Consider the following 55,907-nt stretch of genomic DNA (forward strand, 5'->3'; position numbering starts at 1 on the left):
CTTTCCCAGAAGTCGGCACCGGGGCGGAGCGCGCAGGTTTTGAACGTGTTGCATCCCAAACCAAGCTCACCCGATACGGCATGGATTGCTACGCCTATGCGCTTTTGGCCGCAGGACAAATCGATCTGGTGATCGAGGCGGGCCTCAACGCTTATGACATCCAGGCGCCCATCGCGGTGATCGAAGCGGCTGGTGGCATTGTCACCAATTGGCAGGGCGGCCCCGCGCATAACGGTGGGCAGGTTGTAGCTGCCGCCAACAAAGAGCTGCACGCACAGGCTTTGGCGCTCCTGCAACAGGCTTAAGATGCACCACCCTTGATTGCGGCCCCGCCGCTTCGTTATGATGGGCGGGCACAGCGAGTCCTTTGCCCGCATTCTGTCGCTGCGCCTCATATCGCTACCGAATCGGGCCTGACTTTTGGCCCAAGGAATGCGCATATGGCACAAGCCTCTGAAACCCTGATCAAATCCGCTCAGACCATTCTGACAATGGATGATGACCGCCGCGAACTGGCGATTCATGACATCCGCATCAAGGATGGCGTGATTGCCGAGATTGGCGAGAATCTCACAACCGATGGTGAAACCGTCTTTGCTGATGGCTGCGTGGTCACGCCCGGCTTGGTGAACACCCATCACCACCTCTACCAAACCCTGACCCGGGCTGTGCCGGGCGGGCAGGACGCGTTGCTGTTTGGCTGGCTGCAACGGCTTTATCCGATCTGGTCACGTTTTGGGCCGGAAGAGATGAACATCTCCGCCCAAATAGGCCTTGCCGAATTGGCGCTCTCTGGCTGCACCCTGACCTCGGATCACCTCTATCTCTATCCAAACGGGTCGCGTTTGGATGACACCATCGAGGCCGCCAAAGAAGTGGGGATGCGCTTCCATCCCACCCGAGGCGCCATGAGCATCGGCGAAAGCGACGGCGGTCTGCCACCGGATTCGCTGGTCGAAAAAGAAGACGCCATCCTCAAAGACGCCATCCGATTAATCGACACGCACCACGACGCCAGCGACGGCAGCATGGTGCGCGTCGGTGTGGCCCCTTGTTCGCCATTCTCTGTGTCTCGTGAGTTGATGCGCGACGCAGCCATCTTGGCGCGCGACAAAGGCGTGATGCTGCACACCCATCTGGCGGAAAACGACGAAGACATTGCGTATTCACTGGAAAACTTCGGCTGCCGTCCCGGCCAATACGCCGAAGAGCTTGGTTGGGTGGGCGAAGACGTCTGGCACGCCCACTGCGTGAAGCTGGATCAAAGCGAAATTGACCTCTTTGCCCGCACCAAAACCGGCGTCGCCCATTGCCCCTGTTCCAACTGCCGCCTCGGCAGTGGCATTGCCCCGGTGCGCGCCATGCGTGACGCCAAAGTGCCGGTGGGTCTCGGCGTGGACGGCTCTGCCTCCAACGACGCGGGCAATTTGGTGGCTGAAGCCCGTCAGGCGATGTTGTTGCAGCGAGTCGCCCTGGGCGCGGACGCCATGTCCCCGCGCGAAGCATTGGAAATTGCCACGCGGGGCGGGGCCGAGGTGCTGGGGCGCCATGATTGTGGCCAGATCGCTGTGGGCAAGCGCGCCGACATCGCGATTTGGGACGTCACCGGCGTGCACAGCGCAGGCAGCTGGGATCAGGCAGCGATTCTTCTGGCTGGTCCAACCACCGTGCGCGATCTTTTTGTCGAAGGACGTCAGATCGTGCGCGACGGCCATATAACCAGCATCAACCTGTCTGCGGTGATTCAACGGCAGAATGCCTTGGCAACGCGACTCGCGGAAAACCTCTGAGCAAATACACTGGCGGGCGCGCCATCGCGCCCGTCATCTCAAGCCGTTCAGATCATGCAGAAAAAGCAAAAGGCGCCGGGAAACCCTGGCGCCTTTTTACGTTTGATCCAAATGGAGCGGGCGAGGCGATTCGAACGCCCGACCCTAACCTTGGCAAGGTTATGCTCTACCCCTGAGCTACGCCCGCACCGTTTGGATGGCCGTGATTTAGCGCTCCCCACGGGGGACCGCAACCCCCAATTCGAAAGAAATTCATCCAATCCGAAGAAAGTTTGTAAGTCACTGAAAAGAGGTCCAGAAACGCGAAAAGGCGCGGATAAATCCGCGCCTTCATCACTCTCTCCGCGAGGGAGATATTGGAGCGGGCGAGGCGATTCGAACGCCCGACCCTAACCTTGGCAAGGTTATGCTCTACCCCTGAGCTACGCCCGCTTCCTTGGGTGAGGCGTGAAATATAAAGAGTCTCGGCGGGCTGCAAGTGGAAAATGTCGCCTTGCCGAAAAAAATGTGTTTTTTGATTTTTCACCGACGGAACCCATAACAAGGTGCGTACAACCTCCCATGACAGACACCAAACTGACATTCACCCGCCGCAGCTTTCTGGTCGCGCTTTTGCTGGCTCCGGCCGGGGTTTTGGCACACGCCGGTCACGGCATGAGCCACCTGACGGTCACTTCCACTGTGACCCGCCGCCGCAAACGCCGTATCGATCTGGTGCTGACATTCTACAACGCCGGTACAGAGCCCATGACGCTGGAGAGCATCTCGGCCGATGTCGCCAAACTCTCAGGACAAAAGCTGCCCTTCACCGTGCCCGCTGGTGGGTTGGAGGAGCAAAAGCTGCGCCTGCGCTTTGACGATACGGTGCCCGGCATTTTCACCATGCTGTTGGATTTTGGCGCGGACGGGCAGGGGCCCGTGACCGTCATGCCGTAGGGGTTTTCTGGAGGGAACCACATGACTTTGTTGGAAAATGTGAAGCTCGGCGTCTTGGCCGTGGCCATTGTTGTGGGCGCCACCGCAAGCAGTGATGCGCAGGGTCGTCCGCCAATGCGGCAACACACGGCCACTGAATCCGAACCGCTGCGCCTGATTAAGGCCATCAAGACCGCAGGGCGCAACAAGGTGAGTATCTCCATGAAGGGCACTAAGCGGGTGATAACCGCCAATGGTATCCCCGCCCATAAAGTTGGTCGGTTTCCTAACAGCGACAATCCCAACCGCATCAAGGCACAGTCCTATACCTTTATGATGCCGCTCACCCCGCAGAAGACCGCACGCAGCACGCAAAGCCGCATGGGGATCTTTGGCGTGGCGGTCAACGGTGTGCCTTTTGACCCGGGCGCAGCGGAGTTTTGGCGCGGCAACCCGCGCTCCGGCTGGCAGTATGAAGCGCTCGGTGGCGCGGTGCCGCTCGGCTTGGATGCCAACTACGCCCATGTGCAACCCACCGGAGCGTATCACTATCACGGTTTGCCGGTTGGGCTGATGCAGCAAGTCGGTTGGTCCCGCCAGGAGGAATCGCCGCTGATCGGTTACGCGGCGGACGGTTTCCCGATCTACGCCATCACCGCCACAGTAGATGGCCGCGTTACGCAAATGACCAGCTCGTATCGTCTCAAATCAGGCAGCCGCACCGGCAACGGCCCGACTGGCCGCCACGATGGCACCTTTGTGCAGGACTATAGATATGTCGCCGGGGCAGGGACGTTGGATGAATGCAACGGCGCATTTGTGAAAACAGCCGACTATCCCCAAGGCACGTACGCTTATTTTCTCACCGACGGCTTCCCAGTGATCCCGCGCTGCCACAAAGGCACAGCTGACAACAGCTTTCAGAAACGCCGCCCACGTTAGGTCACGCACCAAACGGTTCTCCGTGAGGTGACACCCCGGCGCAAATGTCCCTGCGCTGCACATCACGGACCCTGAAACGCCCGCGCCCCAATGCGGGCGTTTCTTTGTTACACCCGAGAGGTGGGCGCCGCGCGCATCAGCCCCATGAGCTCCGCACCCGGCATGGCTTTGTCTGCGTAGGCAAACTCGCCGTCTTGCAATACCGCCCGCATAGCTTGTTGCACCGCGCCATAAGCCAGCCGCGCCAGTGAGCCACCAACACTCACCCGCTTTACGCCAACCTCCGACAACTCCTGAACAGTGAAGAACGGCGGCCGTAGCCCCATCACCACATTCACCGGTTTGCTCACCTCGGAGCACACAGCCCGAATTGCATCAAGATCTGGCAGCCCCGGCGCATAAAGCACATCTGCCCCCGCTGCCTCAAACGCCTGAAGGCGCGCAATGGTATCCTTTAGGTCCAGCCGCCCATGTAGATAATTCTCTGATCGCGCGGTGAGCACCACTTTGTGCGCTTTCGCGGCCTCCGCCGCCGCTGCAATCCGCTCCACCGCTAGCCCCATGTCCATGATGCCGCCATCTTCGCCACCGGTCGCATCTTCAATCGAGCCGCCCACCAGCCCAACCTCTGCCGCCATAACAATAGTCTTGGCGCAGGTCTCCGGCGCCAGGCCAAAGCCATCTTCTAAATCGGCAGACACAGGCAGATCTGTCGCTGCCACAATATCCGCAGCATTGGAGAGAATCGCCGACCGCGTCATGCTGGCTGCCCCGTCCCGTAAACCTTGAGTCACAGCGGCCCCGGCGCTTGTGGTGGCAAGCGCCGCGAATCCTTCGGCAGCCAACACCCGCGCACTGCCCGCATCCCACGGGTTGGGCATCACAAACGCCGTCTTACCGTGATGCAGGTCCAAAAAAGCGGTGTATTTCTGATCTCTACGCATGGTCTGATTCCTATGTGGCTGACACCACCGTAGCGCGAATTCAGAACAAAGTTGGAACAAATCCCTGCAAATGCCGGCCAAGACCCGTGCCCCTGCGACAATTTTTTTTGATCTAGGTCAATTACGGAGATTGCGACCACGCGCGCAGCACCCTAAAACGACCGGGAACCAGGCGTAAGCGGGAATCCGCGCGCCCAGATAGAAATCAACAGGAGGCAACGCATGGCAGACGCAGCCATTCAAGGCCAGGACCATCACGACGAGCGCGGTTTTTTCACCCGCTGGTTTATGTCCACAAACCATAAGGACATTGGCATCCTTTATCTGATCATCTCAGCCCTGGCTGGTTTGATCTCCGTCTTCTTCACTGTGCTGATGCGCATGGAGCTGATGGATCCGGGTGTTCAATACATGTGTCTGGAAGGCGCGCGCTTCTTTGGCGGCGGTGACGGTCCCTGTACACCAAACGGCCACCTGTGGAACGTTCTGATCACTTACCACGGTGTTCTGATGATGTTCTTCGTGGTTATCCCAGCGCTGTTTGGCGGCTTTGGCAACTACTTCATGCCACTGCAGATCGGCGCGCCGGATATGGCGTTCCCTCGGATGAACAACCTGTCTTTCTGGCTCTATGTGGCTGGTACCCTGCTGGGTGTCGCCTCCATGTTGTCGCCAGGTGGCAATGACCAGCTTGGCTCTGGTGTGGGTTGGGTCTTGTATCCGCCGCTCTCCACCAACGAAGGCGGCATGTCGATGGACCTTGCGATCTTTGCGGTGCACGTCTCCGGTGCCTCTTCGATCTTGGGTGCGATCAACATTATCACCACCTTCCTGAACATGCGTGCCCCTGGCATGACCCTGTTCAAAGTGCCTTTGTTTGCCTGGTCCATCTTTGTGACCGCGTGGCTGATCCTTCTGGCCCTGCCAGTTCTGGCCGGCGCGATCACCATGTTGCTGACCGACCGTAACTTCGGCACCACCTTCTTTGATCCAGCTGGCGGCGGCGACCCGATCCTGTATCAGCACATCCTGTGGTTCTTCGGTCACCCGGAAGTGTACATCGTGATCCTGCCAGGCTTCGGCATCATCTCCCACGTGATTGCGACCTTCGCGCGTAAGCCGGTCTTCGGCTACCTGCCAATGGTTTGGGCGATCATCGCGATTGGTGCTCTGGGCTTTGTTGTTTGGGCGCACCACATGTACACCGTGGGCATGTCGCTGACACAGCAGTCCTACTTCATGCTGGCCACCATGGTCATCGCGGTGCCAACAGGCGTTAAGATCTTTAGCTGGATCGCCACTATGTGGGGCGGCTCCATCGAGTTTAAAACTCCAATGCTCTGGGCCTTCGGCTTCCTGTTCCTCTTCACCGCAGGTGGTGTGACCGGGATCGTTCTGTCGCAAGCCTCCGTGGACCGCTACTACCACGACACCTACTACGTGGTTGCACACTTCCACTACGTGATGTCGTTGGGTGCGGTGTTTGCGATCTTTGCCGGTATCTACTTCTACTTCGGCAAGATGTCCGGCCGTCACTATCCTGAGTGGGCGGGCAAGCTGCACTTCTGGATGTTCTTCATCGGCGCAAACCTGACCTTCTTCCCACAGCACTTCTTGGGTCGTCAAGGCATGCCACGTCGTTACATCGACTATCCGGAAGCCTTTGCATATTGGAACAAGATCAGCTCTTACGGCGCGTTCCTGTCCTTTGCCTCCTTCCTGTTCTTCTTCGGTGTGGTGATCTACTCGCTGTTCCGTGGCGCGAAAGTGACCGAGAATAACTACTGGAACGAGTATGCCGACACTCTGGAATGGACCCTTCCATGCCCACCGCCAGAGCACACCTTTGAAATCCTGCCCAAGCAGGAAGACTGGGACAAAGGCCACTCTCACTAAGGTGAGGCCTCTCAGGTAACAGATCAAAGAGGCCCCGGCGCAGCACTGCTCCGGGGCCTTTTCTTTTGCACGCAGGACCACTTTGGATGTCATCACCGAAAGACTTTGCAGAGATCAAAGCAGGAATGGCTGCTGTCTATGAGCGCAACGCCGCTGCTTGGGATGAAGGCCGCGATACATCCCTGCGTGAAAAAAACTGGCTGACCCGCTGGCTTGAGGGCCTGCCTGTGCCTGCCAAGATATTGGACCTTGGCTGCGGTTCCGGTCGTCCGCTGAGCGGCTATCTGGCGGGCCTTGGCCATCACGTTTGTGGTGTAGACGCCAGTGCCGCCATGATTGCCCGAGCACAAGCCAATGTCCCTGGCGCCACTTTCCAAATCGCAGATATGCGCGCCCTTGATCTGGGCCAGCTCTTTGACGCCATCCTCAGCTGGGACGCTTTTTTTCACCTCAGCCCAGAGGAACAACGCGCAGCTTTGCCTCTGATTCTGAACCACCTCAAACCCGGCGGACACCTTTTGCTGACCGTGGGTGATGACGAAGGTGAGGTTGGGGGCACAGTGGCGGGCGAACCCGTGTATCACGGCAGCTTGTCCCCGGCCGAATACCGCGACACCCTTCAAGCCGCAGGCTTTGCCGAAGTCACCTACACCCCCAACGACCCCTCAGTTTTGGGCCGCTATGTGCTTCTTGCTCGCGGCAAGGGGGCGACATGACCCACACAAGCCAACACACCTCATTCACAGTCCGTAAATATCCCGGGGTGAATTGCGCGCCGGCGCGCAAGAGAGGCTGGCCCCTGCCTGACGCAAAGCGCGCCTAATGCCCCACCGCTGGACAACCCAAGCCACCCCGGGCCACCCCGTCCAAACCCTCTGGCCGCACCGCTCCCTGCCGCGCCGAGGGTTTGCGGCAATGGTTCTCTTTGCCTTCACCATGGGCACCATTCCGCTCTACGGCTTGTTGGGCTCGGTGGCGCTCTGGGGCATCCTGCCGTTTGTCCTTGTGATGGTGGGTGGCCTCTGGTGGGGGCTGGAGCGCTCTTACAAAGATGGCGAGATTCTCGAAGAACTCTCACTGCAAGACGACATCCTGCATCTGCGCCACTCCCCCGCGCGCGGTGTTGCCAAAGAGTGGGCGTGCAACATCTATTGGACCCGCGCCGAGCTGCATGCTCACGGGGGCCCAGTGCCCAACTATGTGACCCTCACCGGCAATGGGCGCACCGTGGAGATCGGCAGTTTTCTGAGCGAAGACGAGCGCAAGAACCTCTTTGTCGAGCTGGATGATTTTCTGAGGACACAGGCCACACCGCAACCCTGACCGTGTTGCGGGCGCGTGCAGATGGCCGTGCGCAATCGTAACGATTCACGAGATTCTCTTCGAATCCAGCGAGCAAAATACGCACCTCCGCAAAACAGCCGCAATACAGACGTTAAACCGACGTGACTCTTGGCCATTTTTGCGGTGTCCCAATTGGTTAATAGCCACCGATTTTGCGCCAGTCTTTTTCCCTGCTAGGCTGTTTCATCATTGCCAGTATCGGGGAGGATTCCATGGCTGTAACGTTACAAGTGCTCTATCCAGTGGGCGACGGCACCACCTTTGACCACGACTATTATGCCACCACCCATATGGACCTGGTGGGGCAGCATATGGGCGCACATATCGCCTCGGCACAGGCTTCAAAAGGACTGGCTGGTGGTCCAGACGTGCCCGCGCCGTTCCACGCGATTGCGACAATTACTTTTGCAGATCAAGGCGCTATGGATGCCGCCATGAAGGCCGCGGGGCCGGTCATGGCAGACATCTCGAACTTCACAAACATTCAACCGCAAATCTTGATTGGATCGGTCTACGGCTAAAAGCGAGGGCAGGGGAGGCTTACGCCATCCCGCCCCGTACCAACCCGCTGGCAATCTGCGCATAGGCCTGCGCCATATCGCTGTCTCCGGCGGCAATTGGCGTGCCGCCATCTCCGGCAAGACGCGTGTCCAGATCGATCGGTAGCGCGCCCATCAAGGGAATCCCCAGCTTCTCAGCCTCCGTCGCCACGCCGCCATGCCCAAAGATATGGGCCTCGTGTCCACACTTCGGACAGTGGAAAAGGCTCATGTTTTCAATGAGTCCCAGCACCGGCGTCTTCAATTGATCAAACATGCCTAGGGCTTTGCGCGCGTCCAACAAGGCCACATCCTGCGGCGTGCTCACCACAATCGCACCGGTCAGTTCGGTTTTCTGGCACAGGGTCAGCTGCACGTCGCCGGTACCGGGCGGCAGGTCTACAATCAGCACGTCCAAATCGCCCCATTGCACCTGCGTCAACATCTGCTGCAACGCGCCCATCAGCATCGGCCCGCGCCAGACAACCGGTTTGTCTTCCTCCAGCATGAAGCCCAGCGACATGATGGTCACACCATGGGCCTCAAGCGGAATAATGGTTTTGCCGTCAGGACTTGCCGGGCGCTTGTTGACGCCCATCATGCGCGGTTGGCTTGGGCCGTAGATGTCGGCATCCAGCAAGCCCACCTTGCGGCCTTGCTTGGCCAGCGCCACAGCCAGGTTGGAGGATACGGTGGATTTACCAACCCCACCTTTGCCGGACCCTACAGCCAGAATTCGGTCCACGCCCGCCACTTTCATAGGCCCAGCCTGTGGCTTGGGGTGCCCGCCAATTTTCAGGCTGGGTGGTGCGGATTTGGGGGCAGGGGCGCTGTCATGGGCCGTCAGTGCAACTTGGACTGAGTCGACACCATCCATCTGTGCAACGGCCGCTTCAGCCATTTTGCGCAACGGCTCCATGAGTCGTGCTATATCCGGATTGGGCGCCTCGATCACAAACTGCACATTTTTCTCGCGAATGCTTAAAGCGCGCACAAAATCGCGGGAGATCAAATCGCCCCCGTCCGGGAGGGAAATTTTTTGCAAAACCGCTTGCACTTCTTCTTTGCTGACGGACATGCGTGACTCCTATGCTGCACGTGCACAATAAAGGCACTTTTGGAATGTAGATTTAGGAATGGGTTTACATTTCTTCAACCAATTCCGCACCTTGGTTAATTTTTCTACAGTTTACCTTGACGTAACGTCTGCTATTCGCTGAGCGCATGGCTGCTTTGCCAAGGCGGCTATTGTGCAGGTGCAGCATCCAGCTATATCACTAACACAACAGCGAACAGACACTCTAGCAGACTGAGAGAAATGACAATGGCATATGTAGCAAGCACATCTTCTGTGACCGCACCTAAAGCCTCTGGCCTTTCGGTCCTTTTCGCAAACGCAGCAGAACGCTTCCGTCAGTACCGCGTTTATCGCGCGACATATAATGAGCTGAACCAGCTTTCTGACCGCGAACTGGCCGACCTGGGTCTGAGCCGCTCCATGATCCGCCGCTTGGCGATCGAAGCAAGCCGCGAGGCATAAGAATTCGGAAGGCCGCTCCTCCCTCAGGCCTTCCACTACTGCGACGATACCTCTCCTCCTCCCTGGTGTCGTCGTAGCGAACACAGGACCAGAACGGTCCAACGAGCTCAAGTTGCTCCTCTCCTCCTCCCTGGAGTGACTTGATCTAAGCGGCGACACCTCTCCTCCTCCCTGGTGTCGCCGCATCGAAATTCGGGCCTAAAGGCCCAACGGTATCAAGAGCCTTCTCTCCTCCTCCCTGAGGGCGCTTGAAACTAGAGCGACGGTGCCTCTCCTCCTCCCTGGCACCGTCGCACTTGAAATTCGATCCCGTCGCGGGGTCACCGGTATCAAGGCGCTCGCTCCTCCCTGAGCGTTTTGTGTGAAGCGCGGCGACATCTCTCCTCCTCCCTGATGTCGCCGCTGCCTTCTCTCTCCAAAGCATTGCTGCACAACAAAAAAGACGCTCCGAAGAGCGCCTTTTCTTGGAATGATTTGTCTTACGCCTGCGCGCTGGGGCGGGCGGCTATCTTGGAGAGCCAAGTCTGCGTCGCCGTGTTTTCCTTTGGTGGTGTCAACTTCACGATTCGCGCAAAGTCGCAAAACACGTAGCCAGTGATGTCTGCCATAGTGAAACTGTCGCCTGCGAGCCAAGGGCTTTCTTGTAGGTGTTTTTCCAATGTGGCGTAGAACAATTGCAGGCGCTTGGCCCCTCGTTCCGCCAGCTCAGGAATTTGGTCATAGTTGACAGCCCCAGGCAGCGCGCGTCCTTTGAGGGCAGGGGAGGCATTGCGCAGGGCTTCTGCTATGGACATGCCGCCATGGAATTCGCAAATCGCGTTCCACATCAGCACCGCGCCTTTTTCTTCCGGCGTTGTGCCCATCAATGGCGGTTCGAGATGCATCGCTTCGAGGTAGCCTGCTATTGCGATGTTCTCGGTCAGGTACAGCCCTTCGTCCGTCGTCAGCACAGGCACCGTACCGTGTTGATTCAGCGCCAGAAATTCCGGAGAGCGGTGGCCGTCGTTACGTAGATCCACTTGCCGTGTTTCAATCTCCAGCCCTTTTTCGGCAATGAACATCCGTGCTCGCCGCGGACTGGGTGCTGTCGCGCAATCGTAGAAAATCATGAGGTCCTCCTGTCTGGAGGTCACCTCAACGCAGGGGCGCGTGTGCTGTCAACATCTCCGAAGATCATCGACGTTGGGTTAAAACGGAATGTCATCTGATGCACTGACAAAGCGAGCCACCACCTTCTTTTCCCCAGCTTTTTCAAAGTTGATGGTCAGCTTGTCACCCTCAATGCCAGTCACCGCGCCATAGCCAAACTTTTGATGGAACACGCGATCCCCAACGGTGAAGCTGCTCACTGCGGCCAGATCAATCGCGGCAGCTTTGCTCTCTTTGGGCTGGCTGGTGCCATATTGCCCAGCGCGCGATTGCAGGCGTTTCCAACCTGGAGAGTTGTAGCCATCTGCCTGTGTGGCAGATTTCTCCAAACCGGATTTGCCAAAGCCTCCGCCAAAATCACGTGATCCTCCCCCATGACCATAAAGGCCCGGTGGGGTGAGGACTTCGACGTTTTCCGCTGACAGTTCGTCAATAAACCGGCTTGGCAGTTGATTTTGCCATTGGCCAAACACACGCCTGTTGCCAGCAAATGAAATGGTGCAGATTTCTTCCGCCCGTGTGATGCCCACATAAGCCAAACGCCGTTCTTCCTCGAGTCCTTTAAGGCCACTTTCGTCCATGCTGCGTTGGGAGGGAAACAACCCGTCTTCCCACCCCGGCAGAAACACCGCTGGGAACTCCAAGCCTTTGGCGGCGTGCAGCGTCATGATCGAAATCTTCTGCTCTGCATCTTCGCTTTCATTGTCCATGATCAGGCTGACGTGCTCAAGGAACCCTTGCAGATTGTCGAACCCTTCCAAGGCTTTGACCAGCTCTTTGAGGTTTTCCAGCCGCCCCGGGGCTTCCGGGGTTTTGTCGTTCTGCCACATGGCCGTGTAGCCAGCTTCATCGAGAACCACCTGTGCCAGTTCCACGTGGTTCAACTCAGCATGGCCTTCCTGAAGCCGCATAGCGGTCTGCGTGGTGCCATCATCAATGACGTCGTCGTCATCCAGCGGCACCTCGACAACAGGCGCGGTGCCTTGTTTGCGCCAACGGTCTATTCCGTCAATCAAGATGCCAAGCTCCTTGGCGCCTTTGCCGCCAATGCCCTTTTCTTCCAGCAGGATACGCGCGCCCTCGACGAGGCTCACCCCATTGGCGCGCGCACAGGTCTGGATTTTCTGCTGGGCCACATTGCCGAGGCCACGTTTGGGCGTGTTCACTATGCGCTCAAAGGCCAAGTCATCGTCCGGGCTGACCACCACGCGGAAGTAGGCCATAGCGTCGCGGATTTCCAAACGCTCATAGAATCGCGGCCCACCAATCACGCGATAGGGCAGGCCGATGGTCAGGAAACGATCCTCAAACGCGCGCATCTGGTGGGAGGCGCGCACCAGAATTGCCATGTCTTCCAGCGATTTGGGATCACTGCCACGCGTGCCGCGCTGCAAGGCCTCAACTTCTTCGCCCACCCAGCGGGCTTCTTCGTCGCCGTCCCAATGACCAATCAGGCGCACCCTCTCGCCCATATCAGCCTCGGTCCACAGCTCTTTGCCAAGCCGGTTTTCGTTGCCACGAATGACGCTGGAGGCAGCGGCCAAAATGTTACCGGTGGAGCGATAGTTTTGCTCCAGTCGCACCACATGCGCACCGGGAAAATCCTTTTCAAACCGTAGGATGTTGCCCACTTCCGCGCCGCGCCAGCCGTAGATCGATTGGTCGTCATCGCCCACACAGCAAATGTTTTTATGTGCAGAGGCCAGCAGTCGCAGCCACAGATACTGCGCGACGTTGGTATCCTGATATTCGTCCACAAGGATGTAGCGGAACCAACGTTGATAGTTGGATAGAATATCCGGGTGATCCTGGAAAATTGTGACCATATGCAAAAGCAGGTCGCCAAAATCCACCGCATTTAGCTCTTTCAGGCGGGTTTGATACTGCGCGTAGAGCTGCCCACCCATGTGGTTATAAGCCCCGGCGTCGGCGGCAGGCAGTTTTTCAGGTGTCAGTGCGCGGTTCTTCCAGCCATCAATCAGAGAGGCTAGTTGCCGTGCAGGCCAGCGCTTGTCGTCTATATTGGCTGCGGCCACCAACTGCTTGAGCAGGCGCAGTTGGTCATCGGTGTCCAGAATCGTGAAGTTGCTTTTTAACCCCACCAGCTCCGCATGGCGGCGCAGCAGTTTCACACAGATCGCATGAAAGGTGCCGAGCCAAGGCACGCCCTCAATCTGATGCCCCAACATAGTGCCGACGCGGTTTTTCATCTCGCGGGCAGCTTTGTTGGTAAAGGTCACCGCCAAAATCTCGTTTGGCCGTGCACGGTTGGTGTTGAGCAGGTGCACAATCCGGGCTGTCAAGGCCTTGGTTTTGCCAGTGCCAGCGCCAGCCAGCATCAAAACTGGTCCGTCCAGTTTCTCAACCGCTTCGCGCTGTGCCGGGTTGAGCTGGTCAAGGTAAGGCATCGGGCGTGGGGCCATGGCCCGCGCCGACAAGGACGCGCCTTCGAAGGCGTCAAATTCGTCAAAACTGCTCATGGACGTCACTCTATCTCAAACCTCAGACAGGCAAAAGCCTGTTCTTCTTATGTTCCATTGAGGGTTGAACGTCCCAAAAGCAAGTCGCTCTGGACATTTTTTGTTCGGCATATGACGGTCGGCAAATGGATTTGCATGCCCAATACCCCGCCTTAAGTGACATGCGCGCCCGCGCTCAAAAGCGCATTCCCAAATTTGTTTGGGAGTATTTTGACAGTGCGACTGGCGAGGAACGAACCAAAGCCCGCAACAGGCAGAAACTGGATGAGATCCTGTTTGAACCGTCCATTTTGCATGGTGAACTGTCACCAGATGTCACGACATCTTTCTTGGGGCAAGCCTATGATGTTCCAGTCGGAATTGCGCCGGTAGGCATGTCTGGGCTGATCTGGCCGGGAGCGGAACAAACGCTGGCGCGGGCGGCGGTGTTCGCCAATTTGCCTTACACCCTCAGCACGGTTGCAACGCAAACACCGGAAGACCTTGCGCCTCATATTGGGCAAAACGGGTGGTTTCAGCTCTATCCGCCAAGCGATGAAGGTGTCCGCAAGGACCTTTTGAAACGCGTGAAAGCGGCTGGGTTCACCACATTGGTTCTGACGGTAGACGTGCCCACTGCCAGTCGCCGAGAGCGGCAAGTGCGATCCGGTCTGACAACGCCGCCGAAGCTCACGCCACGCCTTCTGGCGCAGGTGGCCATGCGGCCAGCCTGGGCCTTGGCGACGGCGCGGTCGGGTATGCCGCGCATGAAGCTGATCGATGATTATGCAGGGCAGGTGTCCGGGTTAAGCTCGACTGCCCACGCGGGCTACTTGCTGCGCACTTCCCCAGATTGGGGCTATGTGCAATGGCTGCGAGACAATTGGGAGGGCGCTTTGGTTGTCAAAGGCGTTCTGCGCAGCGAGGACTGTGCGAGGCTTGAGGCCATGGGCGTCGATGCGCTGTGGTTGTCCAACCACGCAGGCCGTCAGTTTGATGCGGCGCCGGCTCCCATTGAAGTTTTGCCCAAAATCCGCGCCGAGACAAACCTACCGTTGATCATCGACAGCGGGTTTGAAACCGGACTGGATATCCTGCGGGCTTTGGCCTTGGGGGCAAATTTTGTGATGATGGGCCGCCCGTTCCACTACGCGTTGGCGGCGTTGGGTGCCCAAGGTCCAGCGCATCTCGTAGATATTCTCAAACAGGACTTACGTGCCAATATGGGGCAACTTGGCCTGGAGCATCTCTCAGATGTCCCAAGCCAACTGCACCCATTCTAGCGTATCAGTCGGCGGTCAGGTCTTTGGGCAGGGCCTCATAAGCTTCTTTGACGCTGACCGTCGGCAATCCGGTGGGAATCCAACCTGTGCCACGCGGACCGCCAAGCATGCCTTCGCTGACGTCCAGCACGGTGTCGATGCCGTTTTGTGCAAACAGGTCCATCAAGCGGCCACTCCGGTTGCCGGACCGGCAGATGACCGCCACATCGCGGTGTGGGTTGCGCTCCAGTGTCGCCATGATCCAGCGTCCAAAGTCGGGCTCGCGCATGTCGAGCGGCCAAGCCCCTTCGGCCACACCGCTGTCCAGCCATTCTTGCGGGGTGCGCACGTCAATCAGGATCAATTCGCCCGATTGTAAGCGGTCATAAGCGTCCTCAGCGGTGAGTGTTTTTGTATCTGCAACAGCCGCAGCAGGGATCAAAGTGAGGGCGCTAAGGGCCAGAATAAAGTGACGACGGGTTAACATTTTTATATTCCATGTTTTGATTGTTAACCACATGGCGTGAGAGTTTGCGCAATTCAACTGCGCAAAACCGCAGTTCACGGTAGTTTTATTCCGTTCGGAAACAACTCGAGTACAAAATGTAACGGAAATATTTCAGAATCAGGGTCTGTGGGTATTGCGCTGCGACGCGGCATGCTTGTAGCAATTCGTCCAAACACCGACAGTGCCAAAGAGGGGACACCTGCCGATGCCTGAATTTTCCAAAATCCTGATAGCCAACCGTGGCGAAATTGCGATCCGTGTGATGCGGGCAGCAAACGAGATGGGAAAGAAGACCGTGGCGGTCTTTGCGGAGGAAGACAAATTGGGTCTTCACCGCTTTAAAGCGGACGAAGCCTATCGCATTGGCGAAGGAATGGGCCCGGTTGCTGCCTATTTGAGCATTGATGAGATCATCCGCGTGGCCAAAGAGTGTGGTGCTGATGCGATCCACCCAGGCTACGGCTTGCTGTCCGAGAACCCGGACTTTGTGGATGCCTGTGCGGCGAACGGCATTACCTTCATTGGTCCAAAAGCCGCCACCATGCGCGCCTTGGGTGATAAAGCTTCGGCGCGAAACGTCGCCATTGACGCGGGTGTGCCGGTTATTCCTGCCACCGAGGTGCTCGGCGACGACATGGACGCCATCAAAAAAGAGGCTGCCGAAGTTGGCTATCCGCTCATGCTTAAAGCCTCCTGGGGTGGCGGCGGTCGTGGCATGCGGCCGATCTTTGGAGAAGATGAGCTCGAAGAGAAAGTGCTGGAAGGCCGTCGTGAGGCAGAAGCTGCTTTTGGCAACGGGGAAGGCTATCTCGAGAAGATGATCACCCGCGCGCGCCACGTAGAGGTGCAGATTCTCGGGGATACCAAGGGCAACATCTATCACCTCTATGAGCGCGACTGTTCTGTTCAGCGCCGTAACCAGAAAGTGGTGGAACGCGCACCAGCGCCGTACCTGTCTGAAGCGCAGCGCGAAGAAATTTGTGAGCTGGGCCGGAAAATCTGTGCCCATGTGGACTACGAATGTGCCGGCACCGTTGAATTCCTGATGGATATGGAGAGCGGCAAATTTTACTTCATTGAGGTGAATCCGCGTGTGCAGGTGGAGCACACTGTGACCGAAGAGGTCACCGGCATCGACATTGTACAAGCGCAGATCCTGATTGCCGAAGGCAAGTCGCTGGCAGAGGCCACTGGCAAATCTAGCCAGTACGACATCCGCCTAAATGGTCATGCTCTGCAAACTCGTGTGACCACCGAAGACCCGCAAAACAACTTTATTCCGGACTATGGCCGCATCACAGCCTATCGTTCGGCGACAGGCATGGGCATTCGTCTGGATGGCGGGACGGCTTACGCTGGCGGCGTGATTACTCGCTACTACGACTCGCTGCTGACCAAAGTGACAGCATGGGCGCCGACCCCGGAAAAGGCGATTGCCCGCATGGACCGCGCTCTGCGTGAATTCCGTGTGCGCGGTGTGTCCACCAACATTGCGTTTGTGGAAAATCTGCTCAAGCATCCGACCTTCCTCAATAATCAATATACCACCAAGTTTATTGATGAGACTGAAGAGCTATTTAACTTCGAGAAGCGTCGCGACCGGGGCACCAAAGTATTGACCTACATCGCAGACATCTCCGTGAACGGTCACCCGGAAACCACTGATCGTCCGGCACCCGCCGCCGATCTGAAAACCCCAGTACCACCTGCCAAACATGGTGCGATCAAGTCTGGCACCCGCAACTTGCTCGAAGAGCAGGGCGCGCAGGCTGTGGCCGACTGGATGAAGGCTCAGAAGAAGTTGCTTCTGACCGACACCACGATGCGCGACGGTCACCAATCCCTATTGGCGACCCGTATGCGGTCCGTCGACATGATCAAAGTGGCTCCGTCGTACGCTGCCAACCTGTCGGATCTGTTCTCCGTGGAATGCTGGGGCGGCGCGACCTTTGATGTGGCGTACCGCTTCCTGCAGGAATGCCCTTGGCAGCGCTTGCGCGATCTGCGCGCCGCGATGCCAAACGTTATGACACAGATGCTTCTGCGCGCGTCCAATGGTGTGGGCTACACCAACTATCCGGACAACGTGGTTCAAGCATTTGTAAAACAGGCTGCCGAAACCGGTGTGGATGTGTTCCGCGTGTTCGACAGCCTGAACTGGGTTGAGAACATGCGCGTCGCGATGGATGCGGTTGTTGAGAGCGGCAAGGTCTGCGAAGGCACCATCTGCTACACTGGCGATATTCTTGATCCAAACCGTGCCAAATATGATGTGAACTACTATGTCTCTATGGCCAAGGAGCTTGAGGCTGCTGGCGCACATGTACTGGGCCTGAAAGATATGGCGGGCCTGCTGAAGCCAGCGTCCGCACGTGTCTTGGTTAAGGCGCTGAAAGAAGAGGTTGGTCTGCCAATCCACTTCCACACACATGACACCTCTGGAATTGCAGGGGCGACCATTTTGGCAGCAGCGGATGCTGGCGTGGATGCTGTGGATGCAGCCATGGACGCCTTCTCTGGTGGCACATCGCAGCCGTGCCTCGGCTCCATTGTTGAGGCCACACGCAACACCGATCGCGACACTGGCTTGGACATCAAGTCCGTGCGTGAAGTGAGCGATTACTGGGAAAGTGTGCGGGCGCAATACACGGCGTTCGAAAGCGGCCTGGCGGCGCCTGCGTCCGAAGTTTACCTGCACGAAATGCCCGGTGGCCAGTTCACCAACCTTAAGGCGCAAGCCCGCAGCCTTGGTCTAGAAGAGCGCTGGCACGAGGTGGCGCAGACTTATGCTGACGTGAACCAGATGTTTGGTGACATTGTGAAAGTGACTCCTTCGTCCAAAGTGGTGGGCGATATGGCGCTGATGATGGTGTCTCAAGGGTTGAGCCGCGAAGAAGTCGAAGATCCAAAGACTGATCTGGCCTTCCCAGACTCAGTTGTGGACATGATGCGCGGCAATCTGGGTCAGCCACATGGTGGTTTCCCGTCCGCAATTATCGACAAGGTGCTCAAAGGTGAAAAGCCAAATTTGGAGCGTCCGGGCAAACACCTCAAGCCCATCGATCTGGAAGAAACCCGTGCCGAAGTCTCTGCTCAGCTCGAGGGCTTTGAGGTCGATGACGAGGACTTGAACGGCTACCTGATGTATCCAAAAGTCTTCCTCGACTACATGGGACGTCACCGTCAATACGGTCCGGTACGTGCTCTGCCGACAAGGACGTTCTTCTATGGCATGGAGCCGGGGGAAGAGATCACTGCAGAGATCGATCCGGGCAAAACACTGGAAATTCGCCTCCAGGCGATTGGTGAAACCGACGAAAACGGCGAAGTCAAAGTCTTCTTCGAACTGAACGGTCAGCCGCGTGTGATCCGTGTCCCAAATCGTTTGGTGAAGTCCGCAACGGCAGCCCGTCCAAAGGCCGAGGTTGGCAATCCAAACCACATTGGTGCGCCGATGCCTGGCGTGGTTGCCTCTGTGGCGGTTGCTGCGGGTGCCGAGGTCAAAGAAGGCGATCTTCTGCTGACCATCGAAGCCATGAAAATGGAAACCGGTATCCATGCCGAGCGTGATGCGGTTGTGAAGGCCGTTCACACAACGCCGGGCGGCCAGATCGACGCGAAGGATTTGTTGATCGAACTGGAATAATCTGGTCGCGCCCTACCAAGGGCGCACCAAATGCCAAAAAGAAAAGCCCCATGCAGTGTTGGCTGCATGGGGCTCTTTTTTGTGCGCGGGGAGAGCCTTACTCGGACTTCTCTTCCGCTTCCATCGCTGGAGATAGAGACGCGAGATACGCGAAAACGTCTTCGCCGCCCTTTTTCAGCTTGAAGGACATTTTGGATTTGGTGGCGTAACCGTTGTCTTTCAGCCAGGCCTTGGGATCCACTACGTAGGCCACCAACATTTCTTCGGTCCAAACCGCGCCAGCCTCTTTGGCTTCCAGCAGGCCTGCGCCGTATTTAAAATCTTCTGCGGCCACACCGCGACCCACGATGCCGTAGAGGTTCGGGCCAGTTTTACCACCTTTGTACAGGACGTCGCCATCTGGGTTCACAACAGAGTGACAAGCCTTGCACTTTTTGAAGCCTTTTTCACCGGCCTCAACGTCGCCTTCTGCAGTGGCGGGCGAAGCGACGAGTAGGGCCGCCGTGGCTGCTGCAACAACAAACTTCATGAGAGATTCCTCGTTAGATGTTCAAAAAATTGACGCGTATTTCCTCGCCCGGAGTTTCAGACAAAGGATTGCGATGTGCAAATCAAATTACGTGGAAATAGGACCATTGGACGGCATCCGCGACGATCGGGCGCGGCTGAGGTGGGGTATGCTCAGAAGCGAAAAAGAAGTTTCAGCGCTGCTTTGGTGTTGTCCCTGTCAGAGCCGGAGCGTTTCGCGCGATTGGTTGGTTGAAACAGCTCCAGATTCAACGCAAGGCCGCGGTCCAGCGGGCGCTCCAAGCCCAGGCCAACAACACCATCCGTCGCACCTGGCCGGTTGCTGCCGGAGAAAACGCCGTAGATGGCGGTGTCTTCCAACTGAATACGGATGCGGTCTTTGACGGAGCGCTTGGCAGCGCGTTCCGAATTGTTGCCTGTGTTGGCAAACCGAGAGAGGCCGAGACGGCGTGGGGCGCCTTCAATGGATGCCTCGTCTGTGTTGGGCAATGTCAAAGTGCCAGCGAGACCGTTGCCGAAGTTCCCCAGCCCTTGCAGAAGAGACGTATCCATTTTGGCAACAGACTCTTCTGCCAATACAGCGCCCGACAGTGGAGTAGAGGCAATGAAAGCGCAGGTGAATGCAGTTCTCAGCAGCATAAAACATGTTCCCCAAGGGCTCGCTGTGTCGCGTGAGGATCACGCAAAGTTGGCAGCTTCACAGGCGAGGTTCCTTAGCTTCACACTATCGTTGAGGTGGTTAACAATTCGTTTGCATGTTGGCATCTGAGCGGAGGATGGCGCCCTTGATAAAAGGTAGGTCAGCCGCCAAAAACCTGTTCAAACTGCCGCCTTAGCGCCACGTCTACGTCGTCCATTGTGACCGGGAGTCCCAAGTCGACCAAAGATGTCACCCCGTGCTCCGTAATCCCGCAAGGCACAATGCCGTCAAAGTGGCTGAGGTCTGGCTCCACGTTGACTGAAATGCCGTGAAAGCTCACCCACTTTTTGAGACGAATGCCAATGGCAGCGATCTTATCTTCTGCTTTTTCACCGTTCACTTGAAGAGGCTTGTCATCACGTGAAACCCACACACCCACTCGCCCGTCGCGAATTTCGCCGGTCAGGTTAAACTCCGCCAGTGTGGCAATGACCCAGGTTTCAAGCTGTTTCACAAAGGCGCGAATGTCTTTGCCACGCTTGTTCAGGTCAAGCATCACATAGGCAACCCGTTGCCCTGGTCCGTGGTAGGTATATTGACCGCCGCGCTTGGCCTCAAACACAGGAAACCGGTCCGGGTCGGTCAAATCCTCGCGCTTGGCGGAAGTGCCAGCTGTGTAGAGAGGAGGGTGCTCGAGAAACCAAATGCACTCCTCAGCCTCGCCTTTTGCGATGGCCTCCGCGCGCGTTTCCATAAACGTGAGCGCCTCGTCATAGTCGACCAGAGTGTCGGATTGAATCCATTCCACCATTTGTGAGCCTCGTCCCGCTGTCGGTTTCCTTTTGACCTAAGCGCCTCTTGCCGCAGGTGCAATCTCTCTCCAGGTTTTAGGTCTGATTCCAGGGCAAGTTTGGGGGAAGTAGGCGGGATCCCGAAAAATTCTGGATCATCGTCATTTTTCGCTTCACATCCCCAATCAGCGGCGGTATTAGCCCCACACCCACCAGGGCAAGTGCGGTCGTGGCGGAATTGGTAGACGCGCAGCGTTGAGGTCGCTGTGGGGTAACTCCCGTGGAAGTTCGAGTCTTCTCGACCGCACCAAATCTCTCAAAAGATTTGATTTTCAAGGGCCGATCACTCGGCCCTTTTCTGTTTGAAGGCGGATTTTTCTTTAGCCTACAATGAGCTGTTTGAGCTGCAACGCTTCATGCTCAAGCTCTGTAAGGCGGTAGTTCACCAAATCGCCAATTGTCACCATGCCAATGAGGCCAGAGCCGTCAGCAATCGGCATGTGGCGGAACCGGCCTTCATTCATACGTCGCAGGACGGACACCATGGGTTCGTTGGGCGTGCAGGTTTGAACGGCAGTGGTCATGACGTCCGACACTTGTTGCGGCAGGGTTTGGCCGGGTGTGTCAGCAAGCTTTCGCACGATATCGCGTTCTGACAAAATCCCCTTCAATTCGCCATTTGCGTCTGTGACCAGGAGGGCACCAATGCCACGCTCTTTCAGGACTTTGACCGCGTCTCCCAGCGTGTCTTGCGGTCGAATCGAAAAAACACTTCCGCCTTTTTGATCCAGAACCTTTTGCACGGTTGCCACATCAGAGGACGTATTTGTGTCCGTGGATTGGCTCATGGTTTTGCTTTTTTCCTCAGCCTTACGGTTTGGGGCTTGGTAGGAACTGGGCATTGAGGGCTCCTTGCGTAGAAAATTCTCTGTCTTTATGTGTCCAGCCTAACTGCTGAATCTGCTTTTGGGGAATTTTCTTTTGCCTGACGTTGTGCTTTCGCCGTGGCTTGCCACTGTGCTGTTTGTTTTGGCTTGTCTTGCAGGCCATCGCTATCGTCGTGTTTGGAAAGAAGAGGGGCCACGCTGGCAGCTTTGGGTGTTTGGGCTGACAGCGGCGCTTTGCCTGTTGATTGTTGGCTTGGTACCGCTCACCACAAATTAAGAAGGCGCCCATCGGGGCGCCTTTTTCATGTCATTGAGACGTAGTTCACGGGTTAAGTGCGGTCGTCATCCTGCATTTGCTCCAGCATTTTCTTGGCGCGCGGGCATTGCAGGCGTTCGCGCAGCGGGCTGTCCGGATCAATGTCTTTGCTGCACACCACACATTTGTCTGAACCACTAATGGCGTTCAAGCCTCCACAGGACCCCTTGATGGTGCGTCCGCGAAACATCACGCCAACGGCCATTCCAAGCGTCACCAGAAGCAACAGTACGAAAGTGAGCATAAAGGTTTCCATCGCTTGGTGTCCTTTGAAGAGGTTAGCTGTGTTGAATGCTGGCGAATTGATCGGTGGCGTAGGTTTTGAAGTGCATCTTACCAGATGTGACCTCACGGTCGATAAACAAGGCCGCGAGATTTTGACGCTCTGCAATTTCCATGCCGCGGTCTTTGCCAAGCACCAGCAGGGCTGTTGCCCAGGCGTCTGCCAGCATTGCGTTCTGCGTCAAAACGGTCACCGAGGCTGTTGGGTGTGTCACTGGGCGGCCTGTTTGGGCATCAATGATGTGGCTGTAGCGGGTGCCATCGTGCTCAAAGTAGTTTCGGTAATCACCGGAAGTAGCCATGCCAAGGTCGGAAACACCAAGTACTTTTAGGAAGCTGCGCTGAAGGGCATCGGGGGTTTCAATGGCGATCTGCCAAGGGTTCCCTTCGGCATTCTGGCCTGAGGTGATGATGTCGCCACCAATTTCCACCATGAAGTCAGTGACACCCAGCGCACGGAGCGTGTCCCCGAGGCGATCCACACCAAAGCCTTTTCCAATGGCGGACAAATACATTTGTGTGCCGTCATGCGATTTTGTCAGCGTACTGCCGTCCAGCAAGACGGTGTCTGTCTGCCCCACGGATTGCATGGCGGCGGTCACGTCATTGTCACTGGGAATGCGGCCCGTTGGTTTTTGTGCGCCAAACCCCCAGAGGTCTATCAGCGGCCCTAAAGTCAGGTCGAATTGACCATCGCTGGCTTTGTGCACGTCATTGGCGGCTTGCATAAGCGTCAGCATGTCCTCGCTCAGGGGGTGGGGAGTGTTGGCTGGGAGCGCGTTGATCTGTGAAATCTCGGAAGCGGTGTTCCAATTGGACATCTTTTGATCAACGTCTGCCAAAACGGCGCCGATTTCAGCCTCCAGAGTCTGCTTGTTGAGGCCCGTGCGTGGCTCGACCGCTACAATGGTGTACGTCGTGCCCATAGTGTGACCGCTCAACAGCAAGTCCGCCGCGCCGCGTTTGCAAGCCGCAAGCGCCAACGTCATGAAGATAAAGCTGCGTCGAGAGAGCCGGGTCATTTTAAGAAATTCTCAGTGAGTTGCGGCAACCAACTTGGGCCGCGGCCCAGATCACCAGGGCTGCGGAGCATCCGCGCTGTTGCTGACGATCTTTATTGCTCTCAAAGGGGAGAAACAATAGAAAAGTGGCAGTTTAAGGGCTGGTTGCGCACGCGTGTAACGCGTATAGGCATGCGCGACAGATCAGAAAATCGAAGACGAACCAGAAACGACGGGATGTGATTGACGTGCAGCATTTTGCGCTCAAAAAAGGCCTGAATCTTCCGATCACCGGTGCGCCGGCTTCGGGAGAGATACACGACGCTGCCCCGGTGAAAACCGTGGCTGTGTTGGGAGGCGACTATATAGGACTGAAGCCGCGTATTTCCGTATCAGAAGGAGATGTGGTGGCCGCAGGGGATCCACTTCTTGCGCATAAAGACACGATGGAGGTGAAAGTTGTTTCTCCTGTGTCTGGGCGCGTGAAGGCGATCAACCGCGGCGCACGGCGGGTTTTGCTCAGTGTGGAAATCGAAGTTGATTCTTCGGCGGCTGAACCAAAAGACTTTGCGGATGTGGGCGATGTGTCCACACGTGCGGGTTTGGTGGAGCGGCTTTGTGCCGCAGGCCTGTGGACTTCGTTTCGTACGCGGCCCTATTCGAAGGTGCCAGCGCCGGATGAAACTGCGGCAGCGATCTATGTGAACGCGATGGATACCGAGCCTTTGGCCGGCGATCCTGCAGTTGTGATTGGGGACGCTGGTGAAGCCTTTGCCAAAGGCCTGGCTGCCGTTGCGAAGCTGACCGACGGCGCCACGTATCTGTGCCATGCACGGGGTGCCAATGTACCAAGCGCTGATGGTGTCACAGTGGCGACCTTCTCCGGTCCGCATCCCGCTGGCTTGGCGGGTACGCACATGCACTTCCTGGAGCCGCCCTCGGCGTCCAAAACCGTTTGGACCATCGGCTATCACGACGTGATCGCAATTGGGCGTTTGCTCGAAACCGGAAAAGTTGACGCCAGCCGCGTCATCGCGCTGAGCGGTCCGCTTTGTGACAAACCGCGTTTGGTGCGAACAGTTCAGGGCGCATCGCTTCTTGAGTTGACCAAAGGCGAGATCTCCTCAGACCTTCCAACGCGCTTGGTGTCCGGATCGGTTTTGAGTGGCCAAGCAGGCGAAGAGGTTGTGACATTCCTGGGGCGTTATGCGCGTCAGGTAACGGTCATGGAAGAGGATCACAAGCAGATCCCGATGGGTTGGATTCGTCCGATGCCGTCGAAATACAGCTTCCTGCCAGTGCTTGGCTCGGCCTTCTCCAAGAAGCTTTACCCGCTTAGTTCTAATGTGAACGGTGGCCGTCGCGCGATGGTTCCTCTGGGTACTTTCGAAGAGCTGATGCCGCAGGACTTCCTGCCGACTCAACTGCTGCGGGCCCTGTTGGTGATGGACACCGACGAAGCGCAGAAACTTGGTGCTTTGGAATTGGACGAAGAAGACCTCGGTCTCGTTGGTTTCTCTTGCCCAGCAAAATATGAATATGGCGAAGCACTCCGCGATAGCCTGACCAAGATTGAGAGGGAGGGCTAACCATGGGGTTGCGCAACTTCTTTGATCGTATTGAGCCGCACTTTGTCAAAGGCGGCAAATACGAAAAACTGTTCCCGATCTACGAAATGGTCGAGAGCTTCATCTATACGCCAAAGACCGTGACCAAGGCTGCGCCGCACGCGCGATCTTACGTCGACATGAAACGCATCATGACTTACGTCGTGATCGCGACTATCCCCTGTATCATCATGGGGCTGTATAATGTCGGTCTGCAGGTCAACTCTGCGTACGAGACCATTGACCCGTCAGGTTGGCGTGCGTGGATTATCTCCCTGCTGGGCATCGGTTTTGACGCCTCAAACCCGCTGGCGAATTTTGCGCACGGATTGCTGTATTTCTTACCGATTTACATCACCACACTTGTTGTGGGCGGTATTTGGGAAGTGCTGTTTGCAACGGTGCGTGGCCACGAAGTCAACGAAGGTTTCCTTGTAACCTCGATGCTTTTTGCGCTGATCATGCCGCCAGCGGCCCCATTGTGGCAGGTGGCACTGGGCATCAGCTTTGGCGTTGTCATTGGCAAAGAAGTCTTTGGCGGCACTGGTAAAAACTTCCTCAACCCAGCGTTGACTGGTCGTGCATTCCTGTACTTCGCCTATCCTGCAAACATGTCTGGTGACACAATTTGGACCCCAGTGGATGGCTTCTCGGGCGCGACAGCGTTGTCGGTTGGTGCATCCCAGGGGTACCAGGAACTGGCCGCAAACGGCATGAATTGGATGAACTCCTTCGTGGGGACTGTCCAAGGCTCGATCGGCGAAGTGTCCGCATTGGCCTGTCTGATCGGTCTCGCGTTCCTTCTGATCACAAAAATTGCCAACTGGCGCCTTGTGGTCGGCTGTATGGCTGGCATGATTGGCTTCTCGCTTCTGCTCAACCTGATTGGCTCCGACACCAACCCAATGTTTGCGATGCCTTGGTACTGGCACTTTGTTGTCGGCGGCTTTGCGTTTGGCATGGTGTTTATGGTCACCGAGCCCGTGTCTGCCTCCCATACCAATATGGGGCGCTACATCTACGGGGCGCTGATTGGGTTCATGGTTGTCATGATCCGCGTCATCAACCCGGCCTTCCCTGAAGGCATGATGCTTGCGATCCTCTTTGGTAACGTCTTTGCACCGCTGATCGACTATTTTGTTGTGCAAGCAAATATTAAACGGAGGGCCCGTCGCAATGTCTGACGCTTCCAATCAAAACAAAGGGGCCATTGCCCGCTTTCTGGCGGCGCCGCCGGACAGTGTGGGTAAGACGGTTTTCATCGCTGTAACACTGTGCCTCGTGGCGTCTATGATTGTGTCGGCTGTGTCTGTTGCTCTGCGCCCGCTACAGGAGCAGAACAAACTCAAAGACAAGCAGGCCAACGTTTTACAGGTCGCTGGCCTGTATGAAGATGGCATGGATGTGATCGAGGGCTTCTCGGAGTTTGAACCGCAGGTGCTTGAACTGGCAACTGGAACATTCACCGATCAGTTTGATGCGGCAACCTTTGATGATCGCGCGGCAGCGGCTGACCCGGAGTTGTCTGCACGTCTAACCGAAGACCCTGCAGGCATTGGTCGTCAGGCAAAGTTCGTGACTGTCTATCTGCTGCGCAACGACGATGGCTCGTTGGACAAAGTGATCCTGCCAATCCACGGCTATGGTCTCTGGTCGACGCTTTACGGCTTCATCGCGCTGGAAGAAAACGGCAACGATATCTTTGGTCTGCAGTTCTACGATCACGGCGAAACCCCTGGTTTGGGCGCCGAAATCGACAACCCGCGGTGGAAAGCATTGTGGGGTGGCAAAAAACTGTCTGACGGCGACGGCACCCTGCAAATCACAGTGGCCAAGTCCGTGCCACCAGCCGGTGCTGAGCACCACGTTGATGCGCTTGCCGGAGCCACTTTGACCTCGGTTGGTGTCGACAACCTCGTTCGTTTCTGGATGGGCGAAGCCGGCTTTGCACCGTTCCTTGAAAACCTCAAAGCAGGAGAGATCTGATGGCCCAGACCAAGAGAGACCTTCTGATCGACCCGTTGGTCGACAACAACCCGATCACCCTTCAGGTGCTGGGCATTTGTTCCGCCCTTGCGGTGACATCTTCGCTGCAGGTGGCGTTTGTTATGGCTTTGGCCGTGACAGCAGTGACCGGCTTCAGCTCGATGTTCATCTCGGTGCTACGCAACCAGATCCCGGGGTCGATCCGGATTATCGTGCAGATGGTGATCATCGCCTCGCTGGTGATCATCGTGGATCAGGTGCTAAAAGCCTATGCCTATGACGTGTCCAAAACGCTGTCGGTGTTTGTGGGCCTGATCATCACCAACTGTATCGTGATGGGCCGCGCGGAAGCGTTTGCAATGAAAAATCCGCCAATCGACAGTTTCATCGACGGTGTGGGCAACGGCCTTGGCTACGGTGCCCTGCTGCTGGTTGTTGGCTTCATTCGTGAGCTGTTTGGTGCTGGTAGCCTATTTGGTGTAACCATCCTGCCAACCGTGAACAACGGTGGCTGGTATGTGCCAAATGGTATGCTGCTGCTGCCACCTTCGGCGTTCTTCATCATCGGTTTGCTGATCTGGGCGGTACGTGCCTGGAAACCGGAGCAGGTCGAAGAGCGTGAATATAAAATTCAAGTTGTGGAGGGCCACTAATGGAAGGGCTTCTCTCTCTGGCCGTAAAGGCCGTCTTTGTTGAGAACCTTGCGCTCTCCTTCTTCCTCGGCATGTGTACCTTTATCGCCGTGTCCAAGAAGATTTCGACCGCACTTGGTCTGGGCATCTCCGTGATGCTGGTACAGGCCATTACGGTTCCAACCAACAATCTGCTTCTTACCTATCTGTTGGCGCCTGGTGCGCTGGCATGGGCAGGCTTCCCGAATGTGGACCTGACCTTTCTTGGTCTGATCTGCTACATCGGCGTGATCGCGGCGATGGTACAAATCCTCGAGATGGTGCTCGATAAGTTCTTCCCGCCGCTTTACAATGCACTGGGTGTGTTCTTGCCGCTGATCACTGTCAACTGCGCCATCCTTGGTGGCTCGCTATTTATGGTGGAGCGCGACTACAACATCGCCGAAAGCGTGACTTATGGTCTGAGCTCCGGCTTTGGGTGGGCGCTGGCCATCACTGCGATGGCGGGTGTGCGCGAGAAGCTGAAGTATTCCGACATTCCCGATGGTCTGCAGGGCCTAGGCATCACCTTTATCACCGCAGGTCTGATGGCTTTGGCCTTCATGTCCTTCTCTGGCGTGAAACTGTAAGGGGGCAGGCGACATGGAAACATTTACACTAGGTGTTGTTCTCTTCACCCTGATCGTTCTGGCGCTGGTAACCATCATTTTGGCTGCGCGTTCCAAGCTGGTGAGCACCGGAAACGTTGAAATCACCATCAATGGCGAAAAAACCATTTCGGTACCGGCTGGTGGCAAGCTTTTGCAGACCTTGGCAGAACAAAAACTGTTTGTGCCATCTGCCTGTGGCGGTGGTGGTACCTGCGCGCAGTGTAAGGTGCGTGTGCACGCCGGTGGCGGCTCGATCCTGCCTACCGAAGAAAGCCACATCACCAAACGTGAAGCGGCTTGCGGCGATCGGCTGTCTTGTCAGGTGGCTGTGAAGCAGGACATGAATATTGAAGTGCCTGAAGAGGTGTTCGGCGTGAAAAAATGGGAGTGCACAGTGCGCTCCAACGAAAACGTCGCAACCTTCATCAAAAACTTGGTTCTGGAACTGCCTGAGGGCGAGGATGTGAACTTCCGCGCTGGTGGTTACATTCAGATCGAAGCGCCTGCGCACAAGTTGAGTTACAAGGACTTCGCGATTGAAGAAGAGTACAAAGAGGACTGGGACAAGTTTAACCTGTGGCAGTTTGAGTCAACGGTCTCCGAACCTGTAGAACGCGCTTACTCCATGGCGAACTACCCGGATGAAAAAGGCCTGATCATGCTGAACGTGCGTGTGGCCTCGCCACCTCCGGGCAGCCAGGGGATTCCACCAGGTCAAATGTCGTCTTACATCTTTAACCTGAAACCAGGTGACAAGGTGACGATCTCCGGTCCGTTTGGTGAGTTCTTTGCGCGCGACACCAACAAAGAGATGGTCTTCATTGGTGGTGGTGCCGGTATGGCGCCGATGCGCTCCCATATCTTTGACCAGCTCAAGCGTCTGCAGAACCGCGATCGCAAGATCTCTTTCTGGTACGGTGCGCGCTCCAAACGTGAGATGTTCTTTGTTGAGGACTTTGATGGCTTGGCGGCGGAGTTTGACAACTTCGACTGGCACGTGGCTCTGTCAGATGCCCTCCCAGAGGATGATTGGGGAGGCTACACCGGCTTTATCCACAACGTTCTGTTTGAGGAATATCTCAAGAACCACCCGGCACCTGAAGACTGTGAGTACTACATGTGTGGTCCGCCCATCATGAACCAGTCAGTGATCAACATGTTGCTTGATCTGGGCGTAGACCGCGAAGATATCATGCTTGATGACTTTGGCGGTTAACCGCAGCGACAAAACCACAAAACGCCGCTCTTACGAGCGGCGTTTTCTTTTGGGGAAACGCAAAATCAGGTTGGCCTTACTGTGACGCAATGGCAGGGTGCCCGCCTCTGAAAACCAAAAAGCGAACAGGTAACCTGATGGCCAAAGCAGTGTTCTTGCAAGGCGCGTTGATGCGCCATGTTGCCGTGATGTCGTTAACCTCGTCGGTGGGTTTGATGGCAATTTTTGCTGTCGATTTTGTCGACATGATCTTCATCTCGATGCTGGGCAATAAAGCCTTGGCTGCGGCTGTGGGCTACGCTGGTACGCTGCTGTTCTTCACCAACGCGATCAACATTGGCTTGTCGATTTCGGCAGGGTCGTTGGTGGCGCGCGCCATAGGTGCGGACCAGGTGGCCCGTGCGAGGGAGTATGCGACGTCGGTGGCGCTTTTGGGGATCTTGATCGGCCTAATAATCCCGGCGGTGGTTTTTGTGTATCTTGATCCGATCCTGATGTGGTTGGGGGCTGAAGTAGACACGTTGACACTGGCCAAGCGTTACGTCGCAATCGTGATGCCCACCATGCCGGTGATGTCCCTTGCCATGGTGAGCATGGCAGTGCTGCGGGCGCATGGTGACGCCCGTCGCTCGATGATGGGGACCGTGTTTGGCGGGGCCGTGAATGCAGCGTTGGATCCATTGTTGATATTTGGTTTTGGGCTGGGCTTGGATGGCGCCGCTTATGCATCGGTCATCGCGCGCGCGGTTATGTGTGCTTATGCCCTGCTCAGTGTCGTCCGGATCCATCAGGGTTTTGCAGCTCCGTCGGTAGGCATTTTGAAGAGAGATGCCAAAGCGATCAGCGCCATTGCCGGTCCAGCGATTTTGACTAATGTTGCCTCCCCAGTTGGGACGGCAATTGTGACCCGCGAAATGGCGCGTTACGGCACGGATGCCGTGGCAGCCATGGCAGTGATTGGGCGATTGATGCCGGTGGCTTTTGCCGTTGTGTTTGCGCTTTCTGGTGCGATTGGCCCAATCGTGGGGCAGAACTTTGGAGCAGCGCTTTTTGATCGCGTGCGCGGAACGCTTAAAGCTGGGTTGCAGTTTCTGTTGGCCTACACTTTGTTGGCGGCCCTGATCTTGTTTGTTGCGCGGGGCTTGATTGCCGATCTGTTTGAGGCCGAGGGTGAAATGCGTTCTTTGATCTACCTGTTTTGCGGCCCGCTAGCGTTGCTGCAATTCTTCAATGGGGTCATTTTTGTGTGCAACGCCTGCTTCAACAACCTCGGCCACCCGATTTATTCCACTTATGTGAATTGGGGGCGGCATACGTTTGGCACCTATCCGTTTGTGATTGTTGGTGGTCTCTATTGGGGGGCGTCGGGAGTCTTGATGGGGCAAGCCATCGGCGGGGCATTGTTTGCGGCCGTTGGATTAGCCATGGCAACAAAAACTATCAACCGGCTCAGTCGTCCTGAACCGGTTGATCCTTTTGCAGAGGAAAGCACGCTGCATCACATCAGCGGACGCCGCAATTGGTGAGTTAGCGCGGCAGTTGCGATGCTTCGCGGGCCAACACCTCGATTTGGTCCCATGCGCCTTCTTTGACCAATTTGGACGGGGCGACCCAACTGCCGCCAGCGCAGACCACATTGGCCAGTGACAGGTAGTCAGTGGCGTTTTGCGGGTTCACGCCTCCGGTTGGGCAAAAGCTGATTTGTGGTAGCGGGCTTGCGAGAGAGCTGAGGAACTTGGCGCCACCAGCAGCTTCCGCAGGGAAGAACTTCAGCATGTTGTAACCACGCTCTAGCAGTGCCATCGCCTCAGAAGCGGAGGCGGCTCCTGGTAGGAGAGGCAGCTCTTCAACCTCGCAAGCAGCCAACAATGCGTCCGTTGCGCCCGGAGACACGCCGAAGGTGGCTCCTGCATCTTTTGCGGCTTTGACGTCATCAGGTGTCAGCAATGTGCCAGCACCAACCATGCCGCCAGTAACATCTGCCATAGCGCGGACAACATCCAACGCTGCCGGAGTGCGTAGTGTGACTTCCAGCGCGGGAAGGCCACCTGCAACCAATGCTTCTGCGAGTGGCTTTGCATGGGCGACATCTTCGACCACCAATACCGGAACAATGGGAGCGGCGTTACAGATCTTCCGCGCCTGCGCGCTGGCTTCTTGGGGAGTGATAGACATCGAAATTTATCCTTCAAAAATGGATGCGCCGGTGGCGGCTGGCCCCACGGCATTGCGGAAGGCGGCAAAGAGTTCGCGGCCGGTGCCATGTTGATAAGATGATAGGTCTGCAGTGGCCAGCGGGCGGCTATCAAAGTCGTCGGCCAAGACTTCCAGAGTTCCAGCCTCGGCATCCACGCGGACCAGATCGCCATCTTGGAGTTTGGCAATTGGGCCGCCGTCCAGCGCCTCAGGAGAGACATGAATTGCCGAAGGAATTTTGCCGGATGCGCCCGACATACGACCGTCGGTGACAAAGGCAACCTTGAGCCCTTTGCCCTGCATGATCGACATCAATGGGGTCAGGCTATGAAGCTCCGGCATGCCGTTGGCTTTGGGGCCTTGGAACCGCACCACAATGACAGTGTCTGTGGTAAGCTCACCGGCTTGGAAGGCCGCTTTGACCTCGTCTTGGTCATGGAACACACGAGCTGGGGCTTCGACAAAGCGATGTTCCGGAGCCACGGCTGAAATTTTCATGACCGACATGCCCAGGTTACCAGACAGGCGCGCGAGACCACCGGTTGGTTGGAACGGGTCTGTTGCCGGGCGTACAATCTTGTCGTTGAGCGAGGTTTTGGTACCTGGCTGCCAAGACAAGGCGCCGTCGATAAGCTTGGGTTCGTGTGTGTAGTTGTCCAGTCCTTCTCCAGCCACAGTTTTGGTGTCCGGGTGTAGAAGATCTGCCGACAGAAGCTCGCCAATCATATATCCAAGGCCTCCGGCGGCGTGGAAGTGGTTCACGTCTGCCAAGCCGTTCGGATAGACTCGCGCCAGCAGTGGCGTGATGTCCGACAATTCTGCAAAGTCTTCCCAAGTCAACACAATGCCACCGGCGCGCGCCATGGCAATCAAGTGGATTAGAAGGTTGGTCGACCCACCGGTGGCGTTCAGCCCGATAATGCCGTTCACAAAGGCTTTCTCATCCAGAATGTCATAGGTTGGCGTGTAGTTGTTGCCTAATGCGGAGAGGGACAACGCACGGCGCGCGCCTTCTTCGGTCAGGGCATCACGCAAATCGGTGTTGGGCGATACAAAGCTTGACCCAGGTAAATGCAGCCCCATGAACTCCATCAGCATCTGATTGGTGTTCGCAGTGCCGTAGAAGGTACAGGTGCCGGGGCCATGATAGGCGGCCATCTCCGAGGCCATTAGTTCTGCGCGGTCCGCTTCCCCAGCGGCAAAACGTTGGCGAACCTTGGCTTTTTCGTCATTGGAAATGCCTGTGGCCATTGGACCTGCCGGCAGGAAGACTGCAGGGAGATGGCCGAAGCTTTGCGCGGCGATGACGAGGCCGGGCACGATTTTATCGCAGACACCGAGGTAGACAGTTGCGTCAAAGGTGTTGTGGCTGAGGGCCACGCCTGCAGCCAAAGCAATCACGTCTCGTGAAAACAGCGATAGCTCCATGCCCGCTTCGCCTTGTGTCACTCCATCGCACATCGCAGGCACGCCACCTGCAACTTGTGCTGTGCCGCCCGCTGCCCGCGCTGCATCGCGCAGCAGAGCCGGGTAACGCTCAAACGGTTGGTGGGCGGACAACATGTCGTTGTAGGCGGTCACAATGCCAAGGTTGCCCGCAGACCCCTTGGCCAAGGCGGATTGATCGTCACCTGCGCCTGCATACGCGTGCGCCTGTCCGGAACAGCTCAGATGTGCCCGCGCAGGCCCCTTGTTGGCCGCCTGCGCCATGCGCTCCAGATAGCTGTCGCGATGTGGTTTGGAGCGCGTGATGATGCGTTCAGTGATTTTTTCGACGGTTGGGTGGAGTGGCATGGGAACCATCCTTCCTAATAAGGGAGTGAGGGTGAGACTTAGTCGCCGATGGGGCGCCAGCGCCGTCCACCACGATGCATCAGCATAAGCGCTTCTTCTGGACCGGAACTGCCGGGATCATAAGGAACAGGGCGCTGATTTGCCTCTTCCCAAGCCGCAATTAGTGGATCCGCCCAAGCCCAAGCGGCCTCAACTTCATCTCCACGCATAAACAGAGTTTGGTCGCCGCGGATCACATCCATGATCAAGCGCTCGTAAGCATCTTGCGACATTAGGCTGTCGCCCAAGGCATCGGCAAAGGACATGTCCATGTCAACTTCAGTGAGACGCATCCCGCCGGGCCCGGGTTCTTTGATGGTTGTGCGCAAGGTGATGCCTTCATCCGGTTGCAATCGGATGATCAAGGCATTGCCTTTGCGGCCTTCCATTTTGTTTGGAAAGATGTTGTGTGGCGGGTCTTTGAACACCACGGCAATTTCGGAGGCGCGGTCACGCAACTGCTTGCCGGTACGTAGATAAAACGGTGTGCTTGCCCATCGCCAGTTGCCAACGGACAGCTTCATGGCGATGTAGCTTTCGGTGCGGCTATCGACGTTTTCCACGTCCTCAAAGTAGCTTTGATTGTCTCGTCCGGCGCGGTACTGACCACGGACAATGTCATCCAAGAGGACCGGTTCCAACGCTTCGATGACTTTGACTTTTTCGTCTCGCACGGAATTTGAGGTAAACTTGCTGGGCGGCTCCATCGCGATCAAACAGAGCAATTGCATCAGGTGGTTTTGCACCATGTCACGCATAGCGCCGGATTGATCATAGTACCCACCCCGACCCGCGACACCAATGCTTTCGGCAACCGTGATTTGCACGTGATCGATATGGGTGGAATTCCACAGCGGCTCAAACAAGGAATTGGCAAACCGCAAGGCCATGAGGTTTTGTACGGTTTCTTTGCCTAGGTAGTGGTCAATCCGGTAAATCTGCTGTTCGTCAAAATGCTTCAGCAGGTCTTTATTGAGCGCTTGCGCACTTTCCAGGTCGTGACCGAAAGGTTTCTCAACGACAATTCGGCTTTCAGGAGTTGCAATACCATTAAGGCTCAAACGCTCTGCAATGGCGCCAAAAAGAGAAGGTGACACAGAAAGATAGAACGTGCGAACCGTTCCCTCCCGCAATACGCCCTTCAGGTCCTGCCACCCGGCTTCTCCCATCGCGTCAATGTGCACGTAGCTGAGATGTTCGAGGAACTCAGTAACCATTTCGGCGGGCCGCAAGCTTTCTTCGACAAATTCGGAAAGAGCGGTACCAATCAGTTTCCGAAACTCGGCGCTGTCCATGTCGGAGCGCGCCGAGCCAATGATCTTGGCGTCTTCTGGCATTTGGCCCGCGCGAAACCGGTGGAAGAGACCTGGCAGGATTTTGCGGCGGGCGAGATCGCCCGTTGCGCCAAAAATGACAAGATCAAAGGGTTCGACTGGGATTACGCGTGCAACCATGACAGTTTAGCCTTTCAGAAGTGCGCCCATGCGGCGACCGGTGTCGAGCATACGATTGGAGAAACCCCACTCATTGTCATACCAGCTTACCACACGCACCAGGCCTTCTTCAGTCACACTGGTTTGAGCCGGTGCAAAGACGGAAGAATGTGGGTCGTGATTGAAGTCTGCCGACACCAATGGCGCTTCTTCATAGCCAAGCACACCTTTCAGAGGACCTTCAGCAGCAGCTTTGACCGCATTGTTGATCGCCTCAACTGTAGCCGGTTTGTTGGTATTGATCACCAGATCCACCATGGACACATTGGCGGTAGGAACGCGGATGGCCGAGCCTTCGAGTTTGCCCTTAAGGTGCGGGAGAACCAAAGAAATCGCGCGGGCTGCACCGGTGGATGTCGGGATCATCGACAGCGCCGCAGCGCGGGCGCGGTAGAGGTCTTTGTGGTTGGTGTCATGCGTTGGCTGGTCACCGGTATAGGCGTGGATTGTGGTCATATAGCCGGTTTTAATGCCAAACGCGTCGTCCAGAACCTTAGCAACAGGAGCAAGGCAGTTGGTGGTGCAAGAGGCATTGGAGACGATGATGTCATCGGCGGTCAGTGTGTCGTCGTTGACACCAAATACAATTGTTTTGTCAGCGTTGGCGCCAGGTGCTGAGACCAGAACACGCTTGGCGCCAGATTTGAGGAGCAACTCTGCTTTGTCTTTTGCAGTGAAGATACCCGTGCATTCGTAGGCAATATCAACATCGGACCAAGGCAGCTCTTGCGGGTCTCGGATGGCCGTCAGGCGGATTGTTTGATCGCCAACTTTCATGGTGTCGCCGTCCAGCGAAACCTCGGCATTCAGGCGGCCGTGGACGCTGTCGTATTTGAGCAGGTGCACCAAGTGGTCATTGGGGGAAAGGTCATTTATTGCAACGACTTGGATGTCATTGTCGCCGCTTTCGATGAGGGCGCGCAGGACGCCGCGGCCGATGCGGCCAAACCCGTTGATGGCAATCTTGATGCTCATGTCATTCTCCAAACATGCAAATCAGCGCTTTCGGTAGCGCCACCGTTAGCGCTATCGCTACAAGGAAATGCAACGGGAATCAAGGGTCAGAATTAACTTCCGAAAGACACGCTTTCGGGGTTGCTTTGGCTTGGGTTGTGTCAGACCATCCGGCCATGGGAAAAAAGCTTCTTCTCAAAGACATCGCCAAATTGGCAGGTGTCAGTGAAATGACGGCCTCACGCGCTATGCGGGGGGCTCAGGACGTATCGGAATCGACCCGCAAAAAGGTTGAGCAGATCGCGCGTGATGTTGGATACGTGCCGAATCGCATAGCTGGCGCACTTGCGTCCAAGACGGTGAACCTGGTTGGCGTGGTTGTCCCCAGTTTGAATTCTTCGGTGTTTCCTGAGGTGTTGTCAGGCATCAGCTCGACATTAAAGGCCACCGCTTTGAAGCCCGTGATTGGCGTGACCGGTTATGATTTGCAGGAAGAAGAAGAGGTTATCCGGGAGATGTTGAGTTGGCGGCCCACCGGGGTTGTCATAGCTGGTCTGGAGCACAATGACGCCGCACGCAAAATGCTGGCCAATGCCGATTGCCCGGTTGTGGAAGTTATGGATGTGGACGGAGATCCAATCAAGCACTGTGTTGGGATTTCACATCTAGAAGCCGGGCGCAAAATGGCGCGGACCATTTTGAAGGCCGGCTACACAAAAATTGGTTTTGTCGGCACAAAAATGCCGCAGGATTACCGCGCTGAAAAGCGTATGCAGGGGTTCGACTTGGAGCTCAAAGACGCTGGCCTGTCCTTGTTTGATCAGGAGCTCTATTCCGGTGTGTCCTCAATTGAGACCGGCAACAAATTGACAGAGCTGTTAACACAGCGCTCGCCGGAGCTTGAATGCATCTATTTTTCCAGTGATGTGCTCTCCATCGGCGCCTATATGTACTGTCTTTCCAAAGGACTTTCAGTGCCCGGAGATCTGGCGATTGCTGGGTTTAACAACTTGAATTTGCTCAAAGGTTTGCCAATGCCGTTGGCAACCACGGATGCGCACCGGTTTGAGATCGGGCAAAAGGCGGCAGAAATTATCCTCGCGGCGCAGAGTTCGGACAGCCCGGCACAAGTGATGAAGTTGGAGCCGGTTGTCACGACGGGGCAGTCGCTTTAGCGTGCGTCTTGGATCGCTTCTGCAGCCAGTTTTGCAATCTCCGGCCATGTCCCAAGTGGTGGTAAGGTGATGCCGGTAAAATTTGCTTTTTCAAGAGCTTCTGGAATATCTTGGCGACAATGGTCACCTTCCAAGGCAAAGAAAGGCAAGCAAAGGCTTTGTTCTGGAAGAGGGCGGGCTGCGTCGGCTATAAATGGTTCTTCTTCGACAAAACCCACAGAAATTTCCAAGGCGTCAAATCGCTTTGAAAGCGCGTCTTGAAAGGCAAATGCCGATTCGGCTGCCTTTGGGCCTTTTGCAGAGCCATGCGCTGCCAAAAGAAGGTGCGTTTCGCCTTGTAGCCAATTGCGGTCTGCCAGCGCGGATTTGATCCCGTAGGCGGCCACATCCGGCAGATCTGGAAGAAACCCGAGCGGCGGCAAAACCTTTAAATCCGCTTCACTTAGTCGATTTGGAAGCATTTTTGAAACAAAGAAACCGTCCGCCATGAACATGGGAAACACCAAAGAACTGGGTGACATTTCAAATACTTGGCGTTCCAATGCGTGTGGCATCGCAAGGGTGGCAGCGCGAATGGTCCAGTTGGGGAGATGTTGGTTCACAGCCGCAGCGAAATCATGCAACCACTGCTCCGGCGGCTCGGGAGACGACGGTTGTCCGTGGGCAACGATCAGGGCTTCGCGGGGCGTCTCGCTCATGCAGCGGGGTCCTCAAATGCCGCTGCGAGATCATCGGGCAAGTCAAATTCTTGCAAAGCCCGAGACCGCGCGTCTGCGGACATTTTTCGAGTAGTTTTCACAACGATGCTGAGCACTTTTTCTGGACTGTGTTTGGCTGCAAAGGGCGCGAAGTAGTGTTTGATGAAGACAAAACAGATAACATCTTCAAGGGCTTGCACCTGTTCATTGCGTTTGATGCCTTCTTTGCGCAACATGGCACCCGCGTTGGAAATGTCGTCTTCATCATAACCCGCGTCGGTCATGATTTCGCAAACGCGGTTGGCGTGATGCGTACCAAGATCCCGGCGCCACTTTAGATAGCCTGCGCGACCTTCCGGATAATCCACGCGTTTGAGAACCCAGCGTTCGATGTGTTGACCGCGGGATGCGATCTGTAACGCCTCAGAAGCATTGGGAAAAAGCCGGTTGCACTCTTCTGACATGCGCTGACCGTAGAGCAGCGCCTCAGGCTGTCCGTCGTCACGTTTCGGGTCTTTGCTATTGGCGGTGTCGATGGCGTCCAAGGCGGTTTGAAGACGGGTCATGGGCTGGCTCCGAGCTGCTTTAATAGGGTGTTTTTAGGGCCTGATGGGGAAGGCGAAAAGAGGCAAAATCCACGTCGGTATTGCGTGTGTATCGCGACTGTATTGCGGAGGTGCGTATTTTGAACTTTTGGGCAAAGGTTTACGTGCCGGTAAGAATGGTGCGCAGCTGATCCAGATCCAGAGGTTTGTGCAACAAAGGCGCTTGAAGCGCCTGACATTGAAGCTTCAGATCCGGGTCACGATTGGCGCTGATGACGCAGGCGGGCAAGGGGCCGTAGGTTTGGCGCAGCCTGGCAATAAGCTCGGTTCCGGTGGCGCCGTTGTCGAGCTGATAGTCGGCCAGTACCATGTCGGGCGCGATGTCAATTTCACGCAGTAGATCGAGCGCTTCGATGTCGCTGCCGCAAGCAAGCACATCGGCGCCCCAGTTTTCCAATGTCATGGAAATCGCGTTTCGCAGCTCGGCATCGTTTTCCACCAGAAGAACAATGCGGTGTGCCAAAGGGCTGGCGGCTTCGGGAAGTGTCAGTGCCGGTGGCAGGGGGGCGGCTTGGTCTGTATGAACGGGCAGTGTGATGCAAAATCGTGTGCCGCGCCCGGGCTCGGATTGCATCTGCATCGGATGCGTCAGCAGGCGGCAGGCGCGTTCCACAATGGCCAGGCCAAGGCCCAACCCTTCGGCGGGGCTCGCAGCGGCGTTCACACGGTGGAACTCATCAAACACTTTGGCTTGCTGTTCCACAGGGATGCCCGGGCCGGTGTCCCAGATTTCCACCACCATATTTTCGTCGCGTCGGCGGGCGGCCACCAGCACGCGGCCTTGTTCGGTGTAGCGCAGAGCATTGGCGATGAGGTTTTGCAAAATGCGGCGCAGGTAAGTTGCGTCTGAGTGCACGGTGACATCTTGGCTGCGCAGGTCAAAGCGCAGGCCTTTTTCGCGGGCAATGGGGGCAAACTCATCGTGCAGTTGGCCCAGCAGTGCGCCCAGAGGAATTTGTGTGTCATGCACAGCGGCGCGGCCGCTGTCGAGGCGGGAAATGTCCAGCAGCGCCCCCAAAATGTGTTCGACGCTTTGCAGGGCGGAAGAGGCTTTGTTCAGGCGTTCACGTTGGTCGGGCTCTACGAGGTCGGTTTCCAGCGAGGCCATATAGAGTTTGGCAGCGGAGAGCGGTTGCAACAGGTCGTGGCTTGCGGCAGCGACAAAGCGGGATTTGGAAGCGTTGGCGCGCTCGGCTTCGGCCAGCGCATCCTGAAGCTCCAGGGTGCGTTCCTGCACGTGGCGTTCCAGAGTTTCGTTGACTTGGGAGATGGCGCGCAAAGCGCCGCGCTCTGTTGTGATGTCTGTGAAGGAAATCACAAAGCCGCCGTCCGGCATGTGTTGGGCAAAAACCGCAAGAATGCGGTCTTCCCCCAGTTCCACCTCAAAAGACAAAGGCGCGCGGCGCCCATCGTGGGCGGCCCAATGGGCCAGAGCCTCGGCGTCGGCGGTTTCCAGAAAGGCCAGCTTGCGCGAGAGTTGGTCAAAAATGGTGTCAAACGGCAAGCCAAGGTGAAAGTGACGCAGAGGGATGGAGAGCAGCTCTCCCATGCGCCGGTTCCAGCCAACCAGGCGGGCTTCGCGGTCAAAGATGCCGACGCCTTGGTCGAGGTGTTCCAAAGTGGCTTTGATCAGGCGGGCTTGGTCGTCAAGCAGGCGTTCGCGCTCTTGACGCTCGATCAACATCATGTCGGTGACATCGGTTTGGAGGACGACAGTGCCGCCGTCACGAGTTCGATGCTCGGAGACTTGGATCCAGCGCTCACCGGCGAAGCGGGCGTTAAACACCACATGTTGCTCACGGTGGCGCAGTATCCGCTGCTCCGCCCATTGAGTGGCATTCATGCCGTCCGGTAGCTCGAGAAATGCGCTCCGGGACACGATATCGACGTAACTAGAAAACGGCAGGCCAGGCTTGAACTGCGCGTGGACGTCGCGCATGTGTTTGCCGAAGCGGGTGTTGCAGAGCACCAGTTTTTCGTCGGCATCAAACAATGCAAAGCCTTCTTGCACGGTCTCGATCGCGTTGGCGAGGTTGGCGCGGGCGGCTTCGGCTTCGGCGTTGGCTTGGGCAAGAGAGGCGTTGGAGGTATTGAGCAGGTCCAGCGCGTGTTCGAGTTCGCGGGTGCGGGCAGCCACTTCCTCTTCGAGCATCACGGCGCGTTCGAATTGTGCGTAAGCGACGCCTGTGGAGTCGGGACTGGCCTCGGCGCGGCGCATGAGCGTGTCGACGATTTTCAGGAGTTTCTGGTTTTGGCGTTCCAGCGAGTCCTTTGGGTCGATCAATGTGGCGTCGGTCATTGTGGCGTTAGTCCGTTTCCGGTGGGTAGATGGCAACGCCGGTGAAGGTTTGATTGACATGCATCGAGTTGACCTGTTCGCCGTAAGTGGAAAAGCCCACCACATTATGTTTGGCAAGAACGCGGGAGATGTCACCGGTTATCTGTTTTTGTGTGGCCTCGACCCGGCGCAAGACACAATCGCAGCCCAAAATCATGGCGGGCGCCTGATCATTGGTCAGAGCGCTGAGTTCGCGGTCCAGATGGGCCACCATGTCTTCAGGCTCCGCCAAAGTGAGGACCACACCTTCGTCAATTGCGGAGAAGAATTGCAGATCGCCGTTTTGGGCCACGCGCTGAATGGCGCGGACATGGGTTTGTTCGCCAATGCGCACAACAACCGGATGGGCGGCAAAGGTGAAGGTGGAAAGTTGTTCCGGGTCTTTGCCAAGAATGCGGGCGTATTCACGGGCCGCTGGTTCGGCGTTGATTTCATAAACACGCCGCGTGGTCGGGTCCGCACCGGTCACCACCATACGATGTTCTGTGGGGAGGAGGTGGTCGGTTTTGAATACGTGCACAGGACAGTTGGAGCGCAACTGCACCAGCACGGCTGCATTGCTGTGAAACGCATTTTTGTACAGGACGTGTGTCTGACCAAAATCTTCGCCATCGCCGGCGGACCCGCCAAACAAAGGCACCGGTCCCAGGCCCATCGACAAATCAGCAGCCAAGGCGTCTTCGCGCGTGGAGAGGCCATCGACCATGAGGAAGGCAAATTCGGACGTCCAGAATGGATGGATGGCGGCCAAGGCTTTCCGGTTGTGGATCATCTCGGTGATGCGCGCCTCTGCTTTGATATCGGAGAGATCTTCCACAAGCAGGGTGCGGGCAGCAAAGTGGGTTTTCGGCAGGCCGATGGCCACAATTTCCCCTTCGGTATAGCCGCTTTGGGCCAGCTCCCCTGCGGTGGTGCAACCGACAACTTCCGCGGCGCCAAAACGTCCCGCGATATCGCACACAAATTTTTCCAGGTCGGTGTTTGGTGATACAAACAGCACAACCAAGGCAAAGGAACCTGGACCCAGCGCCGCAACAAGTTGGTCCACGGCGTCGGGTGCGTCGCACGGGGCGAACCCTGTGCGCACGATATGGGACCCATCAAAGGGTGTGCTGGCATCCATGCTGGCGTTCCTCCCGCAGCTCTCCTCAAAGCCGCTCGTGGCAGATTAGGCTGCCTACCCGCTGCTGCGCAAGTGTTCCTCAAAGCTGGCTTCTTTGGCGATCAGGACCGCCTGTGTGCGTGAGTGGACGCCAAGTTTGCGCATGATCGCAGTCACATGGGCTTTCACAGTGGTTTCCGCGATCGACAACTCAAAGGCAATTTGTTTGTTCAGCTTGCCTTCGCAAATGAGATCTAGGATGCGGGCCTGTTGTGTGGTCAAGCTGGCCAAGCGCGCCACGGCGTCCTTAGTGGCGTTGTCCTCGTCGCAGGTCGGCATATGGCCTTCTGGCACAAAATTGCGGTCCTCGGCCAAGGCCTGCAAGGCGCGACGGAACATGTCGCGTTGACTGTGTTTGGGTACAAACCCGGCGGCGCCTGCATTCAGCGCGGCGTTGATGATACGTGTATCGGCCATGGAGGACACCACCAGCACTTTGGCATTGGTGGCTTTGCGAAGGCGTAGCAACCCGTCAAAGCCGTCTACATCCGGTAGATTGAGGTCCAACACAACCAGATCCGGGTGTGGTGCATTTTCCAGGCGGGCCAGAGCGTCCGTGAGGCAGGGGGCTGTGGCGACCTCTGTGATCGGGGCGATGGCCTGCAAGGTCATAACCAAAGCGTCACAGAACAGCGGATGGTCGTCGACCACAAGCGCGTTGGAGAACCGTTTGAGAACTGGAGCGGCAGTATCGTTTGACATAGGGGCAGCCTAACAGAGCAGACATGCAGGCCAAAGGGGGTCAAAGGTCGTATCTTGCGCGGGGGGCTAGGGAACGCATCGGGTTTGGGCAAGGCTTTGCCGAGAAAACAATTCCCCCTTGGGAGGTAGCGACCTCATCCCTAGGTGGTAGGGTATGATGACCGCAGCAGAGCCGGGAGCTTTTCAATGACACTTACAAAGATTAAATCCGCCGGGGTGGGGGCTGGCCTTGTTATGGCAATGTGCCTCAGTGCAGGGAGCGCGATGGCTGATTTTCAAAATTTGCAGGGATCGGTGCTGTATCGGGAGAAAATTGCCTTGCCGCCGGACGCGCTGGTCGAAGTTACGTTGGAAGACGTGAGTAAGATGGATGTGAAAACGACGGTGTTGGCGAGCCAGACGTTAAAACCTGCGGGGCAGGTGCCGGTGGATTTTCAGCTGAGCTATGACGATGCCATGGTTGAGACACGCGGTCGGTATTCGGTTCGGGCGGTGATCCGAGTCGGGGAAGATGTGCTTTGGCGCAGCACGCAGAGCTTTCCGGCATTGACCAATGAAGCCCCTGAAACAGTGGATGTGGTAGTGGAACGCATGGTGAAACGAGAGGCGACCGGCTTGAGTAGCAACAACTGGTTGGTTGCGCAGATCAATGGCCAGGTTGTTGAGGCTGCGCAGGTGCCCCTTCTTCGGTTTGGAGCTGATGGGCAGGTGAGCGGCACAAGTGGGTGTAACCGTTTCTCAGGTGGCTATACGGAGGCGGCTGGTCAATTGGAATTTGGACCGCTTGCCACCACACGTATGGCCTGCCCTGGTCCGTTGGATCAGCAGGAGAAAGACTTCTTTCAGGCCCTGTCAAAGGTGGTCGGATTTGAAGTGCGCGACGGGATTGCCGTTCTGCTGGATGCAGAGGGCACGGAACAGATGCGCTTGATCGCCGAGTGAACTCAATTACCTGAGAATTGACTGATCCAAATCAAAGCTGGCCGTGGTTTTTTGCGCCAAATCTGCGGCCAACAACTTGAAGGAGACAGTCATGCTGCGACTGGCAATGATTCTGCACATCTTTATTGGGTCCACCCTGGCTGGGGTCGGTGTGATCGCCGCGCTGGTGGCAGGTGAAAACAGCGGTTTGATGCTGTTTGTCTATGCGCTGATCGGCTTTGTGATTGCGTTCCCTGCCAGCTGGAAAGTGGCACAGGCGCTTTACGCGCGTTGATCTAGATCCAACCAGGCTTGCACTGATGCGATGAACTCTCGCGGTTTCTCTGCGTGAAGCCAATGCCCCGCGCCAGTGATTTTGGCAAAGCGGGCTTTGGGGAATTTCTCGCGGATTGTCGGGCGTTGCGCATGGGTGACGTAGTCTGAGGTGGCGCCAGACAGGAATAGGGTCGGGCCACTAAAGGCGCCGCCAACCTGTGGAAAGTTCAGGATTTTGGGCATCTCGCGGTCCAGAACATCGAGATTGAGACGCCAACGCTGCTCTTTCACGTCCAGCGATTGGGTGAAGAAAGTCTGCAACGTGGTGTCATCCAGATGTTCGGCCAATTGCGCCATGGCATCGGAGCGTTTGCTAACCTGAGACAAATCTACGGCGCGCATGGCTTGAATGTTTTGATTCTGGTCGTGGCTGTAGGCGACAGGCGCGATGTCCGCCACAATCAGGCGGTTGACCAAGTCCGGTTGGCTGAGCGCGAGAACCATGGCGGCTTTGCCCCCCATTGAATGGCCCAACACATCCATTGGCTTGCCTTGCGCTGTGATAACTTCGGCAAGGTCGGCGGCCATGTCTTCGTAAGAATGGCTATCAAACCAAGGGCTTTGGCCGTGGTTGCGCTGATCCACGCAGAGAATGCGGCGGGTGGTGGAGAGCTTTTTGGCAATGGCGCCCCAGTTGCGGCCGGAGCCAAACAGCCCATGCACAATCAAGAGGTCAGGTTCTGCGGTGGCGGTGCCGTGTTCGATCAGATTCAACATAGCGGTGTGATACCGCGCTGGGCAGGTGGGTTCCAGAGTTGAGTGTCGTGCGGGCGCAGTCTAGGGTGCGCGGATGATGACGACGCAGGATATTCAGGCCAAAGAAGCGCAACTTTTGGAACTGGCCAAAGAGAAATTTGGCGTGCGGGCCAAAACTTTGGCGCGGGCGATGAAGAAGATTGGCCGCAGGGTACCTGCGCGCTTGCACCGGCAGGCGGAGGTGCTTGTGGAGGCACGGCGCTTGGGCGGTCACCCGAAGCTTATGATGCAGGTCGATGGCGTGGCCGTGACCAAGGCATTTGATGAGATCGTCGCGCATCTGAAGTCCATTGACGTGGCGGATCGGCGCAAGGGTGCGCTGCTCAATCTGGCGGCGGCGCTCGTGTTTAACCTCTTGGTGGTAGTGGTGTTGGTGATCCTTGTGCTGCGCTGGCAGGGGCTGGTTTAAGCGGCTTTTGGCGCGCGGTCGCAGTCCCAGACGATTTCAGGCGCGCCAATGAACCGACCTATGCGGGTGAGTTCGGCGTCCAGTTTGGCGGCCCGCGCCTCAGTCCAGCGCACACCGGGCTCGGACCAAAGTTGTGTGATGGTGATTTCGCCCTTTTTGCGGTTGGCCTTGGCCTCCAAGCGCCCGACAAAGCGGTCGCCTTCCAAAAGTGGATAGACGTAGTAGCCCCATTGCCGTTTGGCGGCGGGGACGAAGATTTCGATGCGGTAATCAAAACCAAACAGGCGGGAGAGCCGGTCTCGATCGCGGATCACCGGGTCAAACGGATTGAGGATACGCAGACGAGTGGTGGGGGCGGTGGTTTGTTCCAAGCGCTGGGCAAAGTCGGCGGGGGCTTGCATGGGCAACCACTTCCGATTGGCGGTTTGCACTTCGACGTCGATGAGATCGGTTTTGCTCATCCAGTTTTTTACGTCAGCGGTGTCGACGGCTTCCCAAAAGCGTTTGATGTCGCCTGAGGTGGCAAAGCCGAGCCGGTCGAGGGCCTGGGTGCAGAGCCAGTTGATTTGCTCAGCATGGTCTATCTGCGCGTCCTTCAGTTTTTTAGGGATGACCCGTTCCGGCAGGTTGTAGAATTTTTTGAAGTTGTGGCGATAGCAGGTTGCGAGTTCGCCCGCGTACCACAGGTAGTCCAGCGCCTGTTTGTGCGGCGGGCGGGACCACATCTCTTTGGGGCCTTCGATCTTGGTGTCAAAAGCCTCGGTCGACAGCGCGCCTTCGTCCGCGATGCGGGATTTGATGTCGGCCGTGTTGACCTTGCTCAGCGCGGTTTTGAACCAGCCCTTTTGGTCCATGCGGGATTTGCGGCGTTCAAACTGCGCACGCCAGTAGGGATAGGTCTCGATGGGCAGAACGCTGGCATCGTGGGTGAAATGCTCAAACACCGTGCGGTCTTCGGCCAGAAGTTTGTTGAGCATTGGTTCGCGATAGTTTTGGTTGCGCGACCAGAGGATATGGTGATGTGCGCGTGACAGGACCTGAATGCTGTCCAGCTGCACAAAGCCCAGTTTGCCAATAATGGCGCGCGGGTTGGCGGGGCCGGTGGGGGTGTCGGACAGGCCTTGCAAAGAGAGCCAGAGGTGGCGGGCGTCACGGTTTGAAATGCGAAAACTCATGGCCGCACGCTAAGGGAGTGAGTCGAACAAAGAAAGAACATTTTTGAAGGTGAGGCGTTAGACTTGGCATTTCGCTCCAGTGCAGGTAACCCTGAACGCAGTTCATAAGGTGGGGCGATATGGCTGGCAAAGTGGCTGAGCGGCGCGCGGCGTTGCGCATAAAACTGATCGAATTGGCGGAAGCGCAGATTGCGGCAGGGGGCATGTCGTCGCTGAAGGCGCGGGAGTTGGCCAAGGGCGCAGGCTGTGCGGTTGGGGCCATCTATAACGTGTTTGATGATCTGCATGATCTGGTGCTTGAGGTGAACGGGCGCACCTTCAAGAAACTCGGAGCTGCTGTGTCGGCATCTTATGATGGCAGTGAAAGCCCGCGCCAGCGGCTCATTCTTATGTCCAATGCCTATTTGGAGTTTGCCGCGGAACACCCAAAGCTGTGGCGGGCGTTGTTTGATGTGGAGATGACAGAGGGTGGGGAGGTGCCGGAGTGGTACTTGTCGTCGTTGGGGGCGTTGTTTGCCAATATTCGCACCCCCCTGTCGGAGCTTTATCCGGAGATGGGCGAGCAGGAGTTGGGGTTGATGACCCGTGCAATGTTCTCTGCGGTGCATGGAATCGTGCTTTTGGGGTTGGAGAATCGCATCTCAGGTGTGCCGCCGGAGCATATTCGGAACATGATTGCACAAGTTCTGTCCCGAATTGGGCCGGAAGTCGCGGTGAAAATTTAAGCAAAATCAGTCCCTTGTGAAATTCATGAACGTCGTTCAATTATTCGCTTGAGCGACGTTCAGGAAGGCTCTATCACTCTATTTGTGAACGATGTTCAAGAAATGGAGCAACAGATGTTCGGAACTTTGAAAACATTGATTGTAGGGGCAAATGCCCGGGCCGAAGAACAGGTGCGTGACGTCTATGTCATTGAGCTGATTGATCAAAAAATTCGCGAGGCGAGCGCAAATCTGAAGGCGGCAAAGGTGGCTTTGGCCAGCTTGATCCAGCGGGAGCGCGGCGAGCAGCGCCAGATTGAAACCTTGGAAGGTCGCATTGCGGACCTTCTGGCGCGGGCCAAAGAGGCCCTTGCAGCGGAGCGGGATGACCTTGCGCAGCAAGCGGCGCAAGCGATTGCCGACTTGGAAAACGAGTTGGCGGGTCGTCAACAGACCCAGGCGCGATTGGAAGCGCGGATTATGCAGCTGCGCCAGAGTGTGGAAACCGCACACCGCCGCATCATCGATCTGAAACAGGGGGCCGTATCAGCACGCGCCGTACGCAAAGAGCAAGGTATTCAGCGTAAAGTGAACCGCCACTTGGGAGGCGACAGCCCGTTCGAAGAGGCCGACGCGCTGATCTCCCGCGTGATGGGCGAGGATGATCCGTTTGAGCAGGGCGAAATCCTGCGCGAGATCGACAGTGGCCTGAACCATGGCGATATCGCGGGACGCATGGCGGATGCTGGTTTCGGGGATGCGAGCAAAGTCACAGCTGTGTCCGTGATGGACCGCCTGAAAACCCAGTCCAGGTAAGACCGCCGCTTTCGGCAAGACAATATTCAAACTTAAAAAATCGGAGAAATCAAAATGACTGATCGTAATGACAATTCCACCATCGTAATGCTCAACATGGCCGGTGTGGCGCTTGCCTATGTGCTGCTCGGCATTTCCCTTTGGCTGTCCACAGATGTGCCGCTGTCGACAAAAGGCTACTGGGGCATGGGCATTGTGCTGCTCACCATCAGCCTGATCAATGTTGTGAAGTACCGTTTTGACAACCAGCAACGTGATGATCGCATTCGCCGCATCGAAGAGGTGCGTGACGAAAAAATGCTGGAAGAGGCGTTGTTGGATACGAAGCCAAACGTCTGAGGCGACGCCTAAACGAACACGGCAGTTGGGGCGTGTCCTCAGCTGCCTTCGGCAATGGGCTGCTAGGTCTTTGCCTCCGCCATAAGCCATTTGCGAAATGCCCGCTCCTTGGCGTTGAGCGGGCGGGGCAGCGTAACCAAATGATAGCCAAGATCCGTGCGGGGTAGGCTGGTGATCTGCACAAGCGTGCCAAAAGCCACTTCCCTCTCGACCAGAGATCTGGGGTGCACGGAGACCCCCAAGCCAGCCACGGTGGCAGAGAGCACAAGCTCGTTGGTCTCCAGTGATGTCATCTCCACAGTGTTGAGATCAAGCCCGGCGTCTTCCACCACTTGGCGCCATTCCAGCATGTGCAAATCCATCAACCACGGGTAGGACCCAGCGTCTTTGAGGCTGATTTCGGATTGTGTGTTGAGCAATTTAGGGGAGCCAACCACCCAAAACTCCCCAGATGTGAGCAACTCGCAGGACACCCCCGACCATTGTCCGTTGCCAAATCGGATGGCCATGTCAAAGCCATCGCGGCGCAGGTCGATCAAATTCACACTTGGGTTGATGCTGAGCGAGATCTCCGGGTGTTTCTGCCAGAAGCCGCCGATACGTGGCATCAGCCAGTTGGCGGCAAAGGATGGCGTGACTGTGACACTGAGCGGGCGGTCCTCTTTGGAGCGTTGAAGGGCAGAGACACCTTCGGCGATCACTTCAAACCCCTCAGACAGGTGTTGGGCGAGATGGCGGCCTTCATCAGTGAGGGCCACGCCGCGGCCAGAGCGAAACAGAAGTGATGTGGAGAGGTCGGCTTCCAGACTGCGCACATGCTGAGCGATTGCGGCATGGGTGACATTGAGTTCGCGGGCCGCTGCGCTGAGGTTTTGGTGTCGAGCGGCGGCTTCAAAGGCCCGCAGGGCGGCGAGAGACGGCAAAGTGGCCCAATCCATACTGTAACTCCAGCTTACATATTGAATGTCATATTGAGTCGATTTTTGGACCCGAGTCCACCATGTTTGGATCAGATCAACACAAGGAGTGCCAGATATGTTGGGAATTCTTTCAAATAGCTTTCAGGTCGCCACCCGTCAAAACCATTGGAGCGACAAAGATGCAACTGCCCCGTCTGAAGGCAAGCTGCAGACACATTGGCGTGAATCCCGGCGCGAGCGCTTTGCGCCACAGAACGCGCTGGATCAAGCGGCAGATGGATCGCGTCCAAAACTGTTTGGGTGGTGAGTGAGGCATTGAGCAGCGTTTTTGCCATTCCATGATGTGCAAATAAGGCGCGCGGTTGTAACTCTCCGCCCGCGCGCCACCGGAGGCTTTGGGCTCATCAAAATGCGTGAGCTGAAAGCCATTTTCCAGCAGAGACTGCATGTAGAACGACAGCGGGCGGTGCCAGTTTTGGATACGGATGCCGCTCCACTCTGCCCAGCTTGGGAAGGCGTCCAGGTAGCGGTCCATTGTGAGGGTTGTGGTGCCATCAGGGTTTTTGACCGGCGTGCCTTTGGATTGGCTTGCTGTGGTCCACGGGTTCAGGTTGGCGATCAGCAGCAGCCCGTTTGGACGTAAGACGCGGTGCGCCTCCGAGAGGGCTTTGGGGATGTTTGGAATGTCGATCAGCGACAGGTAGCTGACCACCATGTCAAAGCTGTGATCTGCAAAGGGCAGGTCTTCGGCGCCAGCGATCACGTAGTCTGCATCTCCTAGGGATTTTGCGTGAGCGATCAGACCTTCAGTTGGGTCAATGCCGACAACGTGGTCGACGTGCGGGGCCAGTCTGCGGCAAAACCGGCCTTCGCCGCCGCCGAGGTCCAGAACGGCCTTGGGCTGCGCTTTTGAAACCCGCTCCATCATGGGCGTATCAAGCACAAGTCCTCGACTGAAGTCGCCAGTCTCTCCCATCGACGCAATCCAGGCCTTTGCCGAGACGTTCCAACCGTCTGTCATTGCCGTGTCCCCCAAGTTGCACAATTTGAAAAGAAAAGGCCGCCGCCGGAAAGTCCAGCGACGGCCAAAAGGATTTTGGTGTCCGTGACCTTACAGGTTTGGGTAGAGCGGGAAACGACCGCAGAGCGCGGCCACTTTGGCGCGCACGGAGGCTTCCACCTCGGCATTGCCCTCTTCGCCGTTGGCGGCCAGACCGTCGACCACTTCAACAATCATGTCTGCAATCGCGCGGAACTCTTCTTCGCCAAAGCCACGGGTTGTGCCCGCAGGTGTGCCGAGGCGCAGACCGGAGGTCACCATTGGCTTTTCCGGGTCAAACGGGATGCCGTTTTTGTTGGTGGTGATGTGCGCGCGGCCAAGGGCTTTGTCAGCGATGTTGCCGGTCACAGCTTTGGGGCGCAGATCCACCAGCATCACGTGGGTGTCGGTGCCACCGGTGACGATGTCCAGGCCACCTTTGATCAGCTGATCCGCCAGGGCCACAGCGTTGGCGCGTACTTGTTTCTGGTAGTCTTTAAATTCAGGACGCAGCGCTTCACCAAAGGCCACAGCTTTGGCAGCGATGACGTGCATCAAAGGGCCGCCCTGAATGCCAGGAAAGATTGCCGAGTTCAGTTTCTTGGCGATGTCCGCATCGTTGGTCAGGATCATGCCGCCGCGTGGGCCGCGCAGGGTTTTGTGCGTGGTGGTTGTGGCAACGTGTGCGTGTGGGAATGGCGAGGGGTGCTCACCAGCGGCAACCAGACCAGCGATATGCGCCATGTCGACCAGCAGGTAGGCGCCAACCATATCTGCAATCTCACGGAAGCGGGCAAAGTCGATCTGACGCGGGATGGCAGAACCACCGGCAATGATCATTTTCGGCTGGTGCTCTTTGGCCTGGGCTTCAATCTGATCGTAGTCGATCAGGTTGTCGTCGCGGCGCACACCGTAGGACACAGCGTTGAACCATTTGCCGGATTGGTTCGGGCGTGCACCGTGGGTCAGGTGGCCACCGGAGGCCAGGTCCATACCAAGAATAGTGTCGCCTGGCTGGATCAATGCCTGAAAAACACCCTGGTTGGCTTGGGAGCCGGAGTTTGGCTGCACATTGGCAAACTCACAGCCAAACAGCTCTTTGGCGCGGTCGATGGCGAGGTTCTCGGCCACGTCCACATGTTGGCAACCACCGTAGTAGCGGCGGCCCGGGTAGCCCTCGGCGTATTTGTTGGTCAGCACAGTGCCCTGCGCTTCCATCACGGCTGCGGACACGATGTTCTCAGAGGCGATCAATTCGATCTCGTCGCGCTGGCGACCTAGCTCGTTGGTGATCGAGCCAAACAGCTCCGGGTCGCGGGAGGCGAGGGATTCAGTGAAAAAGCCAGCATCACGGGTGGTGGACATGGGCATGTGCTCCAGATCAGGGGGTTCGCGTTGATGCGGTTCCTAAAGGAAAGGTTGGTGTGTTGAAAGGTCTCAAAGCGACGCAAAACCTTGCCTGACCGCCGAAGATGGTGCAGGGGATAAACATATGACGCCATAGGAAACCTTTGGCAGGGCGGGGAAACCTGCCGGTGTTTGACTGGAGCTGGGACCGATATGTCCGAAAGAATCGCCTTTTTGGCCAGCAACGCGCCGGTGGCGCAAACCGCACGGGCGGCATTGGTTGGCCGCTATGGCAATGTCGCGCCCGAAGAGGCAGCCGTGATTGTCGCGCTGGGCGGAGACGGCTTTATGCTTCACACGCTGCATGACACACAGGCTTTGCCTGCGCCAGTCTATGGTATGAATCGAGGCACTGTGGGGTTCTTGATGAACACCTATTCGGAAAGCGATCTCCTGGAACGGCTTGCCGCAGCGGAAGAGGAAAAGCTCAATCCGCTGGCGATGCGAGCGACCTGTGTCGACAACTCCGTGCATGAGGCACTGGCGATTAACGAGGTGTCCTTGCTGCGGGCAGGGCCACAGGCGGCGAAGCTGCGCATCAAAATTGATGGGCGGTTGCGCATGGAGGAGCTTGTCTGTGACGGCGCGTTGATCAGTACGCCTGCGGGCTCCACGGCGTATAATTATTCCGCACATGGGCCGATTTTACCAATTGGCTCTGATGTTTTGGCGCTCACCGCGATTGCGCCGTTTCGGCCCCGGCGCTGGCGGGGGGCGTTGTTGCCGAAGCAGGCAACTGTGTCCTTTGAGGTGCTGGAGAGTTACAAGCGGCCAGTGATGGCCCATGCGGACAGCCGGTCATTTGAAAATGTGGCCGCGGTCGAGATCTGCTCAGATGAAAGTGTCGCGCACCGGATCTTGTTTGACCCAGGCCACGGGTTGGAAGAGCGCCTCATCCGCGAGCAGTTTGTTTAACCAAAAAGGCGCGCCTTCAATTTGGCGCGCCGTCCTGGCTTTTTCTTGCCCTAAATATCCCGGGGGTGCGGGGACTGGCCCCCGCACCGTATTTAAGTCTTGGCGTATCCGAGGGTTTGTAGGGCTTCAGTGATCTCATCCAGAATAACGGGATCATCAATGGTCGCCGGCATTTTCCACTTGGTGCCGTCGGCGATGCTGACCATGGTGCCGCGCAGGATTTTACCGGACCGGGTTTTAGGAAGACGATCCACCACAACTGCCAGTTTGAAAGCGGCCACCGGGCCGATTTTCTCGCGCACCAGTTTCACCACTTCTTTCACCACTTCGTCATGATCCCGGTCCGCGCCTGCGTTGAGGCAGAGGAAGCCTACAGGCATCTGGCCTTTGAGCTGGTCGGCCACGCCAATCACCGCGCATTCGGCCACGTCCGGGTGTCCGGCAAGCACCTCTTCCATGCCGCCGGTGGAGAGGCGGTGGCCCGCGACGTTGATCACGTCATCGGTGCGCGCCATGATGTAGACGTAGCCGTCTTCGTCAATCATGCCCGCGTCACCGGTTTCATAGTAGCCGGGGAAGTTTGTCAGGTAGGATTTTTTGAAACGGTCTTCTGCGTTCCAAAGCGTTGGCAGCGTGCCTGGGGGCAGCGGCAGTTTGCTGACAATTGCGCCAAGTTCACCGGCGGGCAGTTCGTTGCCGCCTTCGTCGAGTACTTTCATGTCATACCCCGGCATTGGCAGGGAGGGGCTGCCGAGTTTTACTGGCAGTAGTTCAATGCCCACGGGATTGCAGATCGCTGGGTAGCCCAGCTCCGTCTGCCACCAATGGTCGATGATGGGTTTTTGAAGTTGGTCCTGTGCCCACATAATGGTGTCCGGGTCAGCACGTTCTCCGGCGAGGAAAACCTGCTCCATGCAAGACATGTCGTACTTCTTCACAAATTCGCCTTTTGGGTCTTCGCGTTTCACGGCGCGGAAGGCTGTCGGGGCGGTGAAGAAAGTTTTGACTTTGTGCTCGGAAATTACCCTCCAGAAGGTGCCTGCGTCCGGTGTGCCAACGGGCTTGCCTTCAAACACAATCGTGGTGTTGCCGTGGATCAGCGGCGCGTAGGTGATGTAGCTGTGGCCCACAACCCAGCCCACATCAGAGGCCGCCCAGAAGACATCTCCGGGATCGACGTTGAAGACGTTCTTCATGGTCCAGTTCAGCGCGACCAGATGGCCCGCAGTGTGGCGCACCACGCCTTTGGGTTGCCCGGTGGTGCCAGAGGTATAGAGGATGTAGGCAGGGTGGTTGCCTTCGACCGGCACGCATTCGGCAGGTTCCACGCCGTATTGGAAGCCGTGCCAGTTGAAGTCGCGGCCTTCCATCAGCTGCGCCACTTCTTGTTCACGTTGAAAAATGACGCAGAAATCTGGCTTGTGGGTGGCAAGCTCAATAGCGCCGTCCAGCAGTGGTTTGTAGTGCACCACGCGGCCGGGTTCTAGTCCACAGGAGGCGGCGATGATGGCTTTGGGTTTGGCGTCGTCAATCCGCACGGCCAACTCGTTTGCGGCAAAGCCGCCAAACACCACCGAGTGGATCGCACCTAAGCGGGCGCAAGCCAACATGGCTTCGAGCGCTTCAGGGATCATCGGCATGTAGATGATGACGCGGTCGCCTTTCTCTACCCCTTTGGCACGCAGGGCGCCGGCAAGGGAAGCCACGCGGTTGCGCAGCTCGACGTAGGAGATCTCGCGCTTGGAATGAGTGATCGGGCTGTCGTGGATGATGGCGGTTTGCTCGCCACGTCCGGCCTCGACATGGCGGTCCACGGCATTCCAGCAGGTGTTGACCTTGGCGTCGGAGAACCACTCATACATGTGGTCGCCTTTTTCAAAGAGCGCCTTGCTGGGTGGCGTGTCCCAGTCAATCGCGTCTGCTGCCTGCATCCAAAATGCTTCGGGGTCGTTCTTCCAGCCGTTGTAGACGTCCTGATATGACATGGGGTCCTCCTATCCTTACCCAAATGGATAGAGGAGGGGTTATCGTGGCGGCAAGTCTTGGCGAGGCGGACGTGGCAGATTATCGCAGAATATTTGCAAGTCTTTGCTCGAGTGGCCTGCAAATTTTTGCAAAGGGTTGGGTTTGCTTGGGGTTCGCTGGAAATTGTTGGTAGCTTTGCAAAGTTGCGAAGTTTGGAAATGCAAAACGCGGCGGGAATCGCTCCGCCGCGTTTTTTGAGTGTTCTTGCTTCGAAGGGGCTTAGCCGTATTGCGTCACCGGCGTGCCAGCAATGGCAGCCATGTTTAGCAGGCCGCGCGCTGTGATCGACGGGCTGACGATGTGGGCGCGGTTGCCCATGCCCATCAGGATCGGGCCAACTTCCAATGCACCGGCGCGCATTTTCAGGATGTTGCGCACACCAGAGGCGGCGTCCGCGTGGGCAAAGACCAGCACGTTGGCGGCACCATTCAGGCGCGTGCGTGGGAAGACGCGAGCGCGCAGATCGGGGTCAAGCGCGGTATCGACGTTCATTTCGCCCTCGTAGGTGAAGTCACGTGGTCGGCTGTCCAAAATTTCGATGGCATCGCGCAGGCGCTTGCCGGAGCCTTGTTGATGGTTGCCAAACTGGCTTTGTGAACAGAGCGCGATGTTGGGCTCTAGGCCAAATCGACGAACGTGGCGCGCGGCACCGATGGTGATGCGGGCTATGTCTTCGGGACTTGGCAGCTCGTGCACCTGCGTGTCGGCAATGAACAGGGGGCCATCCTCGAGGATCATCAGCGAGAGCGCGCCGTGCGGTGACAGGGATTTGTTGCCCAAAACCTGTGTGATGTAGTTCAGGTGCCAGCGGTATTCGCCAAAGGTGCCGCAGATCAGGCTATCGGCTTCTTCGCGGTGCACCATGATCGAGCCAATCGCGGTGGAGTTGGTGCGCATGATCGCCTTGGCGAGGTCGGGTGTTACACCTTCGCGCTCCATCAGCTCGTGGTAGCTGTTCCAGTAGTCATAATACCGCGGGTCGTTTTCCGGGTTCACGATCTGGAAGTCCTGACCAGGGCGGATGGAAAGGCCGGCGCGTTCGCAGCGAGCTTCGATCACTTCGGGGCGGCCAATCAGAATTGGGGTTTCTGTGGTCTCTTCCAGGATCGCTTGTGCGGCACGCAGCACGCGTTCGTCCTCACCTTCGGAGAAAACAATCCGCCGGGCAGCTTTGCGGGCAGTTTCAAAGACGGGGCGCATCAGGAGCGCGGATTTGAAAACCGACTGGTTGAGTTTGTGCACGTAGGTGTCGATGTTATCGATCGGGCGGGTGGCGACGCCGCTGTCCATGGCGGCCTTGGCCACGGCGGCGGACACCACGCCGACCAGACGCGGATCAAAAGGTTTCGGGATCAGATATTCAGCGCCGAAGGTGAGCTGTTCACCCTTGTAGGCCGCTGCGGCCTCGGCAGAGGTTGTTGCGCGGGCAAGTTCGGCAATGCCGTTCACGCAGGCCAAGCACATTTCGTCGTTGATTTCAGTGGCGCCCACATCCAGCGCGCCGCGGAAGATGAAGGGG

Annotated in this window: 54 protein-coding genes and 3 tRNA genes (2 of these 57 running past the window's edge); 28 read left to right on the forward strand and 29 right to left on the reverse strand. The window is 56.9% G+C overall.

All coding sequences use genetic code 11. The features are described from left to right. Positions 1–305: the final stretch of a histidinol-phosphatase gene (gene hisN / locus JXR15_RS17955; RefSeq protein WP_422054562.1), read on the forward strand. The gene continues 487 nt to the left of window position 1, outside the view; 305 of the gene's 792 nt are visible here — the last part of the coding sequence; its start codon lies beyond the left edge, outside the window; it ends in the stop codon at positions 303–305. 135 nt (positions 306–440) lie between these two features. Beyond that, the gene (locus JXR15_RS17960) at positions 441–1,790 is read left to right on the forward strand and encodes an 8-oxoguanine deaminase (protein WP_422054563.1); all 1,350 of its coding nucleotides are present in this window, start codon (positions 441–443) and stop codon (positions 1,788–1,790) included. A 112-nt stretch (positions 1,791–1,902) separates the two neighbouring features. Here JXR15_RS17960 and JXR15_RS17965 read toward each other — a convergent pair. Together JXR15_RS17965 and JXR15_RS17970 are read right to left on the reverse strand one after the other, a co-directional pair. After that, positions 1,903–1,977 (reverse strand) — tRNA-Gly (locus JXR15_RS17965). A 170-nt stretch (positions 1,978–2,147) separates the two neighbouring features. Further along, a tRNA-Gly gene (locus JXR15_RS17970) sits at positions 2,148–2,222 on the reverse strand. A gap of 129 nt (positions 2,223–2,351) precedes the next feature. Between JXR15_RS17970 and JXR15_RS17975 the strand changes: the two genes are divergently transcribed. Both JXR15_RS17975 and JXR15_RS17980 read left to right on the forward strand, forming a co-directional pair. Next, complete coding sequence (locus JXR15_RS17975; RefSeq protein WP_422054564.1) at positions 2,352–2,726, forward strand: hypothetical protein; 375 nt, start codon at positions 2,352–2,354, stop codon at positions 2,724–2,726. Positions 2,727–2,747: 21 nt separating this feature from the next. Further along, the gene (locus JXR15_RS17980) at positions 2,748–3,647 is read left to right on the forward strand and encodes a YHYH protein (protein WP_422054565.1); all 900 of its coding nucleotides are present in this window, start codon (positions 2,748–2,750) and stop codon (positions 3,645–3,647) included. Positions 3,648–3,754: 107 nt separating this feature from the next. Here JXR15_RS17980 and JXR15_RS17985 read toward each other — a convergent pair whose 3' ends face one another. Beyond that, the gene (locus JXR15_RS17985; protein ID WP_422054566.1) at positions 3,755–4,591 is read right to left on the reverse strand and encodes an isocitrate lyase/PEP mutase family protein; all 837 of its coding nucleotides are present in this window, start codon (positions 4,589–4,591) and stop codon (positions 3,755–3,757) included. Positions 4,592–4,813: 222 nt separating this feature from the next. Between JXR15_RS17985 and ctaD the strand changes: the two genes are divergently transcribed. From ctaD to JXR15_RS18005, 4 genes are all read left to right on the forward strand, one after another. Continuing rightward, entirely contained in the window at positions 4,814–6,487 is a 1,674-nt protein-coding gene (gene ctaD / locus JXR15_RS17990; protein ID WP_422054567.1) for a cytochrome c oxidase subunit I, read from the forward strand. Between the two features lie 86 nt (positions 6,488–6,573). Continuing rightward, on the forward strand, positions 6,574–7,203 hold the full coding sequence (locus JXR15_RS17995) for a class I SAM-dependent methyltransferase (protein WP_422054568.1): 630 nt from the start codon (positions 6,574–6,576) through the stop codon (positions 7,201–7,203). Between the two features lie 106 nt (positions 7,204–7,309). Beyond that, positions 7,310–7,810, forward strand: a complete 501-nt coding sequence (locus tag JXR15_RS18000) for a DUF2244 domain-containing protein (RefSeq protein ID WP_422054569.1) — start codon at positions 7,310–7,312, stop codon at positions 7,808–7,810. Between the two features lie 233 nt (positions 7,811–8,043). After that, positions 8,044–8,352: an EthD family reductase gene (locus JXR15_RS18005; RefSeq protein ID WP_422054570.1), complete on the forward strand. Its 309-nt coding sequence runs from the start codon at positions 8,044–8,046 to the stop codon at positions 8,350–8,352. A gap of 19 nt (positions 8,353–8,371) precedes the next feature. Here the strand turns inward: JXR15_RS18005 and JXR15_RS18010 are convergent, their stop codons facing one another. Beyond that, on the reverse strand, positions 8,372–9,448 hold the full coding sequence (locus tag JXR15_RS18010) for an Mrp/NBP35 family ATP-binding protein (RefSeq protein WP_422054571.1): 1,077 nt from the start codon (positions 9,446–9,448) through the stop codon (positions 8,372–8,374). A 246-nt stretch (positions 9,449–9,694) separates the two neighbouring features. On the opposite strand from JXR15_RS18010, the gene JXR15_RS18015 reads away from it, so the two are divergent. Continuing rightward, the gene (locus JXR15_RS18015; RefSeq protein ID WP_299426905.1) at positions 9,695–9,910 is read left to right on the forward strand and encodes a DUF1127 domain-containing protein; all 216 of its coding nucleotides are present in this window, start codon (positions 9,695–9,697) and stop codon (positions 9,908–9,910) included. A gap of 479 nt (positions 9,911–10,389) precedes the next feature. Here the strand turns inward: JXR15_RS18015 and JXR15_RS18020 are convergent, their stop codons facing one another. Next, a complete protein-coding gene (locus JXR15_RS18020) occupies positions 10,390–11,019 on the reverse strand; it encodes a glutathione S-transferase family protein (RefSeq protein WP_422054572.1) in 630 nt (209 codons plus the stop codon). A gap of 78 nt (positions 11,020–11,097) precedes the next feature. Further along, on the reverse strand, positions 11,098–13,539 hold the full coding sequence (locus tag JXR15_RS18025; protein ID WP_422054573.1) for an ATP-dependent helicase: 2,442 nt from the start codon (positions 13,537–13,539) through the stop codon (positions 11,098–11,100). Positions 13,540–13,664: 125 nt separating this feature from the next. On the opposite strand from JXR15_RS18025, the gene JXR15_RS18030 reads away from it, so the two are divergent. Then, positions 13,665–14,801 carry an alpha-hydroxy acid oxidase gene (locus JXR15_RS18030; protein WP_422054574.1) on the forward strand — a complete coding sequence of 379 codons (1,137 nt, stop codon included), beginning with the start codon at positions 13,665–13,667 and terminating at the stop codon, positions 14,799–14,801. 4 nt (positions 14,802–14,805) lie between these two features. Here JXR15_RS18030 and JXR15_RS18035 read toward each other — a convergent pair whose 3' ends face one another. Further along, a complete protein-coding gene (locus tag JXR15_RS18035; protein WP_422054575.1) occupies positions 14,806–15,267 on the reverse strand; it encodes a rhodanese-like domain-containing protein in 462 nt (153 codons plus the stop codon). A 226-nt stretch (positions 15,268–15,493) separates the two neighbouring features. On the opposite strand from JXR15_RS18035, the gene JXR15_RS18040 reads away from it, so the two are divergent. Further along, positions 15,494–18,934, forward strand: a complete 3,441-nt coding sequence (locus JXR15_RS18040; protein WP_422054576.1) for a pyruvate carboxylase — start codon at positions 15,494–15,496, stop codon at positions 18,932–18,934. A 97-nt stretch (positions 18,935–19,031) separates the two neighbouring features. On the opposite strand, the gene JXR15_RS18045 is transcribed toward JXR15_RS18040, so the two are convergent. The 3 genes from JXR15_RS18045 to lipB all read right to left on the reverse strand — a co-directional run bounded on the left by JXR15_RS18045 (position 19,032) and on the right by lipB (position 20,913). Beyond that, positions 19,032–19,463, reverse strand: a complete 432-nt coding sequence (locus tag JXR15_RS18045; protein ID WP_422054577.1) for a c-type cytochrome — start codon at positions 19,461–19,463, stop codon at positions 19,032–19,034. A 152-nt stretch (positions 19,464–19,615) separates the two neighbouring features. Beyond that, on the reverse strand, positions 19,616–20,101 hold the full coding sequence (locus JXR15_RS18050; protein WP_422054578.1) for a hypothetical protein: 486 nt from the start codon (positions 20,099–20,101) through the stop codon (positions 19,616–19,618). A 161-nt stretch (positions 20,102–20,262) separates the two neighbouring features. Next, complete coding sequence (gene lipB, locus JXR15_RS18055; RefSeq protein ID WP_422054579.1) at positions 20,263–20,913, reverse strand: lipoyl(octanoyl) transferase LipB; 651 nt, start codon at positions 20,911–20,913, stop codon at positions 20,263–20,265. Positions 20,914–21,116: 203 nt separating this feature from the next. On the opposite strand from lipB, the gene JXR15_RS18060 reads away from it, so the two are divergent. Continuing rightward, positions 21,117–21,203, forward strand: a tRNA-Leu gene (locus JXR15_RS18060). A 70-nt stretch (positions 21,204–21,273) separates the two neighbouring features. On the opposite strand, the gene JXR15_RS18065 is transcribed toward JXR15_RS18060, so the two are convergent. Then, positions 21,274–21,795, reverse strand: a complete 522-nt coding sequence (locus tag JXR15_RS18065) for a CBS domain-containing protein (protein WP_422054580.1) — start codon at positions 21,793–21,795, stop codon at positions 21,274–21,276. 79 nt (positions 21,796–21,874) lie between these two features. Between JXR15_RS18065 and JXR15_RS18070 the strand changes: the two genes are divergently transcribed. Further along, positions 21,875–22,057, forward strand: coding sequence for a hypothetical protein (locus JXR15_RS18070; protein ID WP_422054581.1), 183 nt, complete (start codon positions 21,875–21,877; stop codon positions 22,055–22,057). Between the two features lie 52 nt (positions 22,058–22,109). Here the strand turns inward: JXR15_RS18070 and nqrM are convergent, their stop codons facing one another. Both nqrM and JXR15_RS18080 read right to left on the reverse strand, forming a co-directional pair. Continuing rightward, positions 22,110–22,352, reverse strand: coding sequence for a (Na+)-NQR maturation NqrM (gene nqrM / locus JXR15_RS18075; RefSeq protein ID WP_422054582.1), 243 nt, complete (start codon positions 22,350–22,352; stop codon positions 22,110–22,112). A gap of 22 nt (positions 22,353–22,374) precedes the next feature. Continuing rightward, the gene (locus JXR15_RS18080) at positions 22,375–23,400 is read right to left on the reverse strand and encodes an FAD:protein FMN transferase (RefSeq protein ID WP_422054583.1); all 1,026 of its coding nucleotides are present in this window, start codon (positions 23,398–23,400) and stop codon (positions 22,375–22,377) included. A 227-nt stretch (positions 23,401–23,627) separates the two neighbouring features. Between JXR15_RS18080 and JXR15_RS18085 the strand changes: the two genes are divergently transcribed. From JXR15_RS18085 to JXR15_RS18115, 7 genes are all read left to right on the forward strand, one after another. Then, entirely contained in the window at positions 23,628–24,968 is a 1,341-nt protein-coding gene (locus tag JXR15_RS18085) for a Na(+)-translocating NADH-quinone reductase subunit A (RefSeq protein WP_422054584.1), read from the forward strand. 2 nt (positions 24,969–24,970) lie between these two features. Next, on the forward strand, positions 24,971–26,170 hold the full coding sequence (locus JXR15_RS18090; protein ID WP_422054585.1) for an NADH:ubiquinone reductase (Na(+)-transporting) subunit B: 1,200 nt from the start codon (positions 24,971–24,973) through the stop codon (positions 26,168–26,170). Further along, positions 26,163–26,972: a Na(+)-translocating NADH-quinone reductase subunit C gene (locus JXR15_RS18095; RefSeq protein ID WP_422054586.1), complete on the forward strand. Its 810-nt coding sequence runs from the start codon at positions 26,163–26,165 to the stop codon at positions 26,970–26,972. Before JXR15_RS18090 ends, JXR15_RS18095 begins: the two co-directional genes overlap by 8 nt. Beyond that, positions 26,972–27,625: an NADH:ubiquinone reductase (Na(+)-transporting) subunit D gene (locus JXR15_RS18100; RefSeq protein WP_168591313.1), complete on the forward strand. Its 654-nt coding sequence runs from the start codon at positions 26,972–26,974 to the stop codon at positions 27,623–27,625. The genes JXR15_RS18095 and JXR15_RS18100 overlap by 1 nt, the downstream gene beginning before the upstream one ends. Further along, positions 27,625–28,233, forward strand: a complete 609-nt coding sequence (nqrE, locus tag JXR15_RS18105) for an NADH:ubiquinone reductase (Na(+)-transporting) subunit E (RefSeq protein ID WP_164645323.1) — start codon at positions 27,625–27,627, stop codon at positions 28,231–28,233. Before JXR15_RS18100 ends, nqrE begins: the two co-directional genes overlap by 1 nt. 13 nt (positions 28,234–28,246) lie before the next feature. Next, entirely contained in the window at positions 28,247–29,470 is a 1,224-nt protein-coding gene (gene nqrF, locus JXR15_RS18110) for an NADH:ubiquinone reductase (Na(+)-transporting) subunit F (protein WP_422054587.1), read from the forward strand. A 137-nt stretch (positions 29,471–29,607) separates the two neighbouring features. Beyond that, the gene (locus tag JXR15_RS18115) at positions 29,608–30,996 is read left to right on the forward strand and encodes an MATE family efflux transporter (RefSeq protein ID WP_422054588.1); all 1,389 of its coding nucleotides are present in this window, start codon (positions 29,608–29,610) and stop codon (positions 30,994–30,996) included. Position 30,997: 1 nt separating this feature from the next. Here the strand turns inward: JXR15_RS18115 and eda are convergent, their stop codons facing one another. The 4 genes from eda to gap are packed head-to-tail and all read right to left on the reverse strand — an operon-like array spanning position 30,998 to position 35,967. Beyond that, the gene (gene eda, locus JXR15_RS18120; RefSeq protein ID WP_422054589.1) at positions 30,998–31,645 is read right to left on the reverse strand and encodes a bifunctional 4-hydroxy-2-oxoglutarate aldolase/2-dehydro-3-deoxy-phosphogluconate aldolase; all 648 of its coding nucleotides are present in this window, start codon (positions 31,643–31,645) and stop codon (positions 30,998–31,000) included. 6 nt (positions 31,646–31,651) lie between these two features. After that, positions 31,652–33,460, reverse strand: coding sequence for a phosphogluconate dehydratase (gene edd / locus JXR15_RS18125; RefSeq protein WP_422054590.1), 1,809 nt, complete (start codon positions 33,458–33,460; stop codon positions 31,652–31,654). Between the two features lie 38 nt (positions 33,461–33,498). Beyond that, positions 33,499–34,953: a glucose-6-phosphate dehydrogenase gene (zwf, locus tag JXR15_RS18130; RefSeq protein WP_422054591.1), complete on the reverse strand. Its 1,455-nt coding sequence runs from the start codon at positions 34,951–34,953 to the stop codon at positions 33,499–33,501. 6 nt (positions 34,954–34,959) lie between these two features. Then, complete coding sequence (gene gap, locus JXR15_RS18135) at positions 34,960–35,967, reverse strand: type I glyceraldehyde-3-phosphate dehydrogenase (RefSeq protein ID WP_422054592.1); 1,008 nt, start codon at positions 35,965–35,967, stop codon at positions 34,960–34,962. A gap of 155 nt (positions 35,968–36,122) precedes the next feature. Here gap and JXR15_RS18140 point away from each other — a divergent pair, with 155 nt between their 5' ends. Continuing rightward, positions 36,123–37,121 carry a LacI family DNA-binding transcriptional regulator gene (locus JXR15_RS18140; protein ID WP_422054593.1) on the forward strand — a complete coding sequence of 333 codons (999 nt, stop codon included), beginning with the start codon at positions 36,123–36,125 and terminating at the stop codon, positions 37,119–37,121. Here the strand turns inward: JXR15_RS18140 and JXR15_RS18145 are convergent. From JXR15_RS18145 to JXR15_RS18165, 5 genes are all read right to left on the reverse strand, one after another. Then, positions 37,118–37,819 carry a CbiX/SirB N-terminal domain-containing protein gene (locus JXR15_RS18145; RefSeq protein WP_422054594.1) on the reverse strand — a complete coding sequence of 234 codons (702 nt, stop codon included), beginning with the start codon at positions 37,817–37,819 and terminating at the stop codon, positions 37,118–37,120. The genes JXR15_RS18140 and JXR15_RS18145 overlap by 4 nt on opposite strands. Further along, positions 37,816–38,385, reverse strand: coding sequence for a DUF4202 domain-containing protein (locus JXR15_RS18150; RefSeq protein WP_422054595.1), 570 nt, complete (start codon positions 38,383–38,385; stop codon positions 37,816–37,818). The genes JXR15_RS18145 and JXR15_RS18150 overlap by 4 nt, the downstream gene beginning before the upstream one ends. Before the next feature lie 139 nt (positions 38,386–38,524). Continuing rightward, positions 38,525–40,723, reverse strand: a complete 2,199-nt coding sequence (locus JXR15_RS18155) for a PAS-domain containing protein (protein WP_422054596.1) — start codon at positions 40,721–40,723, stop codon at positions 38,525–38,527. A gap of 7 nt (positions 40,724–40,730) precedes the next feature. Then, positions 40,731–41,885 carry an FIST N-terminal domain-containing protein gene (locus JXR15_RS18160; protein ID WP_422054597.1) on the reverse strand — a complete coding sequence of 385 codons (1,155 nt, stop codon included), beginning with the start codon at positions 41,883–41,885 and terminating at the stop codon, positions 40,731–40,733. 54 nt (positions 41,886–41,939) lie between these two features. Beyond that, on the reverse strand, positions 41,940–42,626 hold the full coding sequence (locus tag JXR15_RS18165; protein ID WP_422054598.1) for a DNA-binding response regulator: 687 nt from the start codon (positions 42,624–42,626) through the stop codon (positions 41,940–41,942). A gap of 264 nt (positions 42,627–42,890) precedes the next feature. On the opposite strand from JXR15_RS18165, the gene JXR15_RS18170 reads away from it, so the two are divergent. Further along, the gene (locus tag JXR15_RS18170) at positions 42,891–43,568 is read left to right on the forward strand and encodes a YbaY family lipoprotein (RefSeq protein ID WP_422054599.1); all 678 of its coding nucleotides are present in this window, start codon (positions 42,891–42,893) and stop codon (positions 43,566–43,568) included. 91 nt (positions 43,569–43,659) lie between these two features. After that, positions 43,660–43,842, forward strand: coding sequence for a CTP synthetase (locus JXR15_RS18175; RefSeq protein WP_422054600.1), 183 nt, complete (start codon positions 43,660–43,662; stop codon positions 43,840–43,842). Here JXR15_RS18175 and JXR15_RS18180 read toward each other — a convergent pair. Next, positions 43,830–44,600 carry an alpha/beta fold hydrolase gene (locus JXR15_RS18180; protein ID WP_422054601.1) on the reverse strand — a complete coding sequence of 257 codons (771 nt, stop codon included), beginning with the start codon at positions 44,598–44,600 and terminating at the stop codon, positions 43,830–43,832. The genes JXR15_RS18175 and JXR15_RS18180 overlap by 13 nt on opposite strands. Positions 44,601–44,673: 73 nt before the next feature. Between JXR15_RS18180 and JXR15_RS18185 the strand changes: the two genes are divergently transcribed. Continuing rightward, a complete protein-coding gene (locus tag JXR15_RS18185; RefSeq protein ID WP_422054602.1) occupies positions 44,674–45,048 on the forward strand; it encodes a hypothetical protein in 375 nt (124 codons plus the stop codon). On the opposite strand, the gene JXR15_RS18190 is transcribed toward JXR15_RS18185, so the two are convergent. Next, positions 45,045–46,223 (reverse strand): winged helix-turn-helix domain-containing protein, encoded by a 1,179-nt coding sequence (locus JXR15_RS18190; protein WP_422054603.1) that lies wholly within the window; start codon positions 46,221–46,223, stop codon positions 45,045–45,047. The two genes, JXR15_RS18185 and JXR15_RS18190, sit on opposite strands and share 4 nt — an antisense overlap. Positions 46,224–46,342: 119 nt before the next feature. On the opposite strand from JXR15_RS18190, the gene JXR15_RS18195 reads away from it, so the two are divergent. The 3 genes from JXR15_RS18195 to JXR15_RS18205 all read left to right on the forward strand — a co-directional run bounded on the left by JXR15_RS18195 (position 46,343) and on the right by JXR15_RS18205 (position 48,082). Further along, a complete protein-coding gene (locus JXR15_RS18195; RefSeq protein ID WP_422054604.1) occupies positions 46,343–46,948 on the forward strand; it encodes a TetR/AcrR family transcriptional regulator in 606 nt (201 codons plus the stop codon). 114 nt (positions 46,949–47,062) lie between these two features. Beyond that, positions 47,063–47,743 (forward strand): PspA/IM30 family protein, encoded by a 681-nt coding sequence (locus JXR15_RS18200; RefSeq protein ID WP_422054605.1) that lies wholly within the window; start codon positions 47,063–47,065, stop codon positions 47,741–47,743. Between the two features lie 54 nt (positions 47,744–47,797). After that, positions 47,798–48,082, forward strand: a complete 285-nt coding sequence (locus JXR15_RS18205; RefSeq protein WP_422054606.1) for a hypothetical protein — start codon at positions 47,798–47,800, stop codon at positions 48,080–48,082. A gap of 62 nt (positions 48,083–48,144) precedes the next feature. Here the strand turns inward: JXR15_RS18205 and JXR15_RS18210 are convergent, their stop codons facing one another. From JXR15_RS18210 to glyA, 3 genes are all read right to left on the reverse strand, one after another. Then, positions 48,145–49,020 carry a LysR substrate-binding domain-containing protein gene (locus tag JXR15_RS18210; RefSeq protein ID WP_422054607.1) on the reverse strand — a complete coding sequence of 292 codons (876 nt, stop codon included), beginning with the start codon at positions 49,018–49,020 and terminating at the stop codon, positions 48,145–48,147. A 112-nt stretch (positions 49,021–49,132) separates the two neighbouring features. Further along, positions 49,133–50,023, reverse strand: a complete 891-nt coding sequence (locus JXR15_RS18215; protein ID WP_422054608.1) for a class I SAM-dependent methyltransferase — start codon at positions 50,021–50,023, stop codon at positions 49,133–49,135. Positions 50,024–50,113: 90 nt separating this feature from the next. Next, on the reverse strand, positions 50,114–51,412 hold the full coding sequence (gene glyA / locus JXR15_RS18220) for a serine hydroxymethyltransferase (RefSeq protein WP_422054609.1): 1,299 nt from the start codon (positions 51,410–51,412) through the stop codon (positions 50,114–50,116). 189 nt (positions 51,413–51,601) lie between these two features. Here glyA and JXR15_RS18225 point away from each other — a divergent pair, with 189 nt between their 5' ends. Further along, a complete protein-coding gene (locus JXR15_RS18225) occupies positions 51,602–52,363 on the forward strand; it encodes an NAD kinase (protein WP_422054610.1) in 762 nt (253 codons plus the stop codon). A 92-nt stretch (positions 52,364–52,455) separates the two neighbouring features. Here the strand turns inward: JXR15_RS18225 and prpE are convergent, their stop codons facing one another. Together prpE and JXR15_RS18235 are read right to left on the reverse strand one after the other, a co-directional pair. Beyond that, on the reverse strand, positions 52,456–54,348 hold the full coding sequence (gene prpE, locus JXR15_RS18230; protein ID WP_422054611.1) for a propionate-CoA ligase PrpE: 1,893 nt from the start codon (positions 54,346–54,348) through the stop codon (positions 52,456–52,458). A 259-nt stretch (positions 54,349–54,607) separates the two neighbouring features. After that, positions 54,608–55,907, reverse strand: the 3' portion of a protein-coding gene (locus JXR15_RS18235) for an NADP-dependent malic enzyme (protein ID WP_422054612.1). 980 nt of this gene lie beyond the right edge of the window; 1,300 of the gene's 2,280 nt are visible here — the last part of the coding sequence; its start codon lies beyond the right edge, outside the window; the stop codon is at positions 54,608–54,610.

The sequence above is a fragment of the Shimia sp. genome (assembly GCF_049116215.1).
Lineage (GTDB): Bacteria > Pseudomonadota > Alphaproteobacteria > Rhodobacterales > Rhodobacteraceae > Shimia.

Coding starts and splice junctions, on each gene's coding strand:
- JXR15_RS17960 (WP_422054563.1), top strand. CDS start 441: ATGGCACAAGCCTCTGAAACCCTGATCAAATCCGCTCAGACCATTCTG.
- JXR15_RS17975 (WP_422054564.1), top strand. CDS start 2,352: ATGACAGACACCAAACTGACATTCACCCGCCGCAGCTTTCTGGTCGCG.
- JXR15_RS17980 (WP_422054565.1), top strand. CDS start 2,748: ATGACTTTGTTGGAAAATGTGAAGCTCGGCGTCTTGGCCGTGGCCATT.
- JXR15_RS17985 (WP_422054566.1), bottom strand. CDS start 4,591: ATGCGTAGAGATCAGAAATACACCGCTTTTTTGGACCTGCATCACGGT.
- ctaD (WP_422054567.1), top strand. CDS start 4,814: ATGGCAGACGCAGCCATTCAAGGCCAGGACCATCACGACGAGCGCGGT.
- JXR15_RS17995 (WP_422054568.1), top strand. CDS start 6,574: ATGTCATCACCGAAAGACTTTGCAGAGATCAAAGCAGGAATGGCTGCT.
- JXR15_RS18000 (WP_422054569.1), top strand. CDS start 7,310: ATGCCCCACCGCTGGACAACCCAAGCCACCCCGGGCCACCCCGTCCAA.
- JXR15_RS18005 (WP_422054570.1), top strand. CDS start 8,044: ATGGCTGTAACGTTACAAGTGCTCTATCCAGTGGGCGACGGCACCACC.
- JXR15_RS18010 (WP_422054571.1), bottom strand. CDS start 9,448: ATGTCCGTCAGCAAAGAAGAAGTGCAAGCGGTTTTGCAAAAAATTTCC.
- JXR15_RS18015 (WP_299426905.1), top strand. CDS start 9,695: ATGGCATATGTAGCAAGCACATCTTCTGTGACCGCACCTAAAGCCTCT.
- JXR15_RS18020 (WP_422054572.1), bottom strand. CDS start 11,019: ATGATTTTCTACGATTGCGCGACAGCACCCAGTCCGCGGCGAGCACGG.
- JXR15_RS18025 (WP_422054573.1), bottom strand. CDS start 13,539: ATGAGCAGTTTTGACGAATTTGACGCCTTCGAAGGCGCGTCCTTGTCG.
- JXR15_RS18030 (WP_422054574.1), top strand. CDS start 13,665: ATGGATTTGCATGCCCAATACCCCGCCTTAAGTGACATGCGCGCCCGC.
- JXR15_RS18035 (WP_422054575.1), bottom strand. CDS start 15,267: ATGTTAACCCGTCGTCACTTTATTCTGGCCCTTAGCGCCCTCACTTTG.
- JXR15_RS18040 (WP_422054576.1), top strand. CDS start 15,494: ATGCCTGAATTTTCCAAAATCCTGATAGCCAACCGTGGCGAAATTGCG.
- JXR15_RS18045 (WP_422054577.1), bottom strand. CDS start 19,463: ATGAAGTTTGTTGTTGCAGCAGCCACGGCGGCCCTACTCGTCGCTTCG.
- JXR15_RS18050 (WP_422054578.1), bottom strand. CDS start 20,101: ATGCTGCTGAGAACTGCATTCACCTGCGCTTTCATTGCCTCTACTCCA.
- lipB (WP_422054579.1), bottom strand. CDS start 20,913: ATGGTGGAATGGATTCAATCCGACACTCTGGTCGACTATGACGAGGCG.
- JXR15_RS18065 (WP_422054580.1), bottom strand. CDS start 21,795: ATGCCCAGTTCCTACCAAGCCCCAAACCGTAAGGCTGAGGAAAAAAGC.
- nqrM (WP_422054582.1), bottom strand. CDS start 22,352: ATGGAAACCTTTATGCTCACTTTCGTACTGTTGCTTCTGGTGACGCTT.
- JXR15_RS18080 (WP_422054583.1), bottom strand. CDS start 23,400: ATGACCCGGCTCTCTCGACGCAGCTTTATCTTCATGACGTTGGCGCTT.
- JXR15_RS18090 (WP_422054585.1), top strand. CDS start 24,971: ATGGGGTTGCGCAACTTCTTTGATCGTATTGAGCCGCACTTTGTCAAA.
- JXR15_RS18095 (WP_422054586.1), top strand. CDS start 26,163: ATGTCTGACGCTTCCAATCAAAACAAAGGGGCCATTGCCCGCTTTCTG.
- JXR15_RS18100 (WP_168591313.1), top strand. CDS start 26,972: ATGGCCCAGACCAAGAGAGACCTTCTGATCGACCCGTTGGTCGACAAC.
- nqrE (WP_164645323.1), top strand. CDS start 27,625: ATGGAAGGGCTTCTCTCTCTGGCCGTAAAGGCCGTCTTTGTTGAGAAC.
- nqrF (WP_422054587.1), top strand. CDS start 28,247: ATGGAAACATTTACACTAGGTGTTGTTCTCTTCACCCTGATCGTTCTG.
- JXR15_RS18115 (WP_422054588.1), top strand. CDS start 29,608: ATGGCCAAAGCAGTGTTCTTGCAAGGCGCGTTGATGCGCCATGTTGCC.
- eda (WP_422054589.1), bottom strand. CDS start 31,645: ATGTCTATCACTCCCCAAGAAGCCAGCGCGCAGGCGCGGAAGATCTGT.
- edd (WP_422054590.1), bottom strand. CDS start 33,460: ATGCCACTCCACCCAACCGTCGAAAAAATCACTGAACGCATCATCACG.
- zwf (WP_422054591.1), bottom strand. CDS start 34,953: ATGGTTGCACGCGTAATCCCAGTCGAACCCTTTGATCTTGTCATTTTT.
- gap (WP_422054592.1), bottom strand. CDS start 35,967: ATGAGCATCAAGATTGCCATCAACGGGTTTGGCCGCATCGGCCGCGGC.
- JXR15_RS18140 (WP_422054593.1), top strand. CDS start 36,123: ATGGGAAAAAAGCTTCTTCTCAAAGACATCGCCAAATTGGCAGGTGTC.
- JXR15_RS18145 (WP_422054594.1), bottom strand. CDS start 37,819: ATGAGCGAGACGCCCCGCGAAGCCCTGATCGTTGCCCACGGACAACCG.
- JXR15_RS18150 (WP_422054595.1), bottom strand. CDS start 38,385: ATGACCCGTCTTCAAACCGCCTTGGACGCCATCGACACCGCCAATAGC.
- JXR15_RS18155 (WP_422054596.1), bottom strand. CDS start 40,723: ATGACCGACGCCACATTGATCGACCCAAAGGACTCGCTGGAACGCCAA.
- JXR15_RS18160 (WP_422054597.1), bottom strand. CDS start 41,885: ATGGATGCCAGCACACCCTTTGATGGGTCCCATATCGTGCGCACAGGG.
- JXR15_RS18165 (WP_422054598.1), bottom strand. CDS start 42,626: ATGTCAAACGATACTGCCGCTCCAGTTCTCAAACGGTTCTCCAACGCG.
- JXR15_RS18170 (WP_422054599.1), top strand. CDS start 42,891: ATGGCTGATTTTCAAAATTTGCAGGGATCGGTGCTGTATCGGGAGAAA.
- JXR15_RS18175 (WP_422054600.1), top strand. CDS start 43,660: ATGCTGCGACTGGCAATGATTCTGCACATCTTTATTGGGTCCACCCTG.
- JXR15_RS18180 (WP_422054601.1), bottom strand. CDS start 44,600: ATGTTGAATCTGATCGAACACGGCACCGCCACCGCAGAACCTGACCTC.
- JXR15_RS18185 (WP_422054602.1), top strand. CDS start 44,674: ATGATGACGACGCAGGATATTCAGGCCAAAGAAGCGCAACTTTTGGAA.
- JXR15_RS18190 (WP_422054603.1), bottom strand. CDS start 46,223: ATGAGTTTTCGCATTTCAAACCGTGACGCCCGCCACCTCTGGCTCTCT.
- JXR15_RS18195 (WP_422054604.1), top strand. CDS start 46,343: ATGGCTGGCAAAGTGGCTGAGCGGCGCGCGGCGTTGCGCATAAAACTG.
- JXR15_RS18200 (WP_422054605.1), top strand. CDS start 47,063: ATGTTCGGAACTTTGAAAACATTGATTGTAGGGGCAAATGCCCGGGCC.
- JXR15_RS18205 (WP_422054606.1), top strand. CDS start 47,798: ATGACTGATCGTAATGACAATTCCACCATCGTAATGCTCAACATGGCC.
- JXR15_RS18210 (WP_422054607.1), bottom strand. CDS start 49,020: ATGGATTGGGCCACTTTGCCGTCTCTCGCCGCCCTGCGGGCCTTTGAA.
- JXR15_RS18215 (WP_422054608.1), bottom strand. CDS start 50,023: ATGACAGACGGTTGGAACGTCTCGGCAAAGGCCTGGATTGCGTCGATG.
- glyA (WP_422054609.1), bottom strand. CDS start 51,412: ATGCCCATGTCCACCACCCGTGATGCTGGCTTTTTCACTGAATCCCTC.
- JXR15_RS18225 (WP_422054610.1), top strand. CDS start 51,602: ATGTCCGAAAGAATCGCCTTTTTGGCCAGCAACGCGCCGGTGGCGCAA.
- prpE (WP_422054611.1), bottom strand. CDS start 54,348: ATGTCATATCAGGACGTCTACAACGGCTGGAAGAACGACCCCGAAGCA.